We start from the raw sequence: 57,671 nt of genomic DNA, 5'->3' as shown, positions 1-57,671 counted from the left end.
GTATCACGGGCATAGGTGTCGGCACCGGCACCGCCCGTTAACATCAGCGATACAATGATAGACGCTTCCAAAAGTGTTACCGCCACAGCCAGTATGATGGTTCCGTACGGTTCACCCACTCTGTGCGCCACTACTTCAGCATGATGCACCGCTGAAAGTACATTCACGATCAAAGCAACGATCGCAATCAAATTAACGAACGGACTGCTCTCTGCCGGTGCCAGCAAATAGAAAAGCCATGCAATGACCGGCGCTATATAAGTCCAGTGAAATAGTTTTTTCATATCAATGTATGTTTACGTTGCTTATACTGAAATAAAATTAGCGATCTTATTCTTCCAATACTCCACCCTGTTTTTTAGTAAAGCATGGTCAGCCATACCATCTTCGTGACGGTAAAAACGGAGGATCTCCGTTGTTTGATCAGCGTCTTTTTTTGTGATCGCCAATTGCAGGTTTACTATCTCCTTTTCAATCAGTACGGGTTTGCCTTTTCTGTTTTCATAAATGCTCTTTTCTTCTAAATCAACCTTTACAGCAGTGATTTTTTGCAGGTCAACGATCTTTACATCTTCTTTCGTGTTGCTGAAGTTGACATAGAGAAGTTTTAAATTCGAAGTGTCGATTGCAATATAGTAGTGGTTAAATTCTTCCCGTTCGTTGATCGTTAACTGATGAATAGAAACCAACGCATCGAATGTGGCATGTCGGGTTACAAGTAATTTTCTTTTGCCTTTTTTATGCAGTAGTGAAAAAAGAAAAACAAACAGGAATACTAGGCCCAGCAGAATGCCGGCCGTCAATAATGTAGAAGCCATAATAAGTAGTTAAAGCTATAGTTAGAAACTACAGCACGATGAAATAAAATATATCAGGTTGCCTTTATAAGCAACTGAGATCTGATCGAACAAAATAAAACGGGCAGAAACTACCAGAAGTAATGGTGAGGATAAATGATTTTCAATGCATGCGGAACAAACGCAAGCTGAAATGTATCAGTAAGATGATCAATGGATACTGTTCGGTTGAAGGAACTAAATGAATGAAAGAGACCGTTAAGAAAGTTACGCTCCTCAATTCTCGGCGTTACAGTTGTTTGTGTTGACGTTTCAAGTGAAACACGCTCTTTCGGCAGCGCCTGGTTGAATGATGCTGCTTTGTTCTTTACAATGACCGATGCTTGATTTTCTGCTGATGCAGAAATCAATCCAACTTTTCTGATTTGATCGGTCGTCGAAGCTTCACTGTAAAACAGCGTTACAGCAATAATGCTGAAATAAAATATGAGCTTCGATATTTTCACTGCGCAAATGTAGGAAATATCGTTTAATTGAATTGAATGCCTGCCATCAACGTATGCCGCTTTCTGAAGTAGTATTGTTAAAAAGCGGTAGTGCAGAATTTATATTGGCACTTCGTTGTTTTATTTCTTTGTCAGTTTATATCGTAGATGCGTTGTTAAGTCCGACGGTATTACTTCTTCAATTTGTATGTTGTATTTATCTGTAGTAATGCCGTCAAATAGCCGGATGCCGCTTCCTAAAAAAACAGGCGCAATATGAATAAAGAATTCGTCAACAAGTCCTGCATTTAAAAATTGTTGAATGGTGTTTGCGCCACCTTGTATTCGTACGTCCTTTCCCTTTGCTGATCGTTTTGCTTTGTCCAAAGCACTTTCGATGCCATCATTGATGAAGTAAAAAGTGGTTGTTCCTTCCTGGATCCAGGGTTCCCGCTTTTCGTGTGTTAATACATACACATCAGCTTTATACAGATCATTCGGCCAACTCAATTCGCCTTCTTCGAACATGCGTTTTCCCATAATGAATGCACCTGTTCGTTCAATGGTTTCTCTGATATATTTTCCATCAGTTCCATCTTCTTTTCCTCCATCGAATCCCAGGTATTCCCAGAACGCTTTTTGATTGAACATCCACGAGTGAATTTGTCCTGAAACACCACCCATCGGATTTTCAGGACCCCTGTTATCTCCTGCAAAAAAACCATCAAGTGATATTCCACTGTCGAAAATGATTTTGCTCATATATTTCTTCTTTAAATAAATGTTGTGTAAGTAATTTTTTGATTCTCTGTTCTTAACCCGTCCGTCTGAGGTCTCATGTAGTGAACCATGGGAATTATATACTTAACTCCCGGGTTCAGTTACACCAGACCCCGGGCCGACGGAATTTTCAACTCTTTGATTTGGGTTACTTTCTAAATGCGTTTTTTCAATTGTTGTAATGCGAAGTTGCTACAAAAACTTTCTTCTATTTCCCCATCGCATACTGTATCCCACCCAATACATGCTTTAAAAAATGTTCTTCTTTATACGATTCATCTGTGTGACCTAACGCTGTATAAAATGCACGGCCTCCATCGTATGCATGATACCAGGCCATCGGATGTTTGTCGCCGTTTTTTCCGCCCTGGTATGTTTTTTCGTCGATGGTAAGTAATACGTTCACATCAGCATTCTGATTCTTAAAATTATACCACTCATCAAAACGCTCCCAAACAGCCGGTAAATGTTTGGTTGAAATATGGCTGCCATCTGTTACATGCAAGGTTGCCTGTTGTTGTTTTGGATGGCTTAGAAAATTTGCACCTACTAACTTGCAATACCAGGGCCATTCATATTCGGTATCGGTTGCTGCGTGGATACCAACAAATCCTTTTCCGAAACGGATGTATTGTTCAAATGCTGCCTGTTGTTCGTTGTTCAACACATCACCGGTTGTACTGAGGAATACCACCGCATCGTATTTGCGAAGATTTTTTGTGGTGAAGAGTGACGCATCTTCTGTTGTATCAACAATAAAGTTGTGTTGCTTGCCCATCAGCAACAACGCTTCTTTTCCTTTTGGAATTGACGTATGACGAAAGCCAGCCGTTTTTGCAAACACAAGAATACATTTCTTCTTTTTGATGTGAAATGATGAAATGAGGATTGGCAAACTGATGAGTAGTAGCAGGCAATGAATGAAACGCATATGGTTGTAGTTTAAAAAAGAAATGTTGCTATTGATTTGTAAATGTAAACTTTTGTCTTCTCCATGCTTTTACCGGCAGGTTGTATTGAATGGCAGGGGTCCATTTTTTTGATTGCTGTATAAACCCGATGGCAAGCTGTGAAAGGTTTCCGTTTGTTGTCTGGATCGATTCAACATTTGTTACATTTCCATCTTTATCAATTATGAACTGGATGGTACAGGAACCCACATATTTCCATGGTTCGGGCATTTGGTAGATAGCACTTAATTTGGTACTCATGTATTTATTCCATGCAGCTTCGCCACCTTTGAAGTTTGCTTCCCGTTCAAAATCGTTTACTTTCGGCAGCAGTACTCCTTTTTCATCAAATGCTTTAAAGGCGATCACCGAATCTTTCTCAAAGCTAACTTCACTCGCCGGCGTTTGGTCTTCTCTGTAATAGAACCATGTGCCATTTCTTTTTTCCTGTTTCATTTCTCCCTTGCTTCTTAATACTCCGTTTGCATAGTAATAGAATGAAACCCCATTACCATTGCCGATGGTATCATTGGTTGTAATATATCGTACTGTTCCGTTTTCATACCATCCTTTTTCCTCTCCAATTGGAACGCCGTTGATATACAACGCAGAATCCTGTAGCTGTCCGCTTTCGTACCACGATTTACTTAAACCATGCATCTTGCCATTCAGGAACGATCTTCGTGCAAATCGTTTTCCTGATCTGTAATAGTATTCACTTACACCTTCTTTCAATTTCAGGCTATCGTCTGATGAAAACCCTTTCATCCTTATCTTGTCTTCGTTGAGATATAGATCGAAAATTTTCCAATAACTTTTCTCTCTTATGCCCACACGTAAATAGGATGCATTTTTTTGCTCCACTTTCTTTTCTCCACCATCAATATAAAATGAAATGGTATCGGTTTGTGCATTGCTGCTATTTTGTACAAACAAGAAGAAGATTGCGAAAACAGTTTTTTTCATAAAAGTTGTTACGGTTAAAAATACTTATTTCACCCGATATACCGGATACCGCAAATGCATCGGCTCATAGTAAGGCGACTGTTGAAACACAAAGTTCAGTTGTGCACTGCCACTCTTTGCAAAGGCAGAATCGGTTGCTTTGCGTTCATTCAGTTTTTGTTTTACTGCCGGGTTTTGTTGCAGAAATTCTTCGGCGGTTTCTTCAAACACATAACTGCTGTAACCTTCTTTTTGTCCGAGGATGCCATCAAAAAAGTTCCAGGCAAAATAACTGTCGTCACCGGTTGGTTCCAACACTTCCATTAAAAAACGATTGGCTGTTTGATTCATGGGGATATACCAATCGCCTTTGCGGAATTTCAATTGCTGATTGGTTGTACTCGTCTTCACTTCCGAATTCAAATGATGACCTTCATACGGACGAACACCACTTTTATAATCATCAATGCGATACACTTCTACATTGATGGTTGTGTCATTTTTGAATTGACGCATTTGCACTTTGTTGATCTTGAGTAAGTCGATCACCTTCCACCAACCCTGCGGTATTACATAGGCTGTTGGTTTTTCAATCATCGTTTTTGGATTGAAAAAATTATAAAACTTGATCTGCTTTTCAAATGGTTTGTTACGGTCGTAGTATAAACGTGGTAAACCCGATACATTGCTGGGCTTGCGTCCCGCTTCATAACCTTTGTACAATATTTCAGTAAAGCGGCTGCGATCCAATGTAAAACCAACGGGGAACTGTTGTTGGGTACGTTGTTCTTTTTGTTGTTGTGCACGCAGTTGTTTAATGGTTGTTTGATTGGCTGTTGCAAATTCCATCATGGTTACCATTAATTGATAAGTTGCTTCCACCCGTTGCGGATAAGGTTTCAGCATATGGGTTTCGGGAACAAACGCAAACACATTCCACAGCGATGCATAGCCGCTGCTGTAACGTGGCCCATCCCAATAAGCACTCCATCCATTCTCAGGATTGTCACTGAAATTATTTACATAGGGGAGGAGATCGTACCCTTTTGCTTTCATGCTTTTATAAACGGCCGGTTCAAATGTTTGATTGAGATATTCACCGAGTTTGCCGCCGAGCTTGTTGTGTTGCGATGTGAGCAAGGTCATCACATGTTGGTAATCGGCACCATTGCTTACATGGTTGTCAACCAAAATATCGGGCTGTACAAAATGAAAAATTTCTGCAAAGCTTTTTGCTTCTTTCGAATCGTTCTTAATAAAATCACGGTTGAGATCAAAGTTTTGTGAGTTGCCACGAAAACCTTTTTCCAATGGCCCATCCTGACTTACACGATAAAATGCACTACGGTTTAAACTACCACCGATATTATACACCGGAATAATCGCAAGCACAACGTTGGCCGGCAGTTTGCGTTTGCCACTTACAATATCTTTCACCAACGAGATACTGGCATCAATACCATCCGGTTCGCCGGGATGAATGCCATTATTGATCAGGATCACTACTTTGTTTTGTTGCTGCCATTGTTGTGGCTTGAATGTTTGATCGCTGCTTACCAATACCAAATGCAATGGTTCGTTGGCATCTGTTGCACCCATCGTCATCATCGATACACTGGGCGATACTTTATCAATTTGTTTCCATGCCTGAATAGCTTCGTCGTAGGTAACACTTTCTTTTCCTTTGGAAGTTTCGTAGCGGGTAACAGGAAGTTGGGCAAGGCTTGTAGTAGCTGTAATAAAAGCAGCGGCGAAGAAAAATAATTTCATGCCCACAAAATAGCAATAAAAGCAAGACGGCTTCCAGTGTGCATGAAACATCATCGGAAACAGTGGAAGAGTGGTGGCAAATAAAAAACCCATCAGTACGATGGGTTTCAAAAATTTATTTAAACGGAGCAGTTGAATTATGCTAATGCGTTCACTTTCTTCGTCAGCTTGCTCTTTAAGTTAGCAGCTTTGTTTTTGTGAATCACGCCACGCTTTGCCAGTTTGTCGATCATGGAAGCAACAGACGGTAAACCTTCACCGGCTTCTTTTCCTGTTTTGATCGCCTGCAGATCACGGATAGCATTACGGGTTGTTTTTCCGTAATAGCGGTTGCGATCCCTGCGGGTTGCACTCTGACGAACATCTTTTTTGGTAGCTTTATGATTTGCCATATCTTAATTTTTCGGACGGCAAAGGTAGGGGAAAAATTCAGATTTCAGAATCCGTCTTTCAGATTTTTTCCCGCCAATGTGGATTTAGTTGCGCCGGGCTGCAAAATTCATCCTTTTCGTGTTCCCATTATGTCGAAGAATGATGAGAATAAACAAAGGCTTATGAGCCGAACTGTTTCATTTTCAACACCATTACCCGCCTGAACGATGCGTCGATCTGCTGCTCGGTGATCTTGCCTGATTCAACCAACTTGCGGATAATGCTGTGGATATTCTCCGGTTCATAGGCCTTTACACCCGGAATATTATTGCTAAACATGAGTACATCCACCCCGGCTTCCATGGCTTTGAAGATCGATTCCTCCAGGCTGTATTGTTCGCTGATCGCCTTCATCTGCATATCATCACTGAAAATGACGCCTTGAAAACCGAGCTTTTCTCTCAAAATGCCGGTCATGATTTTTTTGGAAAGGGTAGCCGGTAACAGCGATGCATCCAACTGTCCGTTTACAATATGCGCCGTCATCACCGCATCCACCTGTCCGCTTTCAATGAGTGTTTGATACGGAAGCAGTTCATTTGGCTGCCATGTTTTGGTAACATCGGCCACACCCAAATGCGAATCGGCCAATGCATTACCATGACCGGGAAAATGTTTCACCACTGTTTTTACACCGTAGGTATGATGACTGTTGATGGTGATACCGGCATGAAAAGCGATTTGCGCAGGGTCGGCTGAAAAGCAACGTTCTCTTGCGCCTAACACCGGACATTTTGGATTAAGCACATCCAGCACCGGCGCATAGTTGAGATTAATACCCAACCGTTGCAGTGTTGATCCAATGGTATCGGCATATTTCTTTGTGGTGTCGGTATTATTTTGTTTGCCCAGCCATTCGGCAGATGGCATGTTTGAAAAACCTAGTTCGGGACGCAAGCGATTTACTTTTCCTCCTTCCTGATCGATACTGATGAACAAAGGAATGGGTGCTGCCTGCTGAAACCCGGCAATCATTTTTGTAAGATTCGCAGCCGTGTTTTGTGTTGGCAGGTTGCGGCCGTATAATAAAATGCTGCCCACTTTTCCGTTTTTCACTGCTTTGTATACAGCATCGTTTTCGTTGATGGCTGTTCCGTAAAAACCAAAGATGATCAATTGACCGATCTTGATATCCAAACTGTCAACATCAGGTGGCACTGTTTTTTTACTAACGGTTGTTGTTGGAGTTGTTGAAAGGGGTTGGTTTTCCGTTGTTGAATTCGACATGAAAAAGCCAAAGAGTAAAAGAAAAGTTTTCATCATGATCATCTGTTTCAGCAGTGAAAGTACGAATCGCTGCGCAACCGCTTCGCCAACGAAATCAAAAAAGAGCAAAACAGCTGAAAAGGCCGCTCGGGCTTTGATGAAAACAACCGATATTTGTGCTCCTTTTTTAACAAGGCCATATTATCAACCACAGTATGAAAGATTTTCAATACATCACCGGTTCGCATCCACAATACATCGAAAGTTTATATACCGATTTCACAAAAGATCCCAACAGTGTTGATCCGGAAATGAAGAAATTCTTTGAAGGATTTGATTTTGCTGTATCGAGTGGTGCGGCTACAAACGGAGCTGCTGCTGCAACAAATGGTGCAGCCGTTGCAACATCTGTTGACTGGATGAAAGAGATCATGGCTTATCGAATGATCCTTGGCTATCGCAACAAAGGTCATCTGTTGGCCACAACAAATCCCATCCGTAAACGCAAAGATCGTGGTGCAAATATTGAACTGGCATTTTATGGTTTCAGCGAAGCTGATCTGGATAAAGAATTTTATGCCGGTCAATTGATCGGTTTGGGAAAAACAACACTGCGCAATATTCGGCAACACATGGCGAAATGCTATGCATCAAATGTGGGTGTTGAATTCAAATATATCAGCGATCAAACGAAAGTTGATTTTCTTACGAATGCATTTGAAAAAGAATTTCATCAACCCTTGCCGTTGAATAAACGCAAACGCATTCTGGAAAAATTAAACCAGGGTGTGATGTTTGAAAAATTCCTTCACACCAAATACATTGGTCAAAAACGGTTTTCACTGGAAGGTGGCGAAACTACCATTGCTGCATTGGATGCAATTATCAATACGGCGGCCAATCATGATGTGCATGAAGTGGTGATTGGTATGGCACATCGTGGACGTTTGAATGTGTTGGCCAATATCATGGGCAAAACATACGAGCAGATCTTCAGCGAATTTGAAGGCACTGCAAAAATGGATCAAACCATGGGTAGTGGCGATGTGAAATATCATATGGGTTATGGCAGTGAAGTGGAAACACTTGATAATAAAACAGTGCATCTCAAATTGATGCCCAACCCTTCGCACTTAGAAGCGGTTGATCCGGTAGTGGTTGGCTTCAGTCGTGCAAAGGCCGATATCATGTACAAGAGCGATTTCGATAAAATACTTCCTATACTTATTCATGGTGATGCTTCTGTTGCAGGACAAGGGGTGGTATATGAAGTATTGCAGATGAGTGAACTTGATGGTTATTATACAGGTGGTACCATCCATTTTGTGATCAATAATCAAATTGGTTTTACAACTGATTTTGATGATGCAAGAAGTTCTGATTACTGTACATCCTTAGCAGCGATGGTGCAGGCTCCTGTGTTGCATGTAAATGGTGATGATGCAGAAGCAGTGGTGAAATGTGTGGAGATCGCCACCCGTTACCGTCAGGAATTTAACAGCGATGTATTTATTGATATGGTGTGTTATCGTAAACACGGACATAACGAAGGTGATGATCCGAAGTTTACACAACCGCATTTGTATGCGTTGATCGATAAGCATCCAAATCCACGTGAAGTGTACACCAACTATTTGTTGGAAAATGGTGAAGCCGATGCAAAAGAGTTGGCAAAAGAAATGGAGAAAAAATTCTGGAGCGATCTGCAGGAACGTTTGGATGATGTAAAACAAAATCCGCTTCCTTATCATTACCAGGCACCTGAGCTTGCATGGAAAAGTTTACATCGTGCAACAGCAGAAGATTTTTTACAATCACCTGTAACTGCAATCAGCCAGGAGAATTTTGATAAGATCTTTTCATCGATCATGCAATGGCCGGCCGATTTTAAACCATTGAAGAAAGTAGAAAAAATTATTCAGGATAAAATTAAACTGTACAACGACGAACAAAAGATCGATTGGGCAACCGGTGAGTTGATGGCATATGCCAGTTTATTGTTAGATGGGAGCGATGTACGTATGAGCGGACAGGATGTGAAGCGTGGTACGTTTTCGCATCGTCATGCAGTGTTGCGTGATGAGGTGACCGATAAATCGCATAATCGTTTGGCGCATATTGAGGGAGCTGCCGGACATTTCCGTATTTACAATTCTTTGTTGAGTGAGTATGGTGTGCTTGGTTTTGAATATGGTTATGCATTGGCCAATCCAAACGCATTGGTGTTGTGGGAAGCGCAGTTTGGTGATTTCTGTAATGGTGCACAAACCATGATCGATCAGTTTATTGCAGCAGGTGAGCAAAAGTGGAATCGTATGAATGGTGTTACCATGTTGTTGCCGCACGGCTACGAAGGTCAAGGCCCTGAACATAGCAGTGCAAGGATGGAACGCTTTCTGCAAATGTGTGCAGAGTTAAATATGGTGATTACAAACATTACCACATCTGCAAATTTCTTCCATGCATTGCGCAGGCAGTTGGCATGGAGTTTCCGTAAACCGTTGATCAATTTTGCACCGAAGGCAAATCTTCGTCATGCCGGTACTTATTCGTTGAAAGATGAATTTGTGAATGGTGGATTTAAAGAAGTGATCGATGATCCAACTAATCCGGATTCAGCCCAGGTGAAGAAAGTATTTTTCTGCAGTGGTAAAATGTATTTTGATCTGGCCGAACGCAAAGCAAAAGATAATCGTGCCGATGTTGCCATCGTTCGTTTGGAACAGATCTATCCATTGCCAACACAACAGTTAATTGCGTTGTATAATAAATACAGCAAAGCCACCTGGTTCTGGGTACAGGAAGAGCCGCTCAACATGGGTGCTGCTTCCTTCCTGCAAATGAATTTGAAGGACATTAATTACGGTGTTATCAGTCGTTCAGCTTCTGCTTCCACTGCTACCGGTTACAATAAAGTACACCAGCAGGAGCAGGCGGAGATCGTGGATACGGCTTTTGGAATTTAATACTACAATTGATTCTTTTGAACCCTTAGCCATTTTGCTAAGGGTTTTTTTGTAGCGACTCGCACTCTTATACGGCTATTTGCACAGTTATGGGTAAAGTTTGCCTGCCCCGACATAAAATATTATTTTAGGCGTTTCTGTATCTGAAATTCAATTACCCGATTTACAGATGCAATTCGTTTTTTAATTATTTTCATATCCGATCATTGTAAAAACACAAGTAATTATTCAATCAGCATGAAAACCATTTTTTTGTTTGCAGTTGGTATTTTCGTACTCTGCTCTTCCTCTTCCATCGCCCAAATTATTCCTGAACGTTCGCCTGATTCGAGAGAGATCCTGTTAAAAGGAATTGAATTGTATGATAATGGCGAACTAAAAGAGGCCGCCTCTTTGTTTGGCAAAGTGCATCGCAACGATAGCAGTTACATGCTGTCGTTATACGAAAAAGCATTGGCCTTGCAACGGGATAGTTTGTATGAAGAAGCGCTTCTGAATATTGAACTTGCACTCAAACAGGAAAATTATCAAAGCATCCACGATCATTTGCTGCTCCGTGCTAATATCATTGACGATATGGGCAAACCGGAAGAGGCACTCCGCCTCTATGATTCGGTGTTGAAATATTATCCGGCATCTACTGTTGCACGCTCACAAAAAGTTACTACCCTCTATCGACTCAAACGGTATGATGAAGCAGAAGTATTGGCGAGAGAATGTGTGCTGATGAATTATCTGAATCCGTTACATCATTATAAACTTGGCTATATCACCTGGCAACAGGGAAAGATCGTGCCGTCGCTGATGGCAATGATGATGGCGAATATTGTAAATCCATCGCACAACAATGTGAATAATGTGATCAGTTATATCAGCAGCATCACCAATGCAAAAGATGAAACGGTTGCAATAGCACAACAGCGAACAGGAGATTATCCGGATAATTTCAGCAGGGTAGAGCAGCTCATCTTTTCAAAAATTGCATTTGATAAATCATACAATCCAAAATTCAATCTCGACGATAATATATTCAAGCAGGTAAATGTAATGCTGGAAAAACTGGAGTACGATGAAAGCTCAGATGATCCGTATATGCAGTTGTATGTTCCTTATTTCAAACAGGTACATGAACAGAAGAAGGCAGAGCTGATGTTGAATCATGCATTCAGCGGTGTAAACATTCCTGCCATTGAAACGTACATGAAGAAAAATAAGTCAGCTGTAACAGCGTTCAAAGATGTTGCCTTTCAATATGTAGATAAAGTACGTTCAACAAGGATCATTTCCTATCCGGCACGTATCAAGGCTGAAAATCTTTATCACTTCGATGGGAACCGTTTTTTTGCAGAAGGTAAAATGGTTGGAGAAAAAGGAGAAGGCTACTGGAAATATTATTATGGAAACGGCCAGTTGAGGGCAGAAGGAATGCAGAAAGATGATAAGCGGGATGGAATATGGAAGTTTTATTATGAAAACGGCCAGCTTCAAAGTGTGGAGCAGTTTTCTGCTGATCTTTCAAACGGCCCTGTTACGGCTTACTATCCGGGCGGTGCTTTGAAAAAAACAATGACGTATCAAAATGATAAGATACAAGGTGTTGTTCTTTACTACAGTATTTTCAATGTATTGGTTACAAAAGAAGAGTACCTCGATGGTGAGCTGCACGGTGAGATAAAAAATTATTACAACGATGGCCGTCTTAAATCGGAGTTCATTTATAAAAATGGAAAACTCGATGGCCCTTATACGATCTATTACAATAATCAAACAAAAAAAGAACAAGGTGTGTACCTGGCAGGTGAAGCGAATGGTGATTTCAAAGAATTTTACGCCGATGGAAAAACAAAAGTTGCCTACAGTTACCAGCAAGGTAAAACAACGGGCACCTGGAAATATTATCACCGGAATGGTAAGTTGAATTATCAAATCAACATGACAGAGAAAGGTTCAGAAGGTGAAGTGATTCGCTATGACGAAGATGGGCAGATCGAATCCAAAGAAACCTATAAGGAAGGCGCCACCGTTGGGAACAGTGAGTATTACCACAACGGCAAACTATATGTAACGTTTAAAAACAACAGTAAAGGTAAAACCAGTGAAGTGCGTTACCTGGATTCAACCGGGAAGGAGTTAGTGGTGAATAAACGCTCAGGGAAAATATGGCCGGTTACTTATTACAGCCCGTACGGATATAAAGTATCTGATAAGCAATTCGACCAGGATGAAGAACCAACCAACGAAACTATTTATTATAACGCAGAAGGATTTGCTGTTTCAAAACAGCCGTATGAAGATGGTGAGTTGAATGGAGTTGTGCGAAGCTGGTATTATAACAAACAGCTCAAAGAGGAAACCACGTACAAAGATGGTAAGAAGAATGGTGTGAGTAAGTCCTGGTTCCCGAATGGCAAATTGTCAACGGTTGCGTTTTATGATGATGATGTATTGCAGGATTATGTGTATGATTATAATTCAAAAGGGATACTGGCAAGTAAATTCTTTTATGTGAATGGAGAGAAACAGGGTTACGGAATTGTGAATTATTCAAGTGGTAAACCTTTCTATGAAGAACGATATTCAAATGGGTGGATCGAACAGTTGATACAATACGATACGCTGGGCAATGCTATGAAGCCGATCGAGTTCAAAAATGGCGAAGGCATATATAAACTTTTCTATCCTGATGGTAAACTGTATTATGAACTGCCACTTAAAAAAGGAGTATGGCAAGGAACACAGAAGTCTTATTATCCGGATGGTAAAATAATGGCCGAAGTAGAATTTAAAAATGATGTGAAAGAGGGGAAGGCAAAATATTATTATCACAGCGGGCAAATTAGTTCTGAAGGAAATTTTCTGAACGATCTGAAAGAAGGCATCTGGAAATCGTACGACGATAACGGAGATATGGATTCCGAAGAATTTTATACTGATGGATTATTGCAGGGCAATGCAGGGTATTACGAATATGGCAAGCTGGTACGTGAAATTGAATACAGGGATAACGAACGGCATGGAGCTATGAAACGCTATGGCAGCAATGGAGAACTTGGTATTGAAATGTATTACGAAGAGGGGCTGCTTACATCCTATTCATATCTTGATAAGAACAAAAAATTACTTCCGCCCATCTGGCTGAAAAATTTAAGCGGCACCATGGAAGCCTATTACAGCAACGGAACAAAGTCGGCTGTTGTTGAAGTGAAATCCGGTTATTATCACGGCTCCTATAAATTTTATAGTGAAAAAGGTATTCTTTTATATGAAGCAAATGAAGAGTATGGAAATACAAATGGAGTTGAAAAAAAATTCTATCCAAACGGACAGTTGTACATGTCGCACCTGGAAGAGCACGATGTTACAGAAGGCCTTGTAAAGGAATATTATCCCGACGGGAAACTTTTCTCAGAGGGAAATTATATTTCAGGAAATCCACATGGTCCGCTGAAAATGTACGATCAAACTGGTAAACTGATCGAAACAAGATTCTATCACCATGGTTATATTATGAGCATAAAAAAGTAATTGTATGAAATTATTGCAGTTGATCTTATATGTGTTTGCCGGCAGTATGGTTGTTGCACAAGGAAAAAAAATAAACCCTGTTGATGTTGCAGCTCAGTACCCCGATGCGATGGCGGTTTGGCTTGAACGCAAAACAGATATTGAACTTACCTGGAAAAATGGTGAAATAAAAGTGGCTCAACAGGAGCATGAAGACATGTTGTTCACCAAAGATGAATCGGGAAATATAGCAGGCAAGAACAGCGTGTACTTCAGCTATTTTTACCAATTAAAAAACTGGGATGCTTATACGTTGTTACCGGATGGAAAGAAAATAAAAGTGACCAACTCCACAACGCAAAGCAGCAGCAGCAGTTTTATATTTTACGACGATTCAAAACAGGTGGAGTTTTTATATCCGTCTGCAACGAAGGGAGCAAGAGGTATTACCAATGTTTCCTATGAGTTAACTGATCCGCATCTTTTATCACCCTTTTACTTTGAAAATTATTTTCCGGTTGCTTCGGGCATATTAACGATCACCTATCCGCAGGAATTGGAGTTGAATTATCTCATCAAAGGAAATAAAGATATTGTTCAGGTAAAGAAAGAGAACAGGAAGGGAAAAACAACACTTACGTTTGAAACAAACCAGGTGCCAGGTGTTAATTATTATGGTGATGCTCCTCCTTCATCTTACTTTCTTACACATGTTATCTTCTACATTGAAAAAGCAAAGAACAGTAATGGGATAATGGAGCCATATCTTGGCACTACAAAAGATCTGGCCCGTCATTATTATTCGCATATCAAAGACCTTGAACTTGCACCCGGCACTGAAGTAAAGGAAGTAACTGATTCACTCATTCATGGAATAACAGATCCTGTGGCAAAAGCAAAAGCGATCTATAAGTGGGTACAACAAAGTGTACGTTACATCGCTTTTGAAGAAGGTATGGGAGGTTTTATACCACGTAATCCTGAATTGGTTTGTACAAGGCGCTATGGCGATTGCAAAGATAAATCGGCATTGCTGGTTTCCATGCTACGCTACGCAGGACTCAACGCACATTTTACATGGATCGGTTCACGCAGGTTGCCGTATAAATATTCTGAAGTGCCATTGCCGGTTACAGACGATCATATGATCTGCGCATTGGAAATGAATGGCAAGTATACATTTATGGATGCAACAGATTCCTATATACCATTTGAAATTCCTGCATCGCATATACAGGGAAAAGAAGCCTTCATTGTAAAAGGGCCTGATGAATTCAAAATTGTGAATGTACCTGTTGCTGAACCCGGCTATTCAGTAGTGAACGACAGTACCTTTCTTCGGATCGAAGATAAAATGTTGAAAGGGAAGATACGTATCCATACGACCGGGTACGAGACCAATGAACTGTTGCATTACCTGGAAGCACGTACAGGAAAAGCAAGGGAAGAATTTTTACAATCATATTGTAACCGTGGCAATAATAAAATAGTTGTGCGGAATGTAGATGTGTCGGTTGATACCGTACAACATACAGCGTTGATATCTGCTGATTTTGATTTGCCCGATTATGCAAAGTTTTTAGGTAACGAAGTGTATCTGAATATGAATTTAAGCAAACCATATACCGGCCTTGAAATTGATTATCCACGTAGAAAAATTCCGATCGAGTATGATTTCAAATCATCTATGCGGCATGTAGTGGTGCTGGATCTTTCAAATGGTTACAAAGTGAGTTCTGTGCCATCTGTAAAAGGTTTTCGAAACGATACATGGGGTGTTGATGTGAAAACAAAACAGGAAGGTGGCAAATTATACTATGACCGTGAATTTGTGAACGGGCACCTGTATTTATATCCATCCGCTTTTGAACAATGGAACAAAGTGCTTGAAAATCTCTTTCCCACATACAAACAATCGGTGGTGTTATCAAAATAAAATAACCAGGTGAAATATATCTGTTCAGTTAAACTTCAAATTATGAAAACAATTTTTTTTCTGGCTGCGGTTTTTGTTTTGTCAATATCAGCCGTTGCACAACAGGCTAAGTATACCGGGTTCAGTCTTGTTGAAAAACCGGTGCTGCACACACTGGGGGCTGAATACGAAAAAGAAAGTGCCGTGTACATTAAAGATGCACGAAAACTCGAAGTGATTCCGATAAAAGACGGGGTAGGGTTTTATACAACCTATCACAAGATCATTCGTGTGAATGATGAAAAAGGAATTGAAAATTTCAATAAGATCTATATCCCGGTAAGCAGTTACATGGAACTGGTTGAATTGAAGGCAAGGGCCATTACACCCGGCAATAAAATTATCGAAGTGCAGAAAGATGCGATCAAAGATTACACGGAAGAAAATAACGATTACAAAATATTTGCGATTGACGGGTTAAGCAGAGGAAGTGAAATTGAATATACCTACACCATTTTACGAAACCCGTTCTTTTTTGGAAAGGAAATTTTTCAATCGAAATTTCCGGTTCAGGAGGGTCTTATGGAAATTATTACACCAGCCGGTATCAAGTTCGAAGCAAAAGCGTTGAACGGTAAAGGAGAACCGGAAGAAGAAGTGAATGAAGAAAAGAATATCCGTACTATCCGTTACCGGTCAAATAATATACCGGCTTATACTGATGAGAAATATGCGATGGTGCGTACAGGGTTGCAACAACTGCAATACAAACTTTCGTATACACAAAACAAAGGAATGAATGTGCGGATGTTTACCTGGAACGAGTTGGCAAAGGATGTTTACATGGTGTACAACGATTTTACCAAAAAAGAAAAGGAAGTTGCAGATGACTTGTTAAAGAAAGCAGATATTAAAAATGCGGTAACAGACGAAGAGAAGATCCGGAAAATTGAGAACTATGTAAAGAATACCATTAAAACAGGCGAGGATGTAGATGGAGATGATTTTGAAGATTTCGGTAAAATTCAACGTAATAAAATTGCCAGTACCAAAGCCATGAGCCGTTTGGTTTGTGCCATGCTACAAAAAGTAAATGTGAAGTATGAAGTAGTGGTGGCAGGCGACAGAGAGCAATACCTCATTGAACGTAACTTTGAATACTGGAACCACGCACAGAACCTGTTGGTTTATTTTCCTTCAACCAAACAATTCATTGCGCCTGCCTCATATCTCTATCGCTATCCGTTTTTTCCTCCAGTGTGGGGTGGCACATTGGGCTTGTATTGTGTACCGGTTGAAGTAGGTGAATTAAAATCAGCACTTGCAGAAGTAAAGGGAATTCCTTTGCAAGCCGCTAACCGAAGCCGTCATGATCTGGAATCAGAGCTTTCATTTAACGCTGCAACTGATACCGTGTTTGTAAAAACCCGGCATATCCATTCCGGTTATAGTGCACCATTATACAAAGCCCAGTTTATTTTTCTGTCGGCCGATGATCAGCGAAGTTTTTTAAAAGAAATGGCGAAAAATTCAGCGAAAACAGAAACCATTATCAGTCATGAATTGCAGAACAAAGAACTGGAAGTAACAGATGCTGATAAACCATTCCTTGTTGATCTGAAGCTTGCATCGGTCGACCTCATTGAACGGGCAGGCGATAAAATATTACTGAACATTGGCGATTGCATTGGCCCGCAGGTAGAAATGTACAATGAGCGTGAACGCCAGTTTGATATTGAGATCGATTATCCGCATTTGCTGGATCGTAAAATTGTGCTGTTGATTCCGGAAGGATACAAAGTGAAAAATCCAGATGATCTGAAATTCAATCTTTCATTTGAGTCAAATGGCAAAACAACAATGGCTTTTATCAGCTCTTATAAAATTGAAGGGAACAGGTTGGAAGTAACGATCACAGAACAATACAATCAGATTCGTTGGCCAAAAGCGGACTATGCGAATTTTACCAAGATCATTAATGCATCTGCCGACTTTAATAAAGTTGTGTTGGTACTCGAAAAGGCAAACTGATCTTTCATTTTCATACTAATAGCAAAACCCCTCAACAACGAGGGGTTCTGTAATTAAAACCTTCTGCGCCCGTCTTCATATTGAGCCATTCCCCGGCTCAAAGGTGCCGTTGTTGTTAAGGTCAGCGTATTTGCAGGTGAGTGTGGCATTGCCACTTATAGTTAGCTGTTTGCCGGGTGTAATGACCAGTCCGTTTTGGGCAGCAAGCAGGTTAGCGATAATTACTGCCAGTAAACCGGTAAAGATGTGTTTCATAAAATTGCTTGCAGGTGAATTGCCGAAACGAAAGTAATATGGTGCTGGTTGTTTTACCAGTCCGGTTTAGCAAAGGGATGGGTTTATTGAGTAAACGGTTTATAAGCGGGTTTTTTCTTGTGTTTCTATCTGTTTTTCCCCGAAATTTGCAACACTCTCAACCAACGAATTGATATGATTGATATAAAAGTTCCTACTGTAGGTGAATCGATAAGTGAAGTGTCGTTACTCAAATGGACCAAGCCCGATGGTGCATGGGTTGAACGTGATGAAGTGATCGCTGAGCTGGAAAGTGAAAAGGCAACGTTTGAAATTAATGCTGAGCAGGCGGGTATTCTCAAACACGGTGCACAGGAAGGCGATACATTAACGATAGGTGATGTTGTTTGTCAGATCGATGAAACAGCACCTAAGCCTGAAGGAGCAGCTATTGCAGAAGCGCCGAAAGCAGAAGCACCAAAAAAAGAAGAAGCAAAATCAACTGCGCCTGTTACAGCAATTGCAAACGATATTAAAGCAACACCTGTTGCAGCAGCAATCATTGCTGATAAGAAAGTTGATCCGCAAACGATCAAAGCATCCGGTACTGGTGGAAAGATTTTAAAGGATGATGTGTTGCAGGCGATTTCGAATCCCGGCAAGCAGGCATTTAAAGGTGCAGAATTGTTTAGCCGTAATGTGCGGAAAGAAAAAATGAGCAACCTGCGTAAAACCATCAGCCGTCGTTTGGTGGAAAGCAAGAATACCACTGCCATGCTCACCACATTTAATGAAGTGGATATGGGCCGCATCATGGAGATCCGCACGAAATACAAAGACAAATTCAAAGAACTTCATGGCGTGAATCTTGGGTTCATGAGTTTCTTTGGTAAAGCATGTGCTATTGCATTGAGCGAATGGCCGGCAGTGAATGCATCGATTGATGCAGAAGAAATTATTTATCATGATTATGCAGATATTTCGATCGCTGTTTCTACACCACGTGGTTTAACCGTGCCTGTTATGCGGAATGTTGAAAGTATGAGCATGGCCGATGTAGAAAAGAAAGTGGTTGAACTTGCAGGTAAAGCAAGAGATAATAAATTGACGATGGAAGAACTCACCGGCGGAACATTCACAATCACTAATGGTGGTGTGTTTGGAAGTTTGATGAGTACACCGATTATTAATTTACCGCAAAGTGCTATCTTAGGAATGCACAAAATTCAGGAGCGACCAATGGCAGTGAACGGACAAGTAGTGGTTCGTCCAATGATGTACCTGGCATTAAGTTATGATCATCGTATTATAGATGGAAGAGAGAGTGTGAGCTTTTTAGTTCGTGTAAAGGAATTGCTGGAAAATCCTGAACTGTTATTGTTTGGGAAAGATCCGGTGAAGACTTTGTTAGAAGTATAAAACACCTCGTAACTTCTAACGGTTACTTGCATAATGGGTCCCGCTTTGCAGTGGGACTTTTTTATTTCAACATACCTATAAGTTTTGCAGCGCATTAATACACTTATGAGGTTTGCCGGGCTGCATCCCTGGGCTGCAAACCTCATTGGTGTTGCCCTCTGTTCTTATTTCCTTTTCTTTGCAACCATGAGCCGTTATTATTCGCATATCAATTCAGCACAAAAGATCATCGAGGCTTATAGCGGTGCTGAGCCGTTTGCATCGCATTTGAAAAAGCAATTTGCAGCCAATAAAAAATTCGGCAGTAAAGACCGGAAGCAGATCACTCAGCTTTGTTATTGTTATTTCCGGTTAGGTAAGTCATTGCCGGATGTTTCCATTGAAGAAAAGTTATTAGCCGGATTATTTCTCAGCAGTCGCACCTCCAATGAACTGCTACAACATTTAAAGTCCGAGTGGAATGATGTAATTGAAATGCAGCTCGAAAAAAAATTGAAACTGTTGAATGCTGTTGTTGATGCTTCTTCCATTTTTCCATTTACCAAAGAGTTGAGTGAAGGAATTGATGCGGATGAATTTGCATTCAGCCATTTGCAACAACCTGATCTTTTTATCCGAATACGACCCGGACGAAAAGAAACTGTACTTCATCAATTGAGATCTGCTGATGTTTCGTTTCAATTGATGGGTGATAATACAATTGCATTGCCCAATGCAACAAAGATTGAAGAAATCATCATGTTGAATAAGGATGCAGTAGTGCAGGATTACAGTTCGCAACGGGTGGGAGAGTTTCTCGAAAATCTAAAAACGGAAATCGAAAGTGTAAAATGGAACGTTTGGGATTGCTGTGCAGCCAGCGGCGGTAAATCCATCATTGCAAAAGATGTCCTCGGAGAAATTGATCTAACAGTAAGTGATGTTCGTGAAAGTATTCTCATCAATTTGAAAAAACGTTTCCAAGAGGCTGGAATAAGAAACTATAAAAGTTTTATAAGAGACTTGTCTCTTCACTCGCCACTAACTACTCGCCAATCTGCCTTTGATCTAATCATCGCCGATGTTCCCTGTAGCGGCTCCGGTACGTGGGGGCGAACACCTGAGCAGTTATCTTTCTTTCAATCAGTATCTATTGATACTTATTGTTCCTTGCAGAAGAAAATTATTTCCAACGCAATAACGCAGCTAAAGCCCAACGGATATTTTTTATACATCACCTGCTCCGTATTTAAAAAAGAAAACGAAGACAATATTGATTGGATGAAGCAAGAATTGAATTTGCAATTAGTAAAACAGGAGCTGATCAAAGGCTATTCACTCAAAGCTGATACGATGTTTGCTGCGTTGTTGAAGAAGAGTTGATGTCTGCACACCCAAAGTGTGTCTGCACATCTTTTAAATTGAATGTTGTTCAGTCAGCTTTCAGGTACGCAGACAACAATTTTAATGTTTTACAAATTCTTCCACCGCATATTGCTGTCCATTTTTTTTCACTACGAGCAGATATTTCCCTGTTGCAAATTTGCCAACGGAGATGGTATGTGTAACCATGCCAATTGGTTTGTTGTATTGATCGCTAAATAACAATTGCCCTAACATGTTATAAATGCTGATGCTGAAACGATCACTGCTTTGTTCCATGAAGCGAAGCTGCAGATCACGGTCAGTTGGATTAGGGAAAATCAGCAACTTCGTTGCTCTTGTGTTAGAAATGCAGTTACTGGTTAACGCTACAGTGGAAGAATCGATGGCATAGGCTCTGTAGCCGATGGCGCTTGTATCGATCACCTGTACAATGCGGTAGTTTACATTTCCAGCACTACTGTTGTTGATCACATCGTTGTATTGATATGATTGATTCGAAAAAGCGTTGCCTTTTGCAGTAACTGTTTCAATGGTTGTATAATTTGTATCGCCGGGTAATTTTCGTTCGATCCTGTACAACATGCTGGAAATATCTTTACTGTTCCATTGAATTGTTGTTGTGCAATTATTGATGGATGTAGTGAGGGTTGATAGACGGGCTACTAAAATACCTGTTGCCGTTTTCATATCGGTTATACCATAGCCATACTGCTCATGTGGTGTCGGGTATCGGTCAGCACTTTGTCGTAATGTTTCAATGATCTTGTAATTGTTGAATTCGGGAAACAGTTGCCACAAGCAAGTAGCAAGTCCCGCCATATTCGGCCCTGAAAAAGAAGTGCCGTTACTGGTACCTACAGTGCCGGCAGTAGTTGATAAATAGGTTCCTTGCCCAACAGAAACAACATCCGGTTTTATTTGTCCATCGCTTGTGGGGCCAAAGCTGGAAAAGCTTCCTATGATTCCTGCGCTGTTTACAGCACCTACACTTAATACACTATCACCATCAGCAGGCGCCACGATATATTTCCAACTGCTGTTTCCTTCATTACCTGCGCTGTTAACAACCAGCAATCCTTTTTTCGCAGCCATATCTGCATATCGGCTTACAATGGTTGTGTTGCCATTCATCTCTGCATACGTATGATTGAAGGAAGCATCATCGTATGTACTGTAACCAACAGAAGAGCTGATTACATCAACACCTGCACTGTCAGCATATTCAGCACCCATTCCCCAATTGTATTCTTCAATGATCTGTTCAGTAAACACATCTTCCGTTCGTAATAAATAAAAAGAAGCAGAGGGCGCAGCGCCAATATAACTGCCGGGTATGTTTCCTGCAACAATGGAAAAACAAGCCATACCATGTGCATTGTCTTCATTCACACTTGTTTCATTCAACACAAAATCACGAGTGGCCAGAATGCGGTTTTGTAAACGTACACTATCAAAAAAAGGATTTGTGAGATAGCCGAAAAAACCTCCGTCTAAAAAAGCCATGTGCATGCCTTGCCCACGTGCACCGATATTGTGCAGAAAATTTCCATTATGAATTTTTATCTGGTTCGAGGCACTTCCATAATTCAACGTATCAGCTAGCACTGCTTGAGAACGTTGTTGTATTGTTGCGGGAACAGGGGAGATGACTTCATTATTTTTTTGCAGTCGGCCTGCTGTTGTTTTTCGCAATGCAATACCGGTACGGGTTTTTACAAACGGAAAACTGTTGATTTTGGTTAATGCTGTTGCATCACTTGTTTGAATGATGATGGCATTCATCCAACGCAAGCGGCCAATGAGCGTAACGTTGCCACTTGCAATTACACTATCAATGTATCTTGGAATAATGGGTAAATCACTGCTGTCGACAGCAATACTATATTTCAGTCTTCGTGCAACAGCACGTGCAGATAAATAGGAAGAAGGTTGGGAGAGGGAGAAACTGGTTTCGTTCTTATCCGTAAAAAAGATCACATGCTTTGTTTGCTGACCTTTGACTGATACTGTAAACAGCATCAGCAAAACAACGATCAGTAAGTATGGCATCACTTTCATGCACGCACCCCGCTTCAATTTTAGTTTTTGTCGATCATCCACATTTTAATTCCAAAGCCAATGCGGACAGGATCATATGAAATTTGGGGTGGGTTACCGGATGTTTTAGGACGAGGTTGATTTTCCCACAACTCAAATTCACGGTACACAAGGCCAATGTTTTTTGCATACTTTTCAATCGAGAACTCACGTGAAGCAAATGAGGTGTCTCTACGACCTATCAGTGGAACGTTTTCTGATTCATCAATATGAAAAATTGTCGTAACGTCATTTAGCTGATTGCTGCCAACAGTTTCACTAGCACTAACTGTTTCAAATTGGAAGTCCCACAAACTCATGTTTGCATCAATGCTGATCGGATATTCTGGATTAAAGGGGCGATCAGGTAAATAAGCATTTCCTTTCCAGGTAAAACCTACACGGCTGGGTAAATTTATTTTTATGACACGAAGGTTATTTTCTGTCACTTCTAATCGCTTATCAACAGGTGTTATGGTGTAAGTGCCGTTTCGAACCCATGGTCCTATTCCTGTAGAATCGTTAATGTAAGTTACGACAACCCATGTAGGACGATTTTGATTATCGACTGATTGCCTGTCAATCGTATGTTTTATCTGGTAACGATGAACTTCTGTTAATTTACCACTATTGGTAAAAACCAACGAGTCTAGTCGATAAGTAATGTATTTGCCTACCTGCAATGGTATCAGTTCTTCCAATGAAAGTGTTTCGAGTGTTTCGGTGCGTTTGCAACTGCTGATTAATAGCAGAACACAACCGGTAAAAAGGGCTGTTTTACGTAAGAGGACGGCAGGAATTCCTTTGAATTTCATCTGAATATTTTTCGTTAGTTATTGGCCTGATCGATTACTGGAAAAGAAAACATCCATTTTCACAGCATCTTATCATGCAGCTAAGTTAGTTAATGATTTCGGGTTTCGCATGCTGTTAAGAGTCAAAATCACCGTTCAACGCTGCACAAAAAAGGCACGCAAAGCGTACCTTATAACGTATATGTGTCGAAATCATTGTTTTAAACGATTGGTTTCCGCATAATAATACCGCCGCCTATTACCTCGTCGCCTTCGTAAAACACGGCACTTTGGCCCGGTGCAATGCCTTTGGCTTCTTCATAAAAGCGAACATTCACTGTTCCGTCGGCATTTGGGTAAAGGTTCGATAGCGTGCCTTTGTCTTTGTAACGGATCTTGGTAACTGCTTCCATGCCCGGTGTAATGGTATCGTATTTCAGCATATTGATCTTGCCCACCTGCATTTCCTGTTTGTTCAGGTCTTCTTCATCGCCCAGTACAACGGTATTGGTTTCGGGAAGGATCTCTGTTACAAACACAGGTTTACCAAACGTAATATCTAAGCCTTTGCGTTGACCAATGGTATAGAATGGATAGCCTTTATGCTGACCAAGAATTTTTCCTGTTTTATCAACAAAATTTCCGCCATTTACTCTTTCTTCCAGTCCATCTACACGGCGTTTTAAGAAACCACGGTAATCATTATCAGGCACAAAGCAAATTTCATAGCTCTCAGCTTTTTTCGCCAGTTCAGGATAACCATAGTCCAATGCCATTTGCCTGATCTCTGTCTTGCGATAACCACCCAATGGTAATAACGTACGTTGCAATAAATCTTGCTGCAATCCCCAGAGTACATAACTCTGGTCTTTTGTTTCATCCACACCTTTGCTGATAAAGTGGCGACCATTTTCGTGTTGATGCACGTTTGCATAATGGCCCGTTGCAATAAAATCGCAATTCATGGCATCGGCTCTTTTCAACAGTGCCCGCCATTTGATATGTGTATTGCACAAAACGCATGGGTTGGGAGTGCGGCCGTTAAGATATTCATCCACAAAATTCTCAATCACAAAATCGCCAAATTCATCACGTATATCAAGAATGTAATGCGGAAAACCGTGTTGCACTGCAGCAGCCCGGGCATCATTAAAACTATCTAAGTTGCAACAGCCTGTTTCCTTCTTTCCCTTAGCACCTGTTCCACTGCTGGCATAGTCCCATGTTTTCATGGTGATGCCCACTACTTCGTAACCCTCATGATGCAACATGAGAGCTGTAACAGTACTGTCAATACCGCCACTCATTGCTACCAACACTTTTCCTTTCCGGCTCATAAAAATTCAATTAAACTGCTTCGTTCAAAAAAAAGCAAGATGCAAATTTACGGGAAATAGCGTTCTAGAAGTCTTTTGCAGTAAGTGTAAACACATTGCGTTGTCCATCGTATCTGAAATCGCAGAACTGAAGCACATCACGGCCAATGATTCCATCATAGGGTGCCGAACTGAAATCGCCTTCCAATACTTCAACCGTTAATGCCTTTTTTTTAAATATGGGGAGATAAAGTACACAATTATAACGTTTTACCTGCCAGCTGCCTGCTTCACCACGAACCCATTCTTCGACATGCTGTTGATAAGGCGCCAGTGAAAGTACATGGATGAGGGAACGATCAATTCCTGAAATATTGGAACCTGTATCAACCAGCAATTTCACACGGGCATGCGGTTCGGCCGTACCGAAATTTTTCAGCTTCAGAAACGATGCTTCATCAGGGAACAGTTCCGCTTCTATTACAGGCCCTTGTTCCAATAAATTTTCTGTAGTGATCTCCTGGTTCATCTGTATCAAATTTGAAGAGGTTTCAGCGAATCACCTAATCTTGTTAATGCGTTGATTTGTGAATTCTAAACAGTAGTGAACAGTTAGGAAAAATTGCAAATTTTTTGGTGCCGGATACTTTACCAAGGAGTTACTGCAAAGCTCATTCGCATAAACGTATACCCCTTTTACAAAATGTGGATTACCACTTTTTGAATATCAAACAAAATTCATACTTTGGCCTTTCTACAAATTTATTCAGCACTAAAAAACAAGTTATGATCAAGTTACAAGTTATTGGAAACCTGGGAAAGGATTGTGTTTCAAACACAGTGAATGGTAAGAACGTGATGAACTTCACCGTTGCTCACACAGAAAAATACAAAGACAGTACCGGCGCACAGCGTGAAAAAACTATTTGGGTAGATTGTGCTTACTGGAGCGACCGTACCGGTATTGCACCATATTTGAAAAAAGGAACACAGGTATATGTTGAAGGTGCACCCGAAGTGCGTACCTACCAGACACAAGATGGTAAAAGCGGAGCTTCTTTATCATTGCGTGTACTTAGCATTCAATTGCTGGGAAGCAAAAGCAGTGAAGGTGGAAACGGCGGCGGCTATCAACCACAGAGTGGTGGTTACAATGCTCCTGCTCAACCAATGAACGAACCACCAATTGGTGCAGATTCAGATGATCTTCCGTTTTAATTTCAACGAAGTGTCAATAAAAAACCCTGCTTACAAAGCAGGGTTTTGTTTTTCTATACAGATCTGTTTTATAAAATTCCTTCATCTGCAAAACTGTAATACCCATCTTCACTTACAATAATGTGATCGATCACATTCATATCCAGCAACACAGCAGCTTCTTTAATTTTTTTTGTCAACATTTCATCTGCACGGCTTGGTTTTAAACTGCCACTGGGGTGGTTGTGGCAAAGCACAATATTGACAGCGTTGTACTCCAATGCTTTTTTTAAAATGATGCGGGGATCAGCAACAGTACCTGTAATACCACCTTCGCTGATCACTTCAATATGGTTGATCTTATTGGCACGGTTGAGATAGGCAACAGCAAATACTTCATGAAGTTTGTCCTTCAATTGCGACTGGAAAAACCGTGCGATATCAGCACTTGTTTTTACGCTTTTTTTCAGTGATTCTACGGATTGTCGCCTCCGCCCAAGCTCTAACGCTGCTGCAATCGTAACCGCTCTGGCCTCACCAATGCCGCTTGTTTTCATTAAGTCTTTCAGGCTTAGTTTTGCTAATTCATTAATATCGTCTTTCGATCTGGTTAACAGCTCTTTAGCAACATCTACTGCTGATTTTTTAGAGGTTCCGGAGCCGATCAAAATGGCAATTAATTCGGAGTTACTAAGGGCATCTGCACCCTTCATCAAGAGCTTTTCCCGGGGCCTGTCGTCAGTCGCCCATTGTTTAATGGTGGTTTTGGTGTCTTGCATGTTCCAAAATAACACCTTAAGTTTACAATTCCAATCATCCTAATAAACCATTATGTATGCGACTGAAGCCTCAAACTGCCGGTCAATCTCTCCGCTCTGTACTCATCCTTTTTGCTATTGTGGGTAATCTTGTTTTCTCCTTCGTCTTTGTGATGTCGATGGGAGCCCAGGTTGCACAAGCCGGGACAGGCATTGAGCAAACGGCAGAAAAAAACACCAAACCCGCTACTGAACAAAAGATTGTTACACTGGCGCAGATAAATTAAAATTTTTCAACGAATTGGCGGAAGCTTATTGATTTTCAAAAGTTGGACAACCGCCATAATGCCACAGGTTTATCCTGTGGCATTTTTTTATTTGTTGAAAAGCGGTGGATTGTGTTTCGGGGGAAGTTGATTTGAAGCACTTATCTTCGCCCCTCATTTCACCCCTTTACAAACTATAGTTCATGAACCCATCTGCCAAGATATTTTCCGGCACGGCATCGAAGTACCTGGCCGAGAAAATAGCAGCCAAATTCGGTATTCCGTTAGGTCAAAGTCTTACCCAAAAATTCAGCGACGGCGAACTTCAGCCCATGTTCCAGGAAAGCATCCGAGGCGACATTGTTTTTCTGGTGCAGAGTACGTTTTCACCTGCCGAGAACATCCTTGAATTATTATTGATGATCGATGCTGCCAAGCGTGCATCGGCCTACAAAGTAATTCCGGTTATTCCGTACTACGGTTACGCCCGTCAGGACAGAAAAGACAAACCACGTGTAGCCATCGGCTCGAAGTTAATAGCCAACATGTTAGAAGCGGCCGGCGCCGACAGAGTCATTACAATGGATCTGCACGCAGCCCAGATTCAGGGCTACTTCGATATTCCGGTAGATCACCTGGAATCATCGTCTATTTTTATCCCTTACATTGAGAGTTTGAAGCTCGAAAACCTTACCTTTGCGGCCCCCGATGTAGGAAGTGCCAACAGGATCAGAGAAGTGGCCAGTTATTTTGAAGCAGAAATGGTGATTTGTGATAAACATCGCAAACGTGCCAACGAGATAGCAAGCATGGTGGTAATTGGTGATGTTACAGACAGGGATGTGGTATTGATTGATGATATCTGTGATACGGGAGGAACGCTGGCAAAAGCAGCCGCTCTTTTAAAAGAAAAAGGTGCAAGAAGTGTTCGGGCACTCATTACACATCCGGTGTTAAGTGGCAAAGCATACGAAAACATTGAGAATAGTGTATTGGAAGAACTGGTGGTTTGTGATACAATTCCACTGTTGAAAGAAAGTAAAAAGATCAAAGTGTTGAGTGTGGCTGAATTATTTGGTGTAGCACTTCGCAACGCATTTGAAAACAAAAGTATCACCAGTTTATTTATGCATGCGCAACGCAGGGATAAATAACCAACAAGTAAATTTTTAAATTAGATAAACAATGAAGACAATTACTATCGAGGGTCACTTGAGGACCGAAAACGGGAAAAAAGCCGCCCGTCAACTTCGCTCTCAGGAAATGGTGCCTGGTGTAATTTATGGAGGCTCAGCAGAAATTAATTTCTACGCTCCTGCCAAAGCATTTAAAACTTTGGTTTACACGCCCGATTTCCAAATTGCTGAAGTAAACGTTGATGGCAAGAGCTACAGAACAATTCTGAAAGATCTGCAATTCGACAAAGTAAGTGATGCATTAGCACACGTTGATTTATTGGAACTGGTTGATGACAAAAAAGTGATCGCTACCATTCCGTTGAAATTTACAGGTGTTGCAAAAGGTGTAAAAGATGGTGGTAAGCTTATTACCAAAATCAAATCACTGAAAATTAAAGCGCTCCCGAAAGATCTGAAAGCAGCAATCGAAGTAGACCTTACACCGCTTGAACTGAATGGTAACATTCGTGTAGAAGATGTAAAAGCTACCAACATGGAAGTATTGAACTCTCCACGTATTCCTATTGCATCTGTTGTGTTAACACGTCAGTTGAAACAGGAAGAAGCAGCTACTCCTAAAAAGTAAGCGTTTGATGTTCAATAAATTGATCCCCCTTTTTACAAGGGGGATTTTTCATTGTATTCACCCGAAGTTTTTGATATTTGCGATCATGAAATGCCCATAAGCAAAGTATATCAACCGAAAATGATTATGGGCATACTATGTGGCCAAAATCAATATAAATATTCAAATGAAATTTTTAATCGTTGGTTTGGGAAATATTGGTGCTGAGTATGCACACACCCGTCATAATATTGGGTTTGATGTGGTGGAAGCATTGGCTGCAAAGCACGGTGCTTCGTTCCGTATAGATCGGCTGGCTTCGGTTGCTGAAGTAAAACTGAAAGGCAAAACACTCATTTTAATTGAGCCGTCAACCTATATGAATCTGAGTGGAAAGGCTGTGAAGTATTGGATGGACAAAGAAAAAATTGCACTGGAACATGTGTTGGTGATTGTAGATGAGTTGGCTTTGCCTCTGAGCAAACTGCGTTTACGCCCGGGTGGTAGTGATGCCGGGCACAATGGGCTCAGCAGTATTCATGAATCATTACAAACCATTGCTTACCCTCGTTTACGTTTTGGCATTGGCAACAACTATCCCAAAGGAAAACAAGTGGACTATGTATTGGGCCATTGGACAGCAGAAGAATTGCCCATCGTTCAAAAAAAGATCGAGGCTTCGGTAGAAGTCGTGGAAAGCTTTGTACTAACGGGTATCGACCGTACCATGAACCACGCAAACAAAATTGAAATAACTCTTTAATTTTCAGTTTTCTAATATTAACTTCGCTATCCTACCCGAAAATGCCCTTTGGCATCAGTAAAATCCACCGTCCTCAAAAAGACCTTTCATAAACCTGATTCTGAACTAAAACCATTTGAACCAATGAAAATCTTTTGCGTAGGACGTAACTACGTTGAGCATGCCAAAGAACTTGGAAATGATGTGCCGGATGAGCCGGTTATCTTTCTGAAACCCAAAAGCGCATTTCTGCAACCCCACATGCCGTTTTATTATCCTGAGTTTACAAATGAGCTTCATTATGAAGCAGAGATCGTTCTCAGAGTCTCAAAAAACGGAAAGTATATCCAGGAACGCCATGCCAGTAAATATTATAATGCATACACGGTTGGGATCGACTTTACAGCCCGTGATATTCAACAGCAATTAAAAGAAAAAGGATTGCCTTGGGAAATTTCCAAAGCATGGGATAATTCGGCAGCAGTTGGAAAGTTTATTGATATTAAGCCGGGGCTGAATATGAACGATATCAATTTCTGCCTGTATAAAAACAAGGAAATTGTGCAGCAGGGAAATACCAGTCATATGATCTTTACGTTCGATCAGATCGTGGCATATGTATCTCAATTCTTTTCACTCAATATCGGTGATTTGATCTTTACCGGAACACCTGCTGGTGTGGGCGAATGTGTTGTAGGCGATATGTTGGAAGGATTTGTTGAAGACGACAGTTTACTGGAAGTGGAGATCAAATAAGAAATATAAAATCATTCGATTCAAAGCCATTCTTTTAACAGGATGGCTTTTTTGTTTTAGTTCCCCTTATTTTGCAATTCAATTGCTTGCGAATGATGAACCAGGAAATTTTACGAAAGGCTTACAAACTCATGTGTTATGCGCAGCACATGGCAGAAACATATGAAAATAATCGTTCCGTTTGCAAATATGTACATTCAACTTCCCGTGGACATGAAGCCATACAGCTGGCAACTGCATTTCAACTAACCGCTGCCGATTGGGTAAGCCCTTATTACCGTGATGAAAGCTTGTTGCTGGGGCTTGGGTTTGAACCTTACGAACTTATGTTGCAGTTGCTCGCAAAAGCGGATGATATGTTTACAGGAGGCCGGGAATATTATTCGCATCCTAATTACAGAGGAACAGATAAGCCAAACATTATTCATCAAAGCAGTGCTACAGGTATTCAGGTAATTCCTACGACCGGTGTGGCACAGGGATTGAAATATCTGCAACAGATCAAATCGGATCAATTCAAAAAAACAAGTGACGGACAATTGCCTGTTGTTGTTTGCTCGTTAGGGGATGCAAGTATTACTGAAGGAGAAGTGAGTGAAGCATTTCAGTTTGCTGTTTTGAAAAAATTACCGATCATTTATTTGGTGCAGGATAATAACTGGGGTATCAGTGTTAGTGCTGAAGAAGCAAGAGCGATGGATGCCTATGAATACGCAGGTGGGTTTCCGGGTATGCATCGCATTCGTTGCGATGGAAGTGATTTTACAGAAGCATTTGAAACCATGCAACATGTGGTTGATCATGTGCGCACACACCAGGAGCCCTATCTTGTACAGGCCTATGTGCCTTTGTTGAATCATCATACAAGTGGTGTGCGGAAAGAATTTTACAGAACTAAAGAAGATCTTGATCAACATTATACAGATGATCCATTTCCAAAGCTGAAACAAATTTGCTTACAGTGTGGCATAACCGAAGAAGATTTGCAACAGGTCTTTGATGAAGCAAAGCAAACAGTAGCAGATGATTTTGCAAAAGCAGTTGCCGCTGCAGAACCTGATCCGTCAACGGTGGAGCAACATGTATTTGTGCCAACACCTGTTACAAAAGAAACAGGTGAAAGATCGCCCGCTGGCAGAGAAAAAATTGTGATGGTGGATGCGGCGTTGTTTGCGATCCGTGAAATTATGCAGGAGTATCCGGAGGCATTGGTCTACGGACAAGATGTAGGACGAAGACTTGGCGGTGTTTTTCGTGAAGCGGCAACATTGGCCGAACAGTTTGGTGACCATCGTGTATTTAATACTGCAATACAGGAAGCATATATTATTGGATCAACAGTGGGAATGAGTGCAGTTGGTGCAAAGCCGATCGTGGAAGTTCAGTTTGCTGATTACATTTATCCGGGGCTCAATCAACTCGTAACAGAAATTTCAAAGTCATCTTATTTAAGCTGTGGAAAATTTCCGATACAAACGCTGATACGTGTACCTATTGGTGCATATGGTGGTGGCGGTCCTTACCATAGCGGAAGTATTGAATCAACCTTGCTGAGTATTAAAGGGATCAAGATCGTGTATCCATCGAATGCAGCCGATATGAAAGGCTTGATGAAAGCAGCATTCCTCGATCCGAACCCGGTAGTAATGCTTGAGCACAAAGGTTTGTATTGGAGTAAAGTACCCGGAACGGAAGATGCAAAAACAGCAGAGCCTTCCAGCGACTATTTATTACCGTTAGGGAAAGCACGCATTGCCGTAGCGGCAGATGAAGATCTGATTGAAGAAGGTGAAAGCTGTTGCATTATTACCTATGGCATGGGGGTTTATTGGGCGGCGGCGGCGGCGAAACAATTTGATGGTGCAGTAGAAATAATTGATCTGCGCACACTTTTTCCATTGGATGAAGAGTTGATTTTTTCAACTGTAAAAAAACATGGTAAATGTTTGGTGCTTACTGAAGAGCAACAGAATAATTCATTTGCAGAAGCATTGGCGCATCGCATCAGTTACAATTGTTTTCAATGGCTTGATATGCCGGTTGAAGTAATGGGAGCGTTGAATCTTCCGGCAGTACCAATGAATACAGGATTGGAAGCTGCGATGCTGCCGAATGCAGAAAAAGTGAAGGAGCGGTTATGGAAACTATTTCGAGGCTAACGCATTATTGGATTTTCCGTTTCTTTACAATTCATGGACATCTTCTCATTGTATTCCGTTTCACATTGGGTATTCATTCTTGTAGCTTCGTTCGCTATTGGCTTGGCCAAAGGCGGACTTAAAGGAGTGGATATGTTAGCTGTAACTATTATGGCATTGGTGCTTGGAGGCAAATCATCAACCGGTATTGTATTGCCGTTGTTATGTGTGGCTGATATTGGTGCAGTATCGTATTACAACCGCCATGCACAATGGAAACATTTTTGGAAACTAATTCCATGGATGATGATCGGTATTTTACTCGGTGTGTTTTTGGGAAAAGATATGGATGAAGCAGTATTTCGCAAAGTAATGGCTGTTATTATTGTGGTCACAGTTGCCATTGTATTATGGTTAGAATTTCGGAGATCAACATCGGTGCCGCAACACCCTTTGTTTGCAACCGGCACAGGGTTAGCAGCAGGCTTTACTACCATGATCGGCAACCTTGCTGGTGCATTTGCTAATTTATATTTTCTTGCAATGCGTTTACCGAAGAATGATTTTATTGGTACGGCTGCATGGATCTTTTTAGTGATGAATCTATTTAAACTTCCGTTCCAGGTTTTTTATTGGAAGAATATTACTTTTCAAACATTGCAAACCGATCTTGTATTATTGCCTGCATTGATACTTGGCTTTTTACTTGGTATCCGCTTAACAGAAAAAATAAGAGACCTGCATTACAGGAAGATGGTGCTGTTACTTACATTAGTAGGTTCGGTGTTGATGTTGTTGAAACGATGATATATATAGAAATAAAAAAGTCCCGCAAAAAGCGGGACTGTATTGTACCGGAGAGCAGACTTGAACTGCCGACCTTCGGGTTATGAATCCGATGCTCTAACCAGCTGAGCTACCCCGGCCTATTTGGGGCTGCAAAAATAGAGAAATGCAGGTAACTTTTGAAATCAAATTTCAGTTCTTCCCGGATAAACTTTCAAGGCTTCTTCCAAACAATCCATGGCATGGTCCAGTGCAGTAAGATTGAGCACATAGGCCAGCCTTACTTCCTGCTTACCAAGACCGGGTGTACCGTAAAAACCAGTGGCTGGTGCAAGCATAACAGTTTGTCCTTTGTAAGAAAATGATTCCAGCAGCCATTGGCAGAATTTATCTGAATCATCAATGGGTAGTTTCGCCATTGCATAAAATGCACCACCGGGGTTGGGGCAAACCACACCGGACATTGCATTCAATCGTTTCACCAATAAATTTCTGCGGGAGAGATATTCCGCTTTCGGTGCTTCAAAATAACTTTCGGGTAAATCAATGGCGGCCTCACCCATGATCTGAGCCAAACCGGGCGGACTCAAACGGGCCTGTGCAAATTTCATTGCAGCATCGTACACCGCTTTGTTTTTTGTAACCAACGCTCCCAAGCGTGCACCACAGGCACTGTAGCGTTTGCTGATGGTGTCCATCAACACCACATGTTGTTCCAACCCTTCAATGTGTAATGCACTTACATAGTCTCCATCATAACAAAATTCACGGTATGCCTCATCACTGAAGAGATACAGATCATGTTTCAGGCAAATATCTTTAAGCTTATACATTTCTTCTTTGCTGTACAAATACCCGGTTGGATTATTAGGACTGCAAATAATAATGGCCTTTGTTTTAGGCGTAATTACTTTTTCAAATTCATCTATAGGCGGTAAAGCAAAACCGGTTTCAATATGTGACGTGATTGGGATGACGTTGACACCCGCAGCACAGGCAAAGCCATTGTAATTGGCATAAAACGGTTCCGGCACGATCACTTCATCACCCGGATTCAAACAGGTAAAAAATCCAAACAGGATGGCTTCGCTTCCACCGGTGGTGATCATGATCTGATCATAATTTACATCAATGCCCACTTTTTGATAATACTGTACCAATTTGCGACGATAACTTTCGTTGCCGGCACTATGGCTGTACTCCAGTACTTTAATATCGGCATTCCGCACTGCATCCAAAATGGCAGGTGGTGTTTCAATATCGGGTTGACCAATATTGAGATGAAATACTTTGGTTCCTCTTTTTTTAGCTGCTTCAGCAAAAGGAACTAATTTTCTGATGGGGGAAGCGGGCATTTGGTTGCCACGATTACTGATTGCTAACATATGTGCGCAAAGATAGGGTGCGTTGTTTCTTTTCGTTGGACAGAAATAAAAAAGTCTCCCGAAAAAACGAGAGACTTATCGATAAGATTGATACGTTATTTTTTACTGTTCAACTACGCCAAGTATATTCAACACCTGCTCTTCATCAACACCTAAAAATTTCACACGTACTGATTTTGTGAATTTGCCTGGTGTTGCCGCATTGTATGTAGCCGTGATGGTTCCTGTTTTGCCTGGTTTGATGGGCTCTTTTGTATAATCTGATTTTGTACAGCCACAACCCGGAGTTACTGTTTCAATAACCATATCAGCACTGCTTGTATTGGTAAACGTGAACGTGGCGGTAACAGGGCTGTTGAGTTTTGCTTTGCCAAGGTCAACTGTTTCGCTGGTAAACTTTACAACATCAGCCGGTTTTTTGCTTTGTGCATTTACCGCTGTAAAAACAAAGAGTGCCACAAAGGCGATCATGAACTGTTTCATTGTATTTGGTTATTTATGTTATTTAAAGATATTTAATGCTTGGTTTGTTGGAGCCGATTGGTCGGCTGTTTTCCAAACGGTTCCTTTGATGTTGAGCACTTTTACCTGTCCGCCATTGTAATAAACGGTGATGGTTTTATCAAAAGCACCTTCTGCCGCTGAATTGTAACCTACTTTGATAGTTGTTTTACCGCCGGAAACCACTGGAGTCTTGGTCCACTCAGGAGTGGTGCAACCGCAGGATGCCTGAACATTATCAATTTTTAACGAGTCCGCACCAATATTTTCAACAGTAAATATGTGTGTTACCGGTTTGCCTTGCGGTATTTTTCCAAAGTCAAATGTTGTTTCAGAAAACTTGATCGCTTCGGCCTTGGGAGCTGCCGGTGTTTGGGTCGAATGGTTATGGCCATCATGACTTTGCGCCATGCCGGCTACAGCCATAAAGGAAGCAATTGTAAGGGTAAGTATTTGTTTTTTCATAAAAGCGTTTATTGTGCTTGTAAAAGTAAGCATAACTACAGACAGTTCATAACCCCGAAGGGTTGCCTTTCACAAAATTTTATTATCAAACAGGTTTTGCCACATCTTTGTTGATGTTGCCCCTTATAAAATCCCTTTGATTTTTACACAACCCAAGGCTTGTTTTCACCAAAGCAGCTTACAAGTGTTAACGTGCCTTCAAAACATTTATTTTTGCCCCATGGGATCAACTACTACCGATAGCCTCCAACTGCAGCAACTTTCGTTTGAGCATTTTCGCCAGGAAGTATTGCAGGATTACCGAATGGCCTGCCTCAGCCGTGAGGCGAGCTTGCTCGGCCGTAAGGAAGTATTAACCGGAAAGGCCAAATTTGGCATTTTTGGTGACGGGAAAGAAGTACCACAGCTTGCAATGGCTAAGTTTTTCCAGCCGGGCGACTTTTACAGTGGTTATTATCGTGATCAAACCTTTGCTTTTGCAACGGGAGCGGCTACGGTAAAGGAATTTTTTGCACAATTGTATGCAGATCCAGATACATCGCATGATCCGCATAGCGCCGGCCGGCAAATGAATTCGCATTTCGCAACGGCATTGGTTGATGAAAACGGCGAGGTGCTTGATCTGGTCAACCGTAAAAATCTTACATCGGGCATGGCGCCAACAGCTTCACAAATGCCACGGTCGGTTGGGTTGGCGTTGGCATCTAAATTATTCCGTCATTCCGATCCCTTAAAATCATTCACAGAACTTTCAAATAAAGGAAATGAAGTATGCTTTGCCACCATTGGCGATGCATCTACCAGCGAAGGACATTTCTGGGAAACGATGAACGCCGCCGCTGTACAACAAATACCGTTAGCGGTTTTTGTGTGGGATGATGGCTATGGTATTTCTGTTCCTAAAAAATATCAAACAACCAAAGGCTCTATTTCAGAAGCATTAAAAGGGTTTCAGAAAAAAGACGGCACTAATGGTATTGAAATTTATAAAGTAAAAGCGTGGGATTATGCCGGCATGTGCGAAGTGTTTGAAGCCGGCATTGAAAAGATACGTACTACACATACACCTGCTTTGTTTCATGTAGAAGAAGTGACCCAGCCGCAAGGCCATTCCACTTCGGGTAGCCATGAGCGTTATAAAACAACAGATCGGTTGCAATGGGAGCGTGATTGGGATTGTATCAAGAAAATGAAAGAGTGGATCATTGAAAACAATCTTGCTGTTGAAGAGGAGTTGAGTTTGGTTGAGCGTGAAATAAAAGAGTTTGTTCGCAATGAAAAAAATGCAGCATGGATTGAGTACGAATCACCCATTAAAGAACAGGTGAAAGAAGTTGCCTCTGCATTACGTCAATCGGCTGTTTCATCTGCAAACAATGCAGAGGTTGAAAAATTGCTTCGTGAGTTGGAAGCCAACAGAGAACCAAACCGTAGAGATGTAATGAGTGCACTCTTCAAAAGTATTTCCATTGCAGGTCTTACAGGAACAAGTGCCAACGAGTTATACAGCAGGTTGCAAAAAGAAAATGTGTCGCTGTATAATTCGCATCTGTACCAAGAAGGTGCAGGCAGTGCCATGAAAGTGGCTGAAATAAAAGCAGATTACGCTGCCGATGCAACCACATTGAATGGTTATGAAATTCTGAATCGCTATTTCGATCAATTGTTTACAACGAATCCGAAAGTGGTTGCTTTCGGCGAAGACCTCGGATTTATTGGTGATGTGAACCAAGGTTTTGCCGGCTTGCAAGCCAGGCATGGTGAACACCGAATCTTTGATACCGGTATTCGTGAGTTAACGATTATGGGACAAGGTGTTGGTTTAGCTATGCGTGGCTTACGTCCCATTGCTGAAATACAATACCTCGATTATTTAGTGTATGGGTTGCAACCGCTCACTGATGATGTTGCTACGCTGCAATTCCGTACAGCAGGCCGACAAAGTGCACCATTGATCGTTCGTTCAAGAGGTCATCGTCTCGAAGGTATCTGGCATAGCGGTTCACCAATGGGGATGATCATCAACAGTCTTCGGGGAATGTATGTGTGCGTTCCACGTAACATGGTGCAGGCTACGGGCATGTATAATACATTGTTACAAAGTAATGAACCGGGCTTGGTCATCGAATGTTTGAATGGTTATCGTTTAAAAGAAAAACTGCCTTCTAATCTTTCATCGTTCACGGTACCGATGGGTGTGCCGGAAGTGGTGAGACAGGGAACAGATATTACCATTGTATCATACGGATCTATTCTCCGCATTATTGATGATGCAGCACAACAGCTTGAACGTTTCGGCATCAGTTGTGAAATCATTGATGTGCAAACACTCTTGCCGTTTGATGTAGATCATGTTATTCTTGAATCATTAAAGAAAACAAACCGCATCGCTTTCATTGATGAAGATGTACCCGGAGGTGCAGCTGCTTATATGTTCAATAAAGTAATGGAAGAACAAGGCGGTTACAAATATCTTGATGTTGCTCCACGTACAATCACAGGTAAAGCACATCGTCCGGGATATGGTAGCGATGGTGATTACTTCAGCAAACCAAATGTAGAAGAGATCATGACGGTGTTGCAGGAGATGATGAGGGAATAAATGTGAGTGGTGAATCGTGAGTGGTGAGTGAACATCGTCTGACGCCCACGTCTGACGAATAGTTACAATGTTTCTCAAGTCTAGCAAAACTCATTGCCTATTTTTATTCACCATTGATCATTCACAATTATGTCTTTCCTTTCCATCATCGACATACTCGGAACCTTCGCCTTCGCTGTATCAGGTGCATTCTCTGCAATGGAGAAAAAACTTGATCCCTTTGGTGTTATCATACTTTCGTTTGTTACAGCAATTGGTGGAGGAACATTGCGTGATGTGTTGATCGGTGATACACCCGTCGGCTGGTTACAAAATGGAACAACAACTGTTGTAATTATTGCAGCTGCTATCGGCACCATGTTCTTCGGTAATTATCTCAAACGTTTTACAAGCACCTTGTTTTTATTTGATGCATTTGGTCTTGGCCTGTTTACACTCATTGGCGTAGAGAAAGGGTTGCAATTGCAATTCAGTCCGGGTATTTGTGTAGCATTGGGCACCATCACCGGATCGTTTGGCGGTGTAATAAGAGATGTGTTGCTCAACAATGTGCCACTCGTTTTCCGTAAAGAAATTTATGCTTCTGTTTCTATTTTGGGTGGAATACTTTATCTGCTGTTGTTAAAGGTTGATATGTTCAGTCCTTTTGCAACGATCATTGCTATTGTATTTATTGTTGCCTTTCGCATTATTGTTGTGCGGTTCAAGTTGGCGTTGCCACGTTTTTATTAGGAATTCCTTCACATCGTTGTAGCAAAATCACATATTTATGTCAACGATACTTTCCTAATTTGCATACTTCTAAAAAGACTATATGAAATTGAATTTATACCAGGTTGATGCATTCACATCAACGTTGTTCAAAGGAAACCCGGCAGCTGTTGTTCCGTTAGAAAAATGGATCGATGATGAATTGATGCAGAAGCTGGCCATGGAAAATAATCTTGCTGAAACAGTATTCTTTGTGCCATCACAAATGGAAGGAGCAGATTATGATATCCGTTGGTTTACTCCCGAGCTTGAAATTAATTTGTGTGGCCATGCTACGTTGGCAAGTGCATTTGTATTGTACACACAACTTGATTATACAAAACCATCTGTAACATTCAGTTCAAAGAGCGGGTTGCTAACTGTAGAAAAAAATGGTACCAACTATGAAATGGATTTTCCTTCCTGGAAACCCGAACGTATCAGCGATTACCCCGACGGCATCGTAGAAATTTTGGGCGTTAAAGAAATACTTGGTGCCTACAAATACCGTGACCTGTTGATCGAAGTGGCAACTGAAGAAGAAGTGATCAATGCGAAACCTGATTTTACTGCAATGAAGAAGACCGGTGAAATGGTGATCCTGACTTCCAAAGGGAATACAGTTGATTTTGTTTCACGCTTTTTTGCACCATCTGCAGGTATTGATGAAGATCCGGTAACAGGTTCCGCACATTCACAATTAATTCCTTTCTGGAGTGAAAAACTGGATAAGAAAAAAATGATGGCAAAACAGCTGAGCAAACGTGGTGGTGATTTGGTTTGCGAACAGAAAAATGCCGAGCGTGTAATGATGGGAGGTGAATGTGTGTTTTATATGAAAGGGGAATTTGAGATAAGAGGCGAGTAGTGAGTGGTTAGTCGTGAGAATCAGGATGTGGTCGTCTATTGTCTGTCGTCTTTCAATCCACAAACCTTGCACGTTGCTCTGCTGTTGGCAACATACAGCTTTCCTGTTTGCCAAACCATTTATAACGGTTTCGGCCGATCCATTTATAAATACCATCTCTAAGAAATGCGGGAATGATGATGAGTGCGTACAATAATTTCCAACCACCATCTAAATGACGGCATATTTTCAATGCTGCAGTTGATTCACGGTAAGCAATGCCATCTTCAATGAAAATAACAGAAGTAATTATGCAGGGATCAATATTGTGATCAGGTAAAATACGATTCGCTGTTTCACCCTGTAGTGAACCAAATAGCAGCTTTCCTTCTTTATCCCTTTTCAGCGCAAATTGGATCCAGAAATTACAGAAGTTACATACGCCATCAAACAAAACCAGTCGATCGGGGTATTCCATTCATTAAAGATAGCAGAGGATTGTATAAAAAAAACGAGAGGCTGAACATTGCAGCCTCTCGTTTTTTATTTCATACTTCCAACTTTGTACTTCGCACTTTCATTACCCCATATTATGAAACACCTTCTGCACATCTTCATCCTGTTCAAGGCGTTCAATTAATTTACTTACATCCTCCGCCTGTTCGTCAGTGACAGGCACAGTTGTGGAAGGAAGCCATTCCAGTTCGGCACTGATGGGAGTAATACCTTTTTCTTCCAGTGCTTTTTGCATATTGCCGAAATCAGTAAATGCACAACGTACCACCAAAATTTCTTCGCCATTTTCACCGGTACTTTCACCCAGTTCTTCCAAGCCAAAATCAATCAACTCAAGTTCCAGATCTTCTGCATTCAATCCTTCCGGCTTCAGTTTAAACACACCTAATTTTTTAAACTGAAAGCTTACACTGCCACTGTTGCCCATTGAACCGTGCCCTTTTGTAAAATGACTTTTTACATTCGCTACAGTACGTACATGATTATCAGTTGCAGTTTCAACGAGTATAGCAACGCCATGCGGTGCATAACCTTCATACAAAATTTCATCATAGTTCACCAGCTCTTTTCCTTGTGCACGTTTAATGGCTGCTTCTACACGATCCTTGGGCATGCCCACACTTCTTGCATTCTGGAAACAACGACGCAGTGCAGCATTCGTAGCAGGATCAGGACCACCGGCTTTTACAGCAATAATAATTTCTTTACCAATACGAGTAAAGTTCTTTGCCATTTTATCCCAGCGGGCAAACATGCTGCTCTTTCTTACTTCAAAAATCCGTCCCATTAAAAAACAGTTTTAAGTTCTTTGTTTTAAATTCTTAATAACAGGCTTCAGTACCTCGTTTCACCATTTGTCTGCCGGCAAAGGCAGGGGTGAGGTCAGGGCGCAAATTTAGGGTAATGCCTGTTAACAAAAAACGTCCCGCCAATTAGCGGGACGTTTTTATAAAACAAAGCGTTGATTATTCTTTTTCCCTACGCTCAAAATCAGAAGCGTGTGGTAATATCTCCGTAAAGTTTTTGAGTTTGCTATGATGGCGGCTGTACACAAAGTACACAACCAAGCCAACAGCCATCCAGCCAAAAGCAACTTTCAGCGTTTGTGCATCCAATGCTACGATCATACCTGTACAAATAAGTGCACCAAGTGTAGATACAACAGGTACCAATGGTGCTTTAAACGGACGTTCGATGTTTGGTGATTTTACTCGTAATATCCAAACACCTATACTTACCAATACAAATGCAAACAATGTTCCGAAGCTTGTTAAGTCTCCAGCAACACTGCCCGGAACAAAGGCTGCAAACAAGCCTACAAAAATGAACAAGATCCAGTTTGCCTTGTAAGGTGTTCTGTATTTTGGATGCAGTTCGCCAAATGCTTTCGGGATCAGTCCATCATTACTCATGGTATAGAAGATACGGCTTTGGCCCATCAGCATCACCAAGATAACTGATGAGAAACCTGCAAGAATTGCAACTGTAACACTTGTGCCCAGCCACTCATATCCTTTCATATAAGTTTGAATTGCATATGCAACAGAAGCTTCTTTACCGGCTGTGTTAAATTCGGTGTAATTGGCAACACCAGTTAGTACATGGCCAAATAAAATGTATAAAATGGTACATACTACTAGTGATCCAAGAATACCAATCGGCATATCTCTTTTCGGATTTTTTGCTTCCTGTGCTGCTGTACTTACAGCATCAAATCCAATAAACGCAAAGAACACAATTGCAGCACCACCTAATACACCGCCCCATCCCCATTTGAAGAAACCTTCATGACCTATTGTTCCTTCCGGAATCATATAAGGCGTATGATTTTCGGGTTTAATGAACTGCCAGCCAAATCCAATGAATAATAAAACGATCGCCACTTTTACAAATACAATGATCATATTTACAAAAGCTGATTCCTGCGATCCTTTAATTAATAAGAGTGTGAGTAATAAAAGGATGATCAATGCAGGAGCGTTCATAATGCCTTTCGTAATTTCTACTGATTGAGTAAGGTTGGCAGGTAATGCTTCAAATTGTCGTTCACTTAAAACAAGCACACCATCTTTCACTGATTTAACAGCATCCGGCATAACCGCAACAATTTGATTGACCGCATCACCTGTTACTTTATGCAATGCTTCAAAAGGGGAGTGGCACCATTCATACGGTATTGATCCGCCCAATAAATTATTCAGGTATTCACTCCACGCAATAGAAACGGTGGCTGCACCAAGAGCATATTCCATAATTAATGCCCAGCCAATAATCCATGCCACTAATTCGCCCATGGTGGTGTAACTGTAAGCATATGCACTACCTGCAATAGGAATCATTGCAGCAAATTCAGCATAACATAATCCGGCGAATGCGCAACCAACGGCTGCAACAACAAATGAAAGGGTAACGGCCGGGCCAGCAGCTTGTCCGGCAGCAGCAGCCGTGCGAACAAACAGCCCCGCTCCAATAATGGCACCAATACCCAGTGCCACCAAATTACCTGCACCCAAGGTACGCTTCAAGCCTTTTCCTTCGGCCTGTGCAAGCATTTGATCTAATGGTTTCTTTGCAAATAAACTCATACTTGATTGGTTATAGATTTTAATGTACTAACAGTAATAAGCCGGAAAAATAGAGATTTATTACAAATAACCATCAAAAGATTTATTAACGGTTTAGAGGAGCATCTGTGCAACCCGAAAGCCGTATATTGCGGCTCATTTAAAGAAAGCCCATGGGTAAAGGAAACAGGTTAACGATCTACATTCTGGCTGCAATGGTGCTTGGTATTGTGGTAGGTTATATCGTCCACATTTCAGCATCTGACACTACGATTCAAAGCTTTTCCAAAAACATCAAACTGCTGAGCAGCATCTTTATTCGCCTGGTTCAAATGATCATTGCACCATTGGTGTTCTGTACATTGGTGGTGGGTATTGCGAAGCTGGGTGATCTGAAAGCTGTGGGCAGAGTGGGTGGTAAAGCCTTACTTTGGTTCATTACAGCATCGCTTGCATCTTTATTATTAGGAATGTTGTTGGTGAATGTATTTAAGCCGGGTGCTTATATTGATCTTAGCCAGGCCGATACAGAAGGTGTAAAAGACCTGATGACCAAAACATCTACCTTCTCTATACAGAATTTTGTTGAGCATATCATTCCGAAGAGTTTGTTTGAAGCGATGGCCACGAACGAGATACTGCAGATCGTTGTGTTTTCTATATTCTTTGGTGTTGCCGCAGCAGCCATTGGTGATTACACCAAGCCCCTGGTAAAAGCATTGGATGTTGCGTCGCACATCATTTTGAAAATGGTGAACTATGTCATGAACTTTGCACCCATTGGTGTATTTGGTGCGTTGGCAGCAGTAGTAGCAGCAAAGGGGTTGGGCATCTTCCAGTTTTATCTTATTTACTTTTTATACTTTCTGTTGGGTATTGCAATTCTGTGGCTTCTTTTAATAGGTGTAGGATTTTTAATTCTCGGGCCACACCGCATGAAAGTATTATTGCGCCGTATCAGTGGACCGTTGCTCATTGCTTTTAGTACTACCAGCAGCGAAGCTGTATTTCCGAAATTAACGGAAGAGCTTGAGCGCTTTGGTTGTAAGGATAAAATTGTTGCATTTGTATTGCCGCTTGGATATTCTTTTAACCTCGATGGCAGTATGATGTATATGACCTTTGCAAGCTTGGCCATTGCACAGGCATATGGTATCCACCTTGATCTTGGTACACAACTGGTGATGTTACTTGTATTGATGCTCACCAGTAAAGGTATTGCCGGCGTGCCACGTGCATCGTTGGTGGTAGTGTTGGCAACATGTGCTATGTTCAATATTCCACCGGAAGGTGTAGCCTTGATTCTCCCGATCGATCACTTCTGCGATATGTTCCGCAGTGCAACCAACGTAGTAGGAAATGCATTGGCAACATCTGTTGTAAGCAAATGGGAAGGCGAGTTGCATGATGGGCATGGACATCATCATGATACACATCACGGTCACCATCATGCCGATCATGGTCATCATGGATAATAAGCTTTCAAATAATAATTACGATCGATAAAACAGATTTACGAAACATGAAACGAAGATTGATACAGTTTGGGATGATGTTGTTAATGATAACAGGAATGAATACACTTGTTGCACAAAAGCAGGTGAGTGTGCGTGTAATGAATCAATATGAAGCAACAGCGGATGTGTTTACATTAGATGGTGTAGAGTATAAAACGGCGAAAGACGGATCAGTTACACTCTCTCTAAATGCAGCCGACTCGGTTACATTCGCCGGTGCTGAATACGATTCAAAAACTATTGCTGTTGCTGATTTAACCGAAGGAGCAACAGTTGAATTGAAAAAGCACTTTACGTGGAAAGATATCCTCAACCCCATGTTTTATATTAAATATGGCGGATTGTGGTTGTTGCTCTTTATCATTTTTGCTGAAACCGGTTTGCTGTTTGGTTTCTTTTTTCCAGGCGATAGTTTATTGTTTGTTGCAGGTATTTACAGCACCAATCTGTCGCATGAATTTATGAAGATCATCGGCATGGGTTCAGTTAATAATGAGTGGCTGGAATTGATCATTCTTTGTGCGTTGATTTCATTTGCAGGTATATTGGGTAATCTTGTTGGCTATTGGACGGGCCGTAAAGTTGGTCCGGCTATGTATAACTGGAAAGATAATTTTCTGTTCAAGCAACGTTACCTTCATGAGGCACATGATTTCTATGAGAAGTATGGTGGTGGTGCCATTGTGTTTGCACGTTTTCTTCCGTTCGTACGCACCTTTGCACCGATCGTTGCCGGTATCGTAAATATGGATCGCAAAAAATTTGTATTCTACAATGTGGCAGGTTCAATTGCCTGGGTGGTGAGTATGATCTTTGCAGGTCACTTTTTGCAGATATGGGTAAAGAACCAGTTTGGCATTGAGTTGAAAGATAAATTGGAATTGATCATCATTATTATTATTGCGGTTACAACGGCTCCTGTTATTTGGAAATTTTTCTTCGGAAAAAAAGCCAAAAGGCCTGAAACCAAAGCTGAATAATTATTGCTATGCTTGCCCGCCCATCAACCTCTGTTTTATCGTTACCGGTTATTGTAGCAGCACTTGGGTATTTTGTAGATATCTATGATCTGCTGTTATTCACCATTGTACGTGAGCCAAGTGTAGTTGGCGTTGGAGTTGATAAAGCCGATACCGCTGCCATGATCGCTGCCAGTACAAAGATCATCAACTGGCAAATGGTTGGGCTGTTAATTGGAGGAATACTGTGGGGTGTAATTGGTGATAAGAAAGGAAGACTCAGCGTTCTCTTCGGTTCTATTTTATTATACTCCGTTGCCAATTTTGTTACAGGGTTTGTTACAACTGTTGATCAGTATGCCTATGCCCGTTTTGTGGCAGGCATTGGTTTGGCAGGTGAGTTAGGTGCAGGTATTACATTGGTAAGTGAATTGCTACCCAAAAATAAACGAGGCATCGGTACATCGTTGGTAGCAGGCATCGGATTGTTTGGTGCCGTGTTTGCTTATTTCACCTATCAGTTTACGGATGATTGGCGGCTTTGTTATAAAATTGGCGGCGGACTCGGTATCGGTTTGCTTTTACTTCGTGTGAGCGTTGCCGAGAGTGGAATGTTTAATGAAGTGAAAGATAAGAATGTATCGAGAGGAAACATCCTGATGTTCTTTAATAACGCTACCCGTTTTCGTAAATATATACTGGCCATTTTAATTGGATTACCAACCTGGTATGTGATCGGGATATTGGTGAATCTCAGTAACCGCTTTGCGAAAGAATTTTATGGTGATACAAAGATCGATAGCGGACGGGCCATCATGTTTGCTTATGCTGCCATTGCGATCGGTGATATTCTCATAGGTTTTGTAAGTCAGTATTTCAAAAGCAGAAAGAAAGCGTTGTTTTTATTTTACGGACTCACGATCATTGGAATTGCATTGTTCTTTTCGCCACTGAACAGTTCGGATACGGCGATGTACGCCATCTGCACATTGCTTGGTTTCAGTACAGGTTTCTGGGCCATTTTTGTTACAATGGGTGCAGAACAGTTTGGAACAAATCTTCGTGCTACTGCTGCCACCACTATTCCAAATATGGTACGTGGTGCATTGCCGTTGATGAATTTAATGTTCCTCAACCTGTTTCAGAAATCATGGGGATGGGGCCTTACACAAAGTGGTATTGTTACCGCCGCTGTAGTGATCAGTGTTACATTAGTAGCAGCTTACTTTACAGAAGAAACGTTTCATAAAGATTTGAACTACGTAGAAGGCGAGGAGATGTTGCCGTAGAAAAGTTAATAGTGTATAGTTGATAGTTCATAGTATAGCACCATGAACTATGATCCATCAACCATGAACTTCAACAAATGAAATTTCTAATCATCCGATTCAGTTCCATCGGCGATATTGTGTTAACCACACCGGTAGTTCGTTGTTTAAAACAACAGGTGCCCGATGCTGAAGTACATTATCTCACCAAGTTTAGTTTTCACAAAGTCATTGCGTCGAATCCCTACGTCGATAAGTTTCATTATCTCAATAACGATTGGGATCTGCTGCTGCATCAATTAAAGGAAGAGAAGTTCGATTATATCATTGATCTGCATCGTAACATTCGAACTTTAAAGATCAAGAAAGAACTGAAAGTAAAATCGTTTTCGTTTGATAAACTGAATGTACAGAAATGGTTATTGACGAATTTAAAGATCAACCGTATGCCGGCGGTTCATATTGTTGACAGATGTTTTGATACGGTAAAATCATTCGGCGTAAAAAATGATGGAAAGGGATTAGATTATTTTATACCAGGCGATGAAGAAACCAAACAGGAAGATCTGCCACATGCACATGCGTTGGGATACATTGGTTTGGTAATTGGTGCAGCACATGCAACCAAAAAATTACCGGTACATCAATTACAAAAATTATGCGCCGCTTTGCAGCATCCAATTGTGTTGCTGGGCGGACCAGACGATAAAGCAGCTGGCGATGAAATTGCAGCGATCGACGACATAAAAATTTACAACGCCTGCGGTAAATTTTCGATCAACGAAAGTGCTGATCTTGTACGTAAAGCAAAACTCATCATCAGTCATGATACCGGGCTGATGCATATTGCTGCCGCATTGAAGAAACCCGTTATCAGCGTTTGGGGAAATACTGTTCCGGCATTTGGTATGACGCCTTATTATGGAAACAATCCGGTTACAACTGCTCAATTCCAGGTAAACGATCTTGGTTGCCGGCCTTGCTCAAAAATTGGTCATGATGCCTGCCCGAAAAAACATTTCAAGTGTATGGAGCTGCAGGATGTTGAATCGATCGCTGCAACTGCACAGGCGTGGGCAAAGGAATTACGTTGATTTTATTTGATATGCTTCCCGGTCCAAACGCCTTCCTTATTAAATACATTGAAGCCTGCATTTGAATCTGAACAAATATAATCACCGGTCCATTCTCCATTCATATCAAAATGGTTGTAGGTTCCCACGTTTGTGAGCACATAATAACAAGTCCAGGTTCCTTTCAAATCAAAACAGATCAACACATCTTTTGACGGCCTCGTAATGTAACCCGTCAGATTGTCTTTTCCGTCGTAAATATATAGACCTCTCCAGTTTGCACTGGTTGGATATAGATTTTTATACAATAATGGATTCAGCAATTGATTCTTGAGAGGGTTGATCTCGTCGTTCAGCTTTGGATTGATGCTGCTGCTTTCAACCGGATTGATCTCTTTATTAAAAACCGGATTGATGTTCCTGTTTTTTTGCGGATTGATACCGTGACTGTATTCAGGATTTATTTTTTTGTTATGTAGCGGACTGATGTTCAAGTCAATCTTCGGATTATGCAATGCTCCGGGTTCCTGGGCATTTACAGTTACTGCTGTTACACAAAGTGCAAACAACAAAAGGCTCAACAATAGCGGAGTTCTCATAACATAAGTTTAATCAGCACAAGATGTGCATCAGGTTAACACTCGAAATTCAATAACAGAGGTGATGAGAAAAGGCAAGTCTGTTCAAAGGATTATGTTAGAGGCTGTAAATATACTCAATAAGAATCAAAACGGAAATGGTCAGCAGGATTGTTTGCATCGTTTCATTGTATTGTTGTCGTATGAAACAGTATCAAAAGCAGCAATCGATACAATTGCAGGAGTTGATATAATGAAAATTTGCAATGCCTGTAGTGATCGATCCTGCAATGAAATTACAAACGTTGTCAGCAAATAAAACAGATCGTCCGCCTTCATTCGGGTATGGAGCTGCCTTAAAATGAACCAGGTTCTGTTACTACAAAAGATCAGGCAAGTGAAACACATTAAATAATTTCACCCTTTTATGGATGTACGATCTCAGGCAGTTTATTGTATTTTTAGGCATGGCCAAACTGCTGTTGTTACTGCTTTCTTTTTTTGTTTGTGTAATTACACAAGCGCAGCAACAGTCGTTTTTTGAAACACTAACGGAAAAAGATGGCTTGTCCGACAATCGTGTTACTTGTTTTCTAAAAGATAAGACCGGTTTTTTATGGGTAGGAACCAAGAATGGATTGAACCGCTACAATGGTTTTGATTTTTCAGTGTTTGTGCCTGTGAAGAACAGTATTTCAAATGAGCTCATAAATGATATTGAGGAAGATAAGAATGGATTCATCTGGGTATCAACCATGAGTGGGTTGAACCGCTACCATCCAGTAAAGAAAATATGGCAACGTTATGAAGCACTTGGTATTGATACACCGAGAATGTTACTGAACCCTATTGTATGGGACAGTTATATTGATGATAATAACAGGCTATGGCTCGCAACAGATTTTCAAGGCATATCGGTATTTGATAATAAAACACAAACATTTACACACTATCCCTGGAAACGAATTGTTCCCCAATTACTTCCTCAATACAAGGGGCGGTATTTTTCTGTATTAAAGATTCTTCCAAAAACAAACGATGAATTATGGTTGGCCACAACATTTGGGTTGGTTGTATTTAACAAAGTAACCGGTCGCTATTCAGTAGCAGGGCATGGCTACGAAACCTATTCGCTTGAAATGGTCTATAACCGGGCACAGGCAAAAGTATTTATTACATTATCCGGTAACAGGATATTTTGTTTTGATGAAACAAAGAAAACATTTAAGGAAGTAAGCGTATTAACTATTTCATATCCTTCAGTAAAATTTTCGTTACCTGCTATTCAATACGATTGGGTTGGGGCCTCTGATGGCTTGATGTTGATTGATGCAGCATCAAACAACGTGTACCTGCAAAAAAATATACCGGAATTATCTGTTTCATTGCCGGAGGGAAGCATCCGTGATGTTTACAAAGACAACTGTGGTATTACATGGCTGGCAAGCGATAACGGAATTGTAAAATACGATGGCAATAATCAACTCGCATCATTTCTGCCACTCATGAATGTGTCGGATCGTGTTGGCGACAATCCCATGTCGGGTTTGTTGTATGATGCAGAGGATGATCGTTATTTTTTATGTTCAACAACAAAGGCAATGGTGTTTATCGTAAACCGAAAGAACAATACTGTTGAAACAATTTCGGGTACAGCTGACGGAAAACGATTTGCAAGTTGCAGAAACGTAAGGAAAGACAGAAAAGGTACTATCTGGTTGCTTGCAGATGATGCAGTTTATCAATATAATAAGTCATTAAAAGGCTTTGTACAATTTCCAATGCCCGAAGGCAAAGGCGCTTTCAGGGATGTAATAGTAGATACAGATGGCAACTATTGGTTTAGTGGCTTTATAGGTACTATTAGTTTTTACGATACCAAGAGGAAGAAATTTACTATACCTGCCGATTCAGCAACAGTTGCTGACATTATTAAAAGCAATCCATTGTTTTTAGATACAATAAATGGCAATGTATGGATCGGTACGTTTAGTCATGGCGTTTACAAGTATCATTTGAAAACCAAGAAGTTTACATTGTATACCGAATCGCCCGAGGCAAGACACTACACTCCGCTCAATCTGGTACATGATATTACACAGGATAAAACAGGCGCTGTTTGGGTCGCTACGCATTCGGGCGGAGTGTTAAAATATGTTGATGGGAGGTCGTACGGAAAATCATTTACTGTTTTAAGTATGAGTGAAGGCTTGAGCAGTAATAATATTTATGCAGTGAAGGCGATTGATTCAAACCTGTGGGTAGTAAGTGGTAACCATCTTTTTTCGATCAATATCTATACAAATAAAATCACCCGGCCCGTAAGTGGCAAACAAGTATTTCCATTTACTTCTTATTCCTCGCACGACTACTGGCCACAACGTTTGGCATATGATGCAGAACGAAATGAGATCAGTATAGCAGTAGGTGGCGGGGTGATGTTTCTTGAAAATAAAAAACCAATCAGTAAGGAACGGTTTCCATTGGTATTAAATGCTGTTATTATAAATGGACAATCGCTTGCAGACAGTTTATTGCTTTTAAAACGAACTGTATTTAATTCTCCTCTAAAAGATCTGGTGATTTCTTTTTCAGCTTTGCATTATTCATTGCCGCAATTACTGCAATATGAATATAAACTGGAAGGGGCAGATGTACAGTGGCAACAGGCAAGCAATATCAACCGTGTACAGTATCAAAATCTATCAGCAGGGGATTATCAGTTTAAACTCAGGGCAAAAACATTTCATGGCACAGTATCACAAAATGAGATTTCGGTTACGTTTGTAATAAAGCCATTCTTTTATCAAACATGGTGGTTCCGTTTGTTTTGTGTGCTGGCAGTTGCTGCTATCCTATATGCAGTTTACAAATATCAGCTGAATAAAAAACTGGAAGTGGAACGTTTACGCCATCGTATTTCAAGAGATCTGCATGATGATATTGGTTCGGCGCTTACAACCATCAACGTATTAAGTAAAGTGGCGCTTAACAAAGGCGATGATCAAAGCAGTGTACAGGGTTATCTTACACGTATTAAAGATTCGGCACAGCAAACCATGGAAAGCATGAGTGATATTGTGTGGGCTATTAACCCAACAAACGACTCACTTGAAAGTATGCTGGTGCGCATGAAAGAATATGCAGCCGAGCTGTGTGAAGCAAAGGGAATTGAATTGAAGTTTGATGCTGACAGCAGTATTGCCCATCGAAAACTGGATGTGGCTTACCGGAAGAATGTTTTTCTTATTTTTAAAGAAGCGGTAAACAATGCGGTGAAATACAGTAACGGCAATAATCTGCTGATCACTCTTGGCATGAAAGCAGATCACGTACTTCATCTTTCCGTTGCAGATGATGGGAAAGGTTTTGCTGGTGTTAAGAAGAATGGAGGTAATGGTTTAAAAAACATGAAGAGCAGGGCAGAAGAACTAAACGGAACATTAACGATCAATACCTCAGCAGAAAACGGAACCACTGTGCAGCTTGATTTGCCCATTACCTGAATTGGGGTATTATTTATAATAACGCATCATTAACTTGTGAATCCGATGGTCAAAAAAATCATCATATTCGAGGACAACAGTGGGTTACGTAAAGGGCTTGAAGAATTACTGCAACTTACAGATGAGTTTGTGGTGATTGCTTCTTACGATCATTGTATGCAGGCCGAGCAGCATATAAAAACGGATATGCCTGATGTGGTACTGATGGATATTGATATGCCTGGCCGCAGCGGTATTGAAGCAGTTCGGCTTATCCGCACATTCAATAAAGAAGTGCAGATCATTATGCTTACTGTGTTTGATGACAGCACACATGTGTTTGATGCTATTTGTGCAGGTGCATCAGGTTATTTGCTCAAAAAGAATGTATCAGAGAAATTAATCCCTTCTATTAAAGAAGTATTAGATGGCGGCGCACCCATGAGTCCGTCCATTGCAAAAATGGTGGTAAACTCCATGCAGCATTCACCAACTGCCAACGTGTATAATTTTACAGAAAAGGAAAAGATCATACTCTCTCTCTTATGCAAGGGCAACAGTTATAAAATGATAGCCGATGAAACCGGCTATGCATTTGAAACCATTCGCTCTTATATTAAAAAGATCTACGAAAAATTACAGGTGCATTCTGCCACCGAAGCTGTGAGCAAAGCCATTAACGAACGGCTCGTTTAATTTTCTTCTCCCTTTTTTGGGGTTGTTCCTTTTTTTTCTTCTCTCCACTTTTACAATACAACAATGCATTACGTATGCGGACATTGTATGTATTGAATATCATCGGCCTCATCCTTTTTTTTACGGTAGTTGAATCGAAACGGCTCACACAACAAAAAGAAAAAAGAGCAACTGTTGTTAAAAAAGAGATGGCAGTAAGAACAAACCCTCTTGCAGTGCAGGAGTTCGTAAGGCCATTTGCCTATCCACTACCCACAGGTATTATTTTAAAATTCGCTTTAACAACATACATCAACCACTAAACCTGGCTTATGCAACGAGTTTTATTTGTGATCTGTTTTTTTCTGAATGCTCTTGTTGTAAATGCTCAAAGTGCGGCAATTAACACCGATGGCAGTAATGCTGATGCAAGCGCAATTCTTGATGTTAAAAGCACAAACAAAGGCTTTTTACTTCCACGCATGACAACCGCACAACGCACAGCAATTGTGTTACCTGCTAAAGGATTAAAAGTATTTGATACAGATACCAATAGTTTTTGGTTTTATAACGGTACTGCGTGGGTGGAAATAGGCATTGGTAAAAATCAATGGGTACCATCGGGCAATAATATATATAACAGCAATAGCGGCAATGTAGGAATAGGAACCAATACGCCCATTAGTAAATTAAGTGTGGTTCATGATGGCACAGGTTTGTTGGTAAAAAGTACAGCGGGGTATTCGAATATAGATATTGATGCGGCTAATAATGAACCTCGTGTAAGGTGGTTTCGTAACGGAGTTCTAAAATGGGATTTACACAGTACAAATCTTTTTACTCTAAATGCTTCTTTTGGATTGAGGGAAGAAGGATTTGGGTATCGTCTGTTGATTCATGGAGGTACAGGTAATGTAAGTATAGGAAGGGATAATGCCAATGCTAAATTACATGTGGGTGGTTCAGGTTTATTTGAAGATGCAATTACCATTGGCTCTAATACACATAGTGCATCCCATTCACTTAATGTGTACGGGAGCTATGGAATTTTGAGTAAAAGCACTTCCGGATTTTCGATAATAGATATTGATGCGTTCAACGGTGATGCTGCTCTTCGGTTTAGCGACAATGGTAATCTGCGTTGGAATATCAGGAACAGATCCAGTGACGATGGCCTTGAGTTTGTTGAATTTGGCGGGGGAAGCAGGATGCTGATTGAAAAAAATACAGGCATAGTAAAAATTACTAATCAGTTAACGGTTGATGCTGGCAAAGGTATTGTTCGCAGTTCTAACAGTAACCAGTTAATGATGCATTATGTATCCGGTGAGGTTGGAATACCTGATGCTCCTTCGGGTTATTTTGCTGATGCTACATTTGGCTATCCTGATATTTTTACAGGAACACCTCGTGTAAGTGTCGCCAATATTGTAAATGGCACCGGTACATTTCATCGTTGGGTACTTACTGTTCATTCTGTTGATACTACTGCCAAAACATTTAAAGTCAGGTTTTATAATTCTTCGAGTACTGCTTCAACATTTAGCGGTACCTATTACTTTTTAGTGGTGGGAGCGGCCAATGATTAGATGATTTTAAAAATGAAATCTGAAAATTTAGTATGAAAAAATATTCTCTTCTCTCCTCAATTCTGTTACTGAGTTTTGGATGCTTTGCACAAAGTGCAGCCATCAACACCGATGGCAGCAATGCCGATGCAAGTGCCATGCTTGATGTAAAAAGTACCAACAAAGGAATGCTGGTGCCACGTATGACCACTGCACAACGCACTGCTATTACATCTCCTGCAAAAGGCTTATTGGTGTTTGATAATGATACCGGTGGTTTTTGGTTTTATAATGGCACAGCGTGGACATCATTAACAAGCGGAGATCCCGTTAATGTGTGGTCGAGAAATGGAAATAATATCAATAATAACAACAGTGGTAATGTAGGTATTGGAGTAACGAATCCATCTACAAAATTAGAAGTGGCGGGAGTAGTTAAAGCAAATACAATTGAAGTGGTTCAGGGCAATCAGTTTGACATCATCAATAAAGGAGCCGGTACAAGCATTACGTATCATAAAGGCAATAAAGGAGTAGGGATAAACTATGTTATCGCAATAAAAGGACAGTTTCCATCACAGGGTTCAGGAAACCCGGCATACAGTAATATTATTCTTGGTGAAATAAGATTGTTCAGCGGCAATTTTCCACCTGTTGGTTTTGCTTTTTGTAATGGACAGATATTGCCCATAAGCGGTAATGAAGCATTGTTTTCATTACTGGGCTCTAACTATGGTGGTAATGGCAACACCAATTTCGCTTTGCCTGATTTACGAGGAGCGGTGCCTGTTGGAAATGGTACGCCTGTAAGTGGCGCATCGTGGGCATTGGGCGAAAAAAATTAATTGTGATGCTGATTGTAATTTGAACAACAAGAAAAATTTTGGAATAACAGTTCGTCTTTCAACAAAAATTATATGTATAAATTTTTATTCATCATTTTATTAAATGGAATATTAGTTCCTTCTGTTGTAGTTGCACAAAATGCAGCAATCAATTCCGATGGCAGCAATGCAGATGCAAGTGCCATCCTCGATGTAAAAAGTACCAATAAAGGAATGCTGGTGCCACGCATGACCACTGCGCAGCGTACCGCCATTGCATCACCTGCAAAAGGCTTATTGGTATTTGATAATGATACGGGTGATTTTTGGTTTTATAATGGAACAGCATGGGTTTCATTAACAAGCGGTGAATCAATAAATGTGTGGAAGAAAAATGCTGATACTGTTTATAATACCAATAAGGGAAGTGTGGGTATAGGCATTAACAGTAACCTTCAAGCTAAGCTGCATGTTGCAGATACAAATTCAGGACCCAAAAATTTTTTTCTTTTTAATTCAGGTACAAACAAGCCCGGCATAAGCTTGTACACAACTTCAGAGTTTGGCCCTCTCCCTACTCAGAATATTGGAATTGGATTTAATGCAAGAGCGATTACCAATTTTGATTTTAAAAGAATAGGACAAGGATATTCCGCACACCTTGAGTTTTCACAGGAAGATGGGGTGCTTCGATACAGAACAAGAGGTGATGGAAGCAATTTAGATGTGCCATATTATTTAAACAGTGGTGGTTTTGCAATTAACAGACATGGACAGATTAAAATGGGCGCTTTTTCAAATGATAGTAGTAAGTACAAGCTTGAAGTTGGAGGAAGGACTTTAATTAATCAACTGGATGTTGATGACGAAGCATATTTTGAAGAGCGTGTTGGTATTGGAACCATTCCTACAACCACTTATGCCTTAGATGTTGATGGAGGGTCTGTGCGTTTCCGCACTGCTACACGTATTGATGGCACATTGAATCCAAATAACACATTAGTGGTTGGACAGGACCTGCTTGTAAACACTAATAAAGGAATTATAAGAAGCCAAAATTCCACACAATTAAAAATTGTTCGAAGTCAACTTTCTTTTACTGTTACCAATTTATCCGTTGGCGCTTATTTAGAAACAGGGTTTATTGATTACGAGAATTTTGGAGGCACGCCGCAGGTTTACCCAGGTAATATACTGAGTTATTCATCCAATGATTTCATGAAGTTGAATATTCTTCCTGTTGAAGTGTCATCAACGGGTTGCAAATTCAGAATTTATAATCTCAGTTCCACCGCAGCTACGGTAACAGCAACTTATCAGTTTATGGTATTGGGGGCACAATAGAAATTCAAAAACATTTAAATAATCGTTTATGATACGTTGTTTACTTTTTCTTTCTTTTTTATTGTCAACTGTTATTTCAGTTGCACAAAGTGCAGCAATCAATTCCGATGGCAGCAACGCTGATGCAAGTGCTATACTGGATGTTAAAAGCACCAACAAAGGAATGTTGGTGCCACGTATGACCACAGCACAACGCACCGCCATTGCATCACCTGCAAAAGGCTTATTAGTATTTGATAATGATACCGGTGATTTTTGGTTTTATAGTGGAACAGCATGGACTTCATTAAGCAGTGGGCCGTCAACACAATATTGGGCACCCAATGGTAATAATATTTCCAATACAAATACGGGTAGTGTAGGAATTGGTACAACCACTCCCAGCAGCCGGGCTATACTACATTTAAATTCAACTACGCAGGGTTTGTTTTTGCCATCATTAAACAACACGCAAATGAATGCGATCAGTGGCACAACTGCGGAAGGTTTAGTGGTTTACAATAATGAGGTGAAAAGCCCGATGATTTATACACAAAGGGGGTATAACTATCAAATAATTACCGGGAATTATTCAAGGACAAATGCATGGACACCTATATCTCCCGGACCAAGAATGATTGCGTGGGGAGTAGTAGATAGTTCAGGTGGTTCATCAGACAATGTTACTCAAACAGTAGGTATAAAAAGCGGAAGTGGAAATTTTTCCGTTTCGTGGAATGCTGATGAGCGCTGGTATCAACTTGCAATGCCAAACATTGAGTTTGTAAAAGACAGTATGTTACTTCTTATTACACCTGTAGGCAACGGTACATGGGATCAGGCAGTTTCAATTGGAGAATTTATTACTAGTAGCAGCCGTTCTGCTACAATAAAATTTGCTGATATTTCAAGGATTGCAACAGGATATTCAATGGAAGATTCAAGGCGCAGGAGTAGTTTTTATTTTGTTTTGTATTCATTAAGGAGAGATCCATTCTAATAATTTTCTTATGAGTAAAAATTATGTATTGATCATTGTCGTCTTATGTTTCTATGCAACACAACTGCACGCACAACTGCAGGTTGCAAACGGCACAACGTTTAAACTTGAAGGCAACGCTACGCTTGTTTTGCAAGACATGAGTCTTGTTAACAATGGCACGTTTAACCAAACAGCAGGCACAGTTCGTTTTACAGGTACAGCCAACAATACAATCGGTGGAACACAGCCAACAAAAATTCATGTGTTACAATTGGCAAAAACAGGTACCGCTGAAATACAGTTGCAACGCACGATTGGTATTAATACACTTGTAAGTTTTACAAGTGGCTTGTTGAATCTCAACAATAATAATCTTGAATTAGAACCTGCTGCTTTGTTAACCGGTGAAACAGAAACT

The 57,671-nt window shown here is 40.9% G+C and carries 51 protein-coding genes and 1 tRNA gene (2 of these 52 cut by a window edge); 29 read left to right on the top strand and 23 right to left on the bottom strand.

Annotated elements, in window-relative coordinates:
* The 9 genes from WG989_RS20870 to WG989_RS20830 form a co-directional block, all read right to left on the bottom strand.
* Nucleotides 1–284 carry the start of a calcium:cation antiporter gene (locus WG989_RS20870; RefSeq protein ID WP_340432093.1) on the bottom strand. 775 nt of this gene lie to the left of the window's left edge, so the window shows 284 of its 1,059 coding nt (coding positions 1–284); it begins with the start codon at nucleotides 282–284; its stop codon lies beyond the left edge, outside the window.
* A 21-nt stretch (nucleotides 285–305) separates the two neighbouring features.
* Nucleotides 306–818: a hypothetical protein gene (locus tag WG989_RS20865; RefSeq protein WP_340432092.1), complete on the bottom strand. Its 513-nt coding sequence runs from the start codon at nucleotides 816–818 to the stop codon at nucleotides 306–308.
* Nucleotides 819–928: 110 nt separating this feature from the next.
* Nucleotides 929–1,303 (bottom strand): hypothetical protein, encoded by a 375-nt coding sequence (locus WG989_RS20860; RefSeq protein WP_340432091.1) that lies wholly within the window; start codon nucleotides 1,301–1,303, stop codon nucleotides 929–931.
* 120 nt (nucleotides 1,304–1,423) lie between these two features.
* Nucleotides 1,424–2,044 (bottom strand): dihydrofolate reductase family protein, encoded by a 621-nt coding sequence (locus WG989_RS20855; RefSeq protein WP_340432090.1) that lies wholly within the window; start codon nucleotides 2,042–2,044, stop codon nucleotides 1,424–1,426.
* Between the two features lie 226 nt (nucleotides 2,045–2,270).
* On the bottom strand, nucleotides 2,271–2,993 hold the full coding sequence (locus tag WG989_RS20850; RefSeq protein ID WP_340432088.1) for a ThuA domain-containing protein: 723 nt from the start codon (nucleotides 2,991–2,993) through the stop codon (nucleotides 2,271–2,273).
* Between the two features lie 28 nt (nucleotides 2,994–3,021).
* Nucleotides 3,022–3,978 carry an energy transducer TonB gene (locus WG989_RS20845; protein WP_340432087.1) on the bottom strand — a complete coding sequence of 319 codons (957 nt, stop codon included), beginning with the start codon at nucleotides 3,976–3,978 and terminating at the stop codon, nucleotides 3,022–3,024.
* Between the two features lie 24 nt (nucleotides 3,979–4,002).
* Nucleotides 4,003–5,838 (bottom strand): M14 family metallopeptidase, encoded by a 1,836-nt coding sequence (locus WG989_RS20840; RefSeq protein ID WP_340432085.1) that lies wholly within the window; start codon nucleotides 5,836–5,838, stop codon nucleotides 4,003–4,005.
* Between the two features lie 26 nt (nucleotides 5,839–5,864).
* Nucleotides 5,865–6,119, bottom strand: coding sequence for a 30S ribosomal protein S20 (gene rpsT, locus WG989_RS20835; protein WP_340432084.1), 255 nt, complete (start codon nucleotides 6,117–6,119; stop codon nucleotides 5,865–5,867).
* A gap of 160 nt (nucleotides 6,120–6,279) precedes the next feature.
* The gene (locus tag WG989_RS20830) at nucleotides 6,280–7,422 is read right to left on the bottom strand and encodes a glycoside hydrolase family 3 N-terminal domain-containing protein (protein ID WP_340432083.1); all 1,143 of its coding nucleotides are present in this window, start codon (nucleotides 7,420–7,422) and stop codon (nucleotides 6,280–6,282) included.
* A gap of 158 nt (nucleotides 7,423–7,580) precedes the next feature.
* Between WG989_RS20830 and WG989_RS20825 the strand changes: the two genes are divergently transcribed.
* The 4 genes from WG989_RS20825 to WG989_RS20810 all read left to right on the top strand — a co-directional run bounded on the left by WG989_RS20825 (nucleotide 7,581) and on the right by WG989_RS20810 (nucleotide 17,781).
* Nucleotides 7,581–10,331, top strand: coding sequence for a 2-oxoglutarate dehydrogenase E1 component (locus WG989_RS20825; RefSeq protein ID WP_340432082.1), 2,751 nt, complete (start codon nucleotides 7,581–7,583; stop codon nucleotides 10,329–10,331).
* Between the two features lie 237 nt (nucleotides 10,332–10,568).
* The gene (locus WG989_RS20820; RefSeq protein ID WP_340432081.1) at nucleotides 10,569–13,856 is read left to right on the top strand and encodes a hypothetical protein; all 3,288 of its coding nucleotides are present in this window, start codon (nucleotides 10,569–10,571) and stop codon (nucleotides 13,854–13,856) included.
* A gap of 4 nt (nucleotides 13,857–13,860) precedes the next feature.
* Nucleotides 13,861–15,771, top strand: coding sequence for a transglutaminase-like domain-containing protein (locus WG989_RS20815; RefSeq protein WP_340432079.1), 1,911 nt, complete (start codon nucleotides 13,861–13,863; stop codon nucleotides 15,769–15,771).
* Between the two features lie 42 nt (nucleotides 15,772–15,813).
* Nucleotides 15,814–17,781, top strand: coding sequence for a DUF3857 domain-containing protein (locus tag WG989_RS20810; protein WP_340432077.1), 1,968 nt, complete (start codon nucleotides 15,814–15,816; stop codon nucleotides 17,779–17,781).
* A gap of 75 nt (nucleotides 17,782–17,856) precedes the next feature.
* On the opposite strand, the gene WG989_RS20805 is transcribed toward WG989_RS20810, so the two are convergent.
* Nucleotides 17,857–18,036 (bottom strand): hypothetical protein, encoded by a 180-nt coding sequence (locus tag WG989_RS20805; RefSeq protein WP_340432076.1) that lies wholly within the window; start codon nucleotides 18,034–18,036, stop codon nucleotides 17,857–17,859.
* A 174-nt stretch (nucleotides 18,037–18,210) separates the two neighbouring features.
* Between WG989_RS20805 and odhB the strand changes: the two genes are divergently transcribed.
* Together odhB and WG989_RS20795 are read left to right on the top strand one after the other, a co-directional pair.
* Nucleotides 18,211–19,434 carry a 2-oxoglutarate dehydrogenase complex dihydrolipoyllysine-residue succinyltransferase gene (odhB, locus tag WG989_RS20800; protein WP_340432075.1) on the top strand — a complete coding sequence of 408 codons (1,224 nt, stop codon included), beginning with the start codon at nucleotides 18,211–18,213 and terminating at the stop codon, nucleotides 19,432–19,434.
* A gap of 105 nt (nucleotides 19,435–19,539) precedes the next feature.
* Entirely contained in the window at nucleotides 19,540–20,796 is a 1,257-nt protein-coding gene (locus WG989_RS20795; protein ID WP_340432073.1) for an RsmB/NOP family class I SAM-dependent RNA methyltransferase, read from the top strand.
* Nucleotides 20,797–20,877: 81 nt separating this feature from the next.
* Here WG989_RS20795 and WG989_RS20790 read toward each other — a convergent pair whose 3' ends face one another.
* From WG989_RS20790 to WG989_RS20775, 4 genes are all read right to left on the bottom strand, one after another.
* Entirely contained in the window at nucleotides 20,878–22,857 is a 1,980-nt protein-coding gene (locus WG989_RS20790) for a S8 family serine peptidase (protein WP_340432072.1), read from the bottom strand.
* Nucleotides 22,858–22,877: 20 nt separating this feature from the next.
* Nucleotides 22,878–23,690 (bottom strand): hypothetical protein, encoded by an 813-nt coding sequence (locus WG989_RS20785; protein ID WP_340432071.1) that lies wholly within the window; start codon nucleotides 23,688–23,690, stop codon nucleotides 22,878–22,880.
* A 200-nt stretch (nucleotides 23,691–23,890) separates the two neighbouring features.
* Nucleotides 23,891–25,006, bottom strand: a complete 1,116-nt coding sequence (mnmA, locus tag WG989_RS20780; RefSeq protein WP_340432070.1) for a tRNA 2-thiouridine(34) synthase MnmA — start codon at nucleotides 25,004–25,006, stop codon at nucleotides 23,891–23,893.
* Between the two features lie 64 nt (nucleotides 25,007–25,070).
* Nucleotides 25,071–25,514, bottom strand: a complete 444-nt coding sequence (locus WG989_RS20775; protein WP_340432069.1) for a pepsin/retropepsin-like aspartic protease family protein — start codon at nucleotides 25,512–25,514, stop codon at nucleotides 25,071–25,073.
* 257 nt (nucleotides 25,515–25,771) lie between these two features.
* On the opposite strand from WG989_RS20775, the gene WG989_RS20770 reads away from it, so the two are divergent.
* Nucleotides 25,772–26,203: a single-stranded DNA-binding protein gene (locus WG989_RS20770; protein ID WP_340432068.1), complete on the top strand. Its 432-nt coding sequence runs from the start codon at nucleotides 25,772–25,774 to the stop codon at nucleotides 26,201–26,203.
* 68 nt (nucleotides 26,204–26,271) lie between these two features.
* Here the strand turns inward: WG989_RS20770 and radC are convergent, their stop codons facing one another.
* Nucleotides 26,272–26,961: a RadC family protein gene (gene radC / locus WG989_RS20765; protein ID WP_340432067.1), complete on the bottom strand. Its 690-nt coding sequence runs from the start codon at nucleotides 26,959–26,961 to the stop codon at nucleotides 26,272–26,274.
* Between the two features lie 56 nt (nucleotides 26,962–27,017).
* On the opposite strand from radC, the gene WG989_RS20760 reads away from it, so the two are divergent.
* From WG989_RS20760 to WG989_RS20730, 7 genes are all read left to right on the top strand, one after another.
* Nucleotides 27,018–27,227 (top strand): hypothetical protein, encoded by a 210-nt coding sequence (locus tag WG989_RS20760; RefSeq protein WP_340432066.1) that lies wholly within the window; start codon nucleotides 27,018–27,020, stop codon nucleotides 27,225–27,227.
* Nucleotides 27,228–27,409: 182 nt separating this feature from the next.
* Nucleotides 27,410–28,360 (top strand): ribose-phosphate pyrophosphokinase, encoded by a 951-nt coding sequence (locus WG989_RS20755; RefSeq protein ID WP_340432065.1) that lies wholly within the window; start codon nucleotides 27,410–27,412, stop codon nucleotides 28,358–28,360.
* Nucleotides 28,361–28,391: 31 nt separating this feature from the next.
* Nucleotides 28,392–28,970: a 50S ribosomal protein L25 gene (locus WG989_RS20750; RefSeq protein WP_340432063.1), complete on the top strand. Its 579-nt coding sequence runs from the start codon at nucleotides 28,392–28,394 to the stop codon at nucleotides 28,968–28,970.
* A gap of 166 nt (nucleotides 28,971–29,136) precedes the next feature.
* A complete protein-coding gene (gene pth, locus WG989_RS20745; RefSeq protein ID WP_340432062.1) occupies nucleotides 29,137–29,712 on the top strand; it encodes an aminoacyl-tRNA hydrolase in 576 nt (191 codons plus the stop codon).
* Nucleotides 29,713–29,835: 123 nt separating this feature from the next.
* Complete coding sequence (locus tag WG989_RS20740) at nucleotides 29,836–30,447, top strand: fumarylacetoacetate hydrolase family protein (protein ID WP_340432061.1); 612 nt, start codon at nucleotides 29,836–29,838, stop codon at nucleotides 30,445–30,447.
* A gap of 92 nt (nucleotides 30,448–30,539) precedes the next feature.
* Nucleotides 30,540–32,606 (top strand): alpha-ketoacid dehydrogenase subunit alpha/beta, encoded by a 2,067-nt coding sequence (locus tag WG989_RS20735; protein WP_340432060.1) that lies wholly within the window; start codon nucleotides 30,540–30,542, stop codon nucleotides 32,604–32,606.
* A 33-nt stretch (nucleotides 32,607–32,639) separates the two neighbouring features.
* Complete coding sequence (locus tag WG989_RS20730; RefSeq protein ID WP_340432059.1) at nucleotides 32,640–33,392, top strand: sulfite exporter TauE/SafE family protein; 753 nt, start codon at nucleotides 32,640–32,642, stop codon at nucleotides 33,390–33,392.
* 45 nt (nucleotides 33,393–33,437) lie between these two features.
* Here the strand turns inward: WG989_RS20730 and WG989_RS20725 are convergent.
* From WG989_RS20725 to WG989_RS20710, 4 genes are all read right to left on the bottom strand, one after another.
* Nucleotides 33,438–33,511: transfer RNA gene (locus tag WG989_RS20725), tRNA-Met, on the bottom strand.
* Between the two features lie 45 nt (nucleotides 33,512–33,556).
* Entirely contained in the window at nucleotides 33,557–34,756 is a 1,200-nt protein-coding gene (locus WG989_RS20720) for a pyridoxal phosphate-dependent aminotransferase (protein ID WP_340432058.1), read from the bottom strand.
* Nucleotides 34,757–34,858: 102 nt separating this feature from the next.
* Nucleotides 34,859–35,239 carry a DUF1573 domain-containing protein gene (locus WG989_RS20715; protein ID WP_340432057.1) on the bottom strand — a complete coding sequence of 127 codons (381 nt, stop codon included), beginning with the start codon at nucleotides 35,237–35,239 and terminating at the stop codon, nucleotides 34,859–34,861.
* An 18-nt stretch (nucleotides 35,240–35,257) separates the two neighbouring features.
* A complete protein-coding gene (locus WG989_RS20710; protein ID WP_340432056.1) occupies nucleotides 35,258–35,722 on the bottom strand; it encodes a DUF1573 domain-containing protein in 465 nt (154 codons plus the stop codon).
* A gap of 220 nt (nucleotides 35,723–35,942) precedes the next feature.
* On the opposite strand from WG989_RS20710, the gene WG989_RS20705 reads away from it, so the two are divergent.
* From WG989_RS20705 to WG989_RS20695, 3 genes are all read left to right on the top strand, one after another.
* Nucleotides 35,943–38,324 carry an alpha-ketoacid dehydrogenase subunit alpha/beta gene (locus tag WG989_RS20705; RefSeq protein WP_340432055.1) on the top strand — a complete coding sequence of 794 codons (2,382 nt, stop codon included), beginning with the start codon at nucleotides 35,943–35,945 and terminating at the stop codon, nucleotides 38,322–38,324.
* Nucleotides 38,325–38,453: 129 nt separating this feature from the next.
* Nucleotides 38,454–39,056, top strand: a complete 603-nt coding sequence (locus WG989_RS20700; protein ID WP_340432054.1) for a trimeric intracellular cation channel family protein — start codon at nucleotides 38,454–38,456, stop codon at nucleotides 39,054–39,056.
* An 82-nt stretch (nucleotides 39,057–39,138) separates the two neighbouring features.
* The gene (locus WG989_RS20695) at nucleotides 39,139–39,942 is read left to right on the top strand and encodes a PhzF family protein (protein ID WP_340432052.1); all 804 of its coding nucleotides are present in this window, start codon (nucleotides 39,139–39,141) and stop codon (nucleotides 39,940–39,942) included.
* Nucleotides 39,943–39,994: 52 nt separating this feature from the next.
* Here WG989_RS20695 and WG989_RS20690 read toward each other — a convergent pair whose 3' ends face one another.
* From WG989_RS20690 to WG989_RS20680, 3 genes are all read right to left on the bottom strand, one after another.
* Nucleotides 39,995–40,399 (bottom strand): thiol-disulfide oxidoreductase DCC family protein, encoded by a 405-nt coding sequence (locus tag WG989_RS20690; protein WP_340432050.1) that lies wholly within the window; start codon nucleotides 40,397–40,399, stop codon nucleotides 39,995–39,997.
* Nucleotides 40,400–40,501: 102 nt separating this feature from the next.
* Entirely contained in the window at nucleotides 40,502–41,224 is a 723-nt protein-coding gene (locus WG989_RS20685) for a YebC/PmpR family DNA-binding transcriptional regulator (protein ID WP_340432049.1), read from the bottom strand.
* Between the two features lie 178 nt (nucleotides 41,225–41,402).
* Complete coding sequence (locus WG989_RS20680; protein WP_340432047.1) at nucleotides 41,403–43,022, bottom strand: amino acid permease; 1,620 nt, start codon at nucleotides 43,020–43,022, stop codon at nucleotides 41,403–41,405.
* Nucleotides 43,023–43,174: 152 nt separating this feature from the next.
* On the opposite strand from WG989_RS20680, the gene WG989_RS20675 reads away from it, so the two are divergent.
* The 4 genes from WG989_RS20675 (at nucleotide 43,175) to WG989_RS20660 (ending at nucleotide 47,839) form a co-directional block, all read left to right on the top strand.
* The gene (locus WG989_RS20675; protein ID WP_340432045.1) at nucleotides 43,175–44,476 is read left to right on the top strand and encodes a dicarboxylate/amino acid:cation symporter; all 1,302 of its coding nucleotides are present in this window, start codon (nucleotides 43,175–43,177) and stop codon (nucleotides 44,474–44,476) included.
* Nucleotides 44,477–44,523: 47 nt separating this feature from the next.
* Nucleotides 44,524–45,498, top strand: coding sequence for a DedA family protein (locus WG989_RS20670; protein ID WP_340432044.1), 975 nt, complete (start codon nucleotides 44,524–44,526; stop codon nucleotides 45,496–45,498).
* A gap of 8 nt (nucleotides 45,499–45,506) precedes the next feature.
* Entirely contained in the window at nucleotides 45,507–46,766 is a 1,260-nt protein-coding gene (locus WG989_RS20665; protein ID WP_340432043.1) for an MFS transporter, read from the top strand.
* 77 nt (nucleotides 46,767–46,843) lie between these two features.
* Nucleotides 46,844–47,839 carry a glycosyltransferase family 9 protein gene (locus WG989_RS20660; RefSeq protein ID WP_340432041.1) on the top strand — a complete coding sequence of 332 codons (996 nt, stop codon included), beginning with the start codon at nucleotides 46,844–46,846 and terminating at the stop codon, nucleotides 47,837–47,839.
* A 2-nt stretch (nucleotides 47,840–47,841) separates the two neighbouring features.
* On the opposite strand, the gene WG989_RS20655 is transcribed toward WG989_RS20660, so the two are convergent.
* Nucleotides 47,842–48,417 carry a hypothetical protein gene (locus WG989_RS20655; protein WP_340432039.1) on the bottom strand — a complete coding sequence of 192 codons (576 nt, stop codon included), beginning with the start codon at nucleotides 48,415–48,417 and terminating at the stop codon, nucleotides 47,842–47,844.
* Nucleotides 48,418–48,827: 410 nt separating this feature from the next.
* On the opposite strand from WG989_RS20655, the gene WG989_RS20650 reads away from it, so the two are divergent.
* From WG989_RS20650 to WG989_RS20615, 8 genes are all read left to right on the top strand, one after another.
* Nucleotides 48,828–51,902 carry a ligand-binding sensor domain-containing protein gene (locus tag WG989_RS20650; RefSeq protein WP_340432038.1) on the top strand — a complete coding sequence of 1,025 codons (3,075 nt, stop codon included), beginning with the start codon at nucleotides 48,828–48,830 and terminating at the stop codon, nucleotides 51,900–51,902.
* Between the two features lie 45 nt (nucleotides 51,903–51,947).
* Nucleotides 51,948–52,577, top strand: coding sequence for a response regulator (locus tag WG989_RS20645; protein ID WP_340432036.1), 630 nt, complete (start codon nucleotides 51,948–51,950; stop codon nucleotides 52,575–52,577).
* A 74-nt stretch (nucleotides 52,578–52,651) separates the two neighbouring features.
* The gene (locus WG989_RS20640; RefSeq protein WP_340432035.1) at nucleotides 52,652–52,879 is read left to right on the top strand and encodes a hypothetical protein; all 228 of its coding nucleotides are present in this window, start codon (nucleotides 52,652–52,654) and stop codon (nucleotides 52,877–52,879) included.
* Between the two features lie 9 nt (nucleotides 52,880–52,888).
* Nucleotides 52,889–54,145 carry a phage tail-like protein gene (locus WG989_RS20635; RefSeq protein WP_340432034.1) on the top strand — a complete coding sequence of 419 codons (1,257 nt, stop codon included), beginning with the start codon at nucleotides 52,889–52,891 and terminating at the stop codon, nucleotides 54,143–54,145.
* Between the two features lie 32 nt (nucleotides 54,146–54,177).
* Nucleotides 54,178–54,969, top strand: coding sequence for a phage tail protein (locus WG989_RS20630; RefSeq protein ID WP_340432033.1), 792 nt, complete (start codon nucleotides 54,178–54,180; stop codon nucleotides 54,967–54,969).
* Nucleotides 54,970–55,041: 72 nt separating this feature from the next.
* The gene (locus tag WG989_RS20625) at nucleotides 55,042–56,292 is read left to right on the top strand and encodes a phage tail-like protein (RefSeq protein WP_340432031.1); all 1,251 of its coding nucleotides are present in this window, start codon (nucleotides 55,042–55,044) and stop codon (nucleotides 56,290–56,292) included.
* Between the two features lie 28 nt (nucleotides 56,293–56,320).
* Nucleotides 56,321–57,271 carry a phage tail-like protein gene (locus tag WG989_RS20620; protein ID WP_340432029.1) on the top strand — a complete coding sequence of 317 codons (951 nt, stop codon included), beginning with the start codon at nucleotides 56,321–56,323 and terminating at the stop codon, nucleotides 57,269–57,271.
* A 10-nt stretch (nucleotides 57,272–57,281) separates the two neighbouring features.
* Nucleotides 57,282–57,671: the 5' portion of a T9SS type A sorting domain-containing protein gene (locus WG989_RS20615; protein ID WP_340432028.1), read on the top strand. Its footprint extends 705 nt past the window's final position; only the first 390 of its 1,095 coding nucleotides appear in the window; the start codon lies at nucleotides 57,282–57,284; its stop codon lies beyond the right edge, outside the window.

Origin of the sequence: Lacibacter sp. H407 (assembly GCF_037892605.1) — a bacterium.
Lineage (GTDB): Bacteria > Bacteroidota > Bacteroidia > Chitinophagales > Chitinophagaceae > Lacibacter.
This window is presented reverse-complemented; position numbering and strand designations above follow the sequence as displayed.

Excerpts from the sequence above, each read along its gene's own strand:
- WG989_RS20705 (WP_340432055.1), top strand. The coding sequence starts at position 35,943 with ATGGGATCAACTACTACCGATAGCCTCCAACTGCAGCAACTTTCGTTT.
- WG989_RS20665 (WP_340432043.1), top strand. The coding sequence starts at position 45,507 with ATGCTTGCCCGCCCATCAACCTCTGTTTTATCGTTACCGGTTATTGTA.
- WG989_RS20720 (WP_340432058.1), bottom strand. The coding sequence starts at position 34,756 with ATGTTAGCAATCAGTAATCGTGGCAACCAAATGCCCGCTTCCCCCATC.
- pth (WP_340432062.1), top strand. The coding sequence starts at position 29,137 with ATGAAATTTTTAATCGTTGGTTTGGGAAATATTGGTGCTGAGTATGCA.
- WG989_RS20740 (WP_340432061.1), top strand. The coding sequence starts at position 29,836 with ATGAAAATCTTTTGCGTAGGACGTAACTACGTTGAGCATGCCAAAGAA.
- WG989_RS20640 (WP_340432035.1), top strand. The coding sequence starts at position 52,652 with ATGCGGACATTGTATGTATTGAATATCATCGGCCTCATCCTTTTTTTT.
- WG989_RS20775 (WP_340432069.1), bottom strand. The coding sequence starts at position 25,514 with ATGAACCAGGAGATCACTACAGAAAATTTATTGGAACAAGGGCCTGTA.
- WG989_RS20730 (WP_340432059.1), top strand. The coding sequence starts at position 32,640 with ATGGACATCTTCTCATTGTATTCCGTTTCACATTGGGTATTCATTCTT.
- WG989_RS20825 (WP_340432082.1), top strand. The coding sequence starts at position 7,581 with ATGAAAGATTTTCAATACATCACCGGTTCGCATCCACAATACATCGAA.
- WG989_RS20760 (WP_340432066.1), top strand. The coding sequence starts at position 27,018 with ATGCGACTGAAGCCTCAAACTGCCGGTCAATCTCTCCGCTCTGTACTC.
- WG989_RS20810 (WP_340432077.1), top strand. The coding sequence starts at position 15,814 with ATGAAAACAATTTTTTTTCTGGCTGCGGTTTTTGTTTTGTCAATATCA.
- WG989_RS20695 (WP_340432052.1), top strand. The coding sequence starts at position 39,139 with ATGAAATTGAATTTATACCAGGTTGATGCATTCACATCAACGTTGTTC.
- WG989_RS20845 (WP_340432087.1), bottom strand. The coding sequence starts at position 3,978 with ATGAAAAAAACTGTTTTCGCAATCTTCTTCTTGTTTGTACAAAATAGC.
- WG989_RS20625 (WP_340432031.1), top strand. The coding sequence starts at position 55,042 with ATGTATAAATTTTTATTCATCATTTTATTAAATGGAATATTAGTTCCT.
- WG989_RS20820 (WP_340432081.1), top strand. The coding sequence starts at position 10,569 with ATGAAAACCATTTTTTTGTTTGCAGTTGGTATTTTCGTACTCTGCTCT.
- WG989_RS20850 (WP_340432088.1), bottom strand. The coding sequence starts at position 2,993 with ATGCGTTTCATTCATTGCCTGCTACTACTCATCAGTTTGCCAATCCTC.
- WG989_RS20805 (WP_340432076.1), bottom strand. The coding sequence starts at position 18,036 with ATGAAACACATCTTTACCGGTTTACTGGCAGTAATTATCGCTAACCTG.
- WG989_RS20700 (WP_340432054.1), top strand. The coding sequence starts at position 38,454 with ATGTCTTTCCTTTCCATCATCGACATACTCGGAACCTTCGCCTTCGCT.
- WG989_RS20770 (WP_340432068.1), top strand. The coding sequence starts at position 25,772 with ATGATCAAGTTACAAGTTATTGGAAACCTGGGAAAGGATTGTGTTTCA.
- WG989_RS20755 (WP_340432065.1), top strand. The coding sequence starts at position 27,410 with ATGAACCCATCTGCCAAGATATTTTCCGGCACGGCATCGAAGTACCTG.
- radC (WP_340432067.1), bottom strand. The coding sequence starts at position 26,961 with ATGCAAGACACCAAAACCACCATTAAACAATGGGCGACTGACGACAGG.
- WG989_RS20815 (WP_340432079.1), top strand. The coding sequence starts at position 13,861 with ATGAAATTATTGCAGTTGATCTTATATGTGTTTGCCGGCAGTATGGTT.
- WG989_RS20685 (WP_340432049.1), bottom strand. The coding sequence starts at position 41,224 with ATGGGACGGATTTTTGAAGTAAGAAAGAGCAGCATGTTTGCCCGCTGG.
- WG989_RS20865 (WP_340432092.1), bottom strand. The coding sequence starts at position 818 with ATGGCTTCTACATTATTGACGGCCGGCATTCTGCTGGGCCTAGTATTC.
- WG989_RS20645 (WP_340432036.1), top strand. The coding sequence starts at position 51,948 with ATGGTCAAAAAAATCATCATATTCGAGGACAACAGTGGGTTACGTAAA.
- WG989_RS20650 (WP_340432038.1), top strand. The coding sequence starts at position 48,828 with ATGTACGATCTCAGGCAGTTTATTGTATTTTTAGGCATGGCCAAACTG.
- WG989_RS20710 (WP_340432056.1), bottom strand. The coding sequence starts at position 35,722 with ATGAAAAAACAAATACTTACCCTTACAATTGCTTCCTTTATGGCTGTA.
- WG989_RS20660 (WP_340432041.1), top strand. The coding sequence starts at position 46,844 with ATGAAATTTCTAATCATCCGATTCAGTTCCATCGGCGATATTGTGTTA.
- WG989_RS20655 (WP_340432039.1), bottom strand. The coding sequence starts at position 48,417 with ATGAGAACTCCGCTATTGTTGAGCCTTTTGTTGTTTGCACTTTGTGTA.
- WG989_RS20735 (WP_340432060.1), top strand. The coding sequence starts at position 30,540 with ATGATGAACCAGGAAATTTTACGAAAGGCTTACAAACTCATGTGTTAT.
- odhB (WP_340432075.1), top strand. The coding sequence starts at position 18,211 with ATGATTGATATAAAAGTTCCTACTGTAGGTGAATCGATAAGTGAAGTG.
- WG989_RS20675 (WP_340432045.1), top strand. The coding sequence starts at position 43,175 with ATGGGTAAAGGAAACAGGTTAACGATCTACATTCTGGCTGCAATGGTG.
- rpsT (WP_340432084.1), bottom strand. The coding sequence starts at position 6,119 with ATGGCAAATCATAAAGCTACCAAAAAAGATGTTCGTCAGAGTGCAACC.
- WG989_RS20690 (WP_340432050.1), bottom strand. The coding sequence starts at position 40,399 with ATGGAATACCCCGATCGACTGGTTTTGTTTGATGGCGTATGTAACTTC.
- WG989_RS20785 (WP_340432071.1), bottom strand. The coding sequence starts at position 23,690 with ATGAAATTCAAAGGAATTCCTGCCGTCCTCTTACGTAAAACAGCCCTT.
- WG989_RS20680 (WP_340432047.1), bottom strand. The coding sequence starts at position 43,022 with ATGAGTTTATTTGCAAAGAAACCATTAGATCAAATGCTTGCACAGGCC.
- WG989_RS20855 (WP_340432090.1), bottom strand. The coding sequence starts at position 2,044 with ATGAGCAAAATCATTTTCGACAGTGGAATATCACTTGATGGTTTTTTT.
- WG989_RS20630 (WP_340432033.1), top strand. The coding sequence starts at position 54,178 with ATGAAAAAATATTCTCTTCTCTCCTCAATTCTGTTACTGAGTTTTGGA.
- WG989_RS20830 (WP_340432083.1), bottom strand. The coding sequence starts at position 7,422 with ATGATGAAAACTTTTCTTTTACTCTTTGGCTTTTTCATGTCGAATTCA.
- WG989_RS20795 (WP_340432073.1), top strand. The coding sequence starts at position 19,540 with ATGAGGTTTGCCGGGCTGCATCCCTGGGCTGCAAACCTCATTGGTGTT.
- WG989_RS20635 (WP_340432034.1), top strand. The coding sequence starts at position 52,889 with ATGCAACGAGTTTTATTTGTGATCTGTTTTTTTCTGAATGCTCTTGTT.
- WG989_RS20620 (WP_340432029.1), top strand. The coding sequence starts at position 56,321 with ATGATACGTTGTTTACTTTTTCTTTCTTTTTTATTGTCAACTGTTATT.
- WG989_RS20750 (WP_340432063.1), top strand. The coding sequence starts at position 28,392 with ATGAAGACAATTACTATCGAGGGTCACTTGAGGACCGAAAACGGGAAA.
- mnmA (WP_340432070.1), bottom strand. The coding sequence starts at position 25,006 with ATGAGCCGGAAAGGAAAAGTGTTGGTAGCAATGAGTGGCGGTATTGAC.
- WG989_RS20670 (WP_340432044.1), top strand. The coding sequence starts at position 44,524 with ATGAAACGAAGATTGATACAGTTTGGGATGATGTTGTTAATGATAACA.
- WG989_RS20790 (WP_340432072.1), bottom strand. The coding sequence starts at position 22,857 with ATGAAAGTGATGCCATACTTACTGATCGTTGTTTTGCTGATGCTGTTT.
- WG989_RS20715 (WP_340432057.1), bottom strand. The coding sequence starts at position 35,239 with ATGAAACAGTTCATGATCGCCTTTGTGGCACTCTTTGTTTTTACAGCG.